The organism is Kitasatospora sp. NPDC023385 (assembly GCF_055664045.1).
Genome location: NZ_JBVOOL010000015.1, coordinates 110817 through 165913 on the forward strand (window position 1 = coordinate 110817; position 55097 = coordinate 165913).

At 73.8% G+C, this 55097-nt stretch carries 51 protein-coding genes and 3 pseudogenes (2 of these 54 cut by a window edge); 35 read left to right on the forward strand and 19 right to left on the reverse strand.

Annotated elements, in window-relative coordinates; translation table 11 throughout:
• A protein-coding gene (locus tag AC0B61_RS23525) for a hypothetical protein (protein WP_471742696.1) crosses the window boundary here: on the reverse strand, positions 1 to 15 show its 5' end (the start). Its footprint begins 879 nt before the window's first position; only the first 15 of its 894 coding nucleotides appear in the window; its start codon is at positions 13 to 15; the stop codon falls past the left edge of the window.
• Positions 16 to 180: 165 nt separating this feature from the next.
• Between AC0B61_RS23525 and AC0B61_RS23530 the strand changes: the two genes are divergently transcribed.
• Together AC0B61_RS23530 and AC0B61_RS23535 are read left to right on the forward strand one after the other, a co-directional pair.
• Positions 181 to 1302: an alpha/beta hydrolase-fold protein gene (locus tag AC0B61_RS23530; protein WP_471742697.1), complete on the forward strand. Its 1122-nt coding sequence runs from the start codon at positions 181 to 183 to the stop codon at positions 1300 to 1302.
• 87 nt (positions 1303 to 1389) lie between these two features.
• Positions 1390 to 3840, forward strand: coding sequence for a glycosyltransferase family 39 protein (locus AC0B61_RS23535; RefSeq protein WP_471742698.1), 2451 nt, complete (start codon positions 1390 to 1392; stop codon positions 3838 to 3840).
• 84 nt (positions 3841 to 3924) lie between these two features.
• Here the strand turns inward: AC0B61_RS23535 and AC0B61_RS23540 are convergent, their stop codons facing one another.
• Both AC0B61_RS23540 and moaA read right to left on the reverse strand, forming a co-directional pair.
• Positions 3925 to 5490: an alpha/beta hydrolase gene (locus AC0B61_RS23540; RefSeq protein ID WP_471742699.1), complete on the reverse strand. Its 1566-nt coding sequence runs from the start codon at positions 5488 to 5490 to the stop codon at positions 3925 to 3927.
• Positions 5491 to 5619: 129 nt separating this feature from the next.
• On the reverse strand, positions 5620 to 6615 hold the full coding sequence (gene moaA / locus AC0B61_RS23545; RefSeq protein WP_471742700.1) for a GTP 3',8-cyclase MoaA: 996 nt from the start codon (positions 6613 to 6615) through the stop codon (positions 5620 to 5622).
• A gap of 129 nt (positions 6616 to 6744) precedes the next feature.
• Here moaA and AC0B61_RS23550 point away from each other — a divergent pair, with 129 nt between their 5' ends.
• From AC0B61_RS23550 to AC0B61_RS23570, 5 genes are all read left to right on the forward strand, one after another.
• Positions 6745 to 7425, forward strand: a complete 681-nt coding sequence (locus tag AC0B61_RS23550; RefSeq protein ID WP_471742701.1) for a nucleotidyltransferase family protein — start codon at positions 6745 to 6747, stop codon at positions 7423 to 7425.
• 100 nt (positions 7426 to 7525) lie between these two features.
• Entirely contained in the window at positions 7526 to 8380 is an 855-nt protein-coding gene (locus AC0B61_RS23555) for a hypothetical protein (RefSeq protein WP_471742702.1), read from the forward strand.
• A gap of 202 nt (positions 8381 to 8582) precedes the next feature.
• Entirely contained in the window at positions 8583 to 9425 is an 843-nt protein-coding gene (locus AC0B61_RS23560) for a hypothetical protein (RefSeq protein WP_471742703.1), read from the forward strand.
• A gap of 162 nt (positions 9426 to 9587) precedes the next feature.
• On the forward strand, positions 9588 to 9848 hold the full coding sequence (locus AC0B61_RS23565; RefSeq protein ID WP_471742704.1) for a (2Fe-2S)-binding protein: 261 nt from the start codon (positions 9588 to 9590) through the stop codon (positions 9846 to 9848).
• 214 nt (positions 9849 to 10062) lie between these two features.
• Positions 10063 to 11130, forward strand: coding sequence for a DUF2637 domain-containing protein (locus tag AC0B61_RS23570; protein WP_471742705.1), 1068 nt, complete (start codon positions 10063 to 10065; stop codon positions 11128 to 11130).
• Between the two features lie 146 nt (positions 11131 to 11276).
• On the opposite strand, the gene AC0B61_RS23575 is transcribed toward AC0B61_RS23570, so the two are convergent.
• The 3 genes from AC0B61_RS23575 to AC0B61_RS23585 form a co-directional block, all read right to left on the reverse strand.
• Positions 11277 to 12911 carry an esterase/lipase family protein gene (locus AC0B61_RS23575; protein WP_471742706.1) on the reverse strand — a complete coding sequence of 545 codons (1635 nt, stop codon included), beginning with the start codon at positions 12909 to 12911 and terminating at the stop codon, positions 11277 to 11279.
• 162 nt (positions 12912 to 13073) lie between these two features.
• Complete coding sequence (locus AC0B61_RS23580; RefSeq protein ID WP_471742707.1) at positions 13074 to 15512, reverse strand: SpoIIE family protein phosphatase; 2439 nt, start codon at positions 15510 to 15512, stop codon at positions 13074 to 13076.
• A gap of 343 nt (positions 15513 to 15855) precedes the next feature.
• On the reverse strand, positions 15856 to 16443 hold the full coding sequence (locus AC0B61_RS23585) for an ATP-binding protein (RefSeq protein WP_471742708.1): 588 nt from the start codon (positions 16441 to 16443) through the stop codon (positions 15856 to 15858).
• A 573-nt stretch (positions 16444 to 17016) separates the two neighbouring features.
• Here AC0B61_RS23585 and AC0B61_RS23590 point away from each other — a divergent pair.
• From AC0B61_RS23590 to AC0B61_RS23605, 4 genes are all read left to right on the forward strand, one after another.
• Complete coding sequence (locus AC0B61_RS23590; RefSeq protein ID WP_471742709.1) at positions 17017 to 17727, forward strand: urease subunit gamma; 711 nt, start codon at positions 17017 to 17019, stop codon at positions 17725 to 17727.
• Positions 17728 to 17824: 97 nt separating this feature from the next.
• Positions 17825 to 19546 (forward strand): urease subunit alpha, encoded by a 1722-nt coding sequence (locus AC0B61_RS23595; protein WP_471742710.1) that lies wholly within the window; start codon positions 17825 to 17827, stop codon positions 19544 to 19546.
• Between the two features lie 69 nt (positions 19547 to 19615).
• Positions 19616 to 20662, forward strand: coding sequence for an agmatine deiminase family protein (locus tag AC0B61_RS23600; protein WP_471742711.1), 1047 nt, complete (start codon positions 19616 to 19618; stop codon positions 20660 to 20662).
• Between the two features lie 127 nt (positions 20663 to 20789).
• Complete coding sequence (locus AC0B61_RS23605) at positions 20790 to 21395, forward strand: TetR/AcrR family transcriptional regulator (protein ID WP_471742712.1); 606 nt, start codon at positions 20790 to 20792, stop codon at positions 21393 to 21395.
• A gap of 370 nt (positions 21396 to 21765) precedes the next feature.
• Here the strand turns inward: AC0B61_RS23605 and AC0B61_RS23610 are convergent, their stop codons facing one another.
• Positions 21766 to 23505, reverse strand: coding sequence for a protein phosphatase 2C domain-containing protein (locus AC0B61_RS23610; RefSeq protein ID WP_471742713.1), 1740 nt, complete (start codon positions 23503 to 23505; stop codon positions 21766 to 21768).
• Between the two features lie 377 nt (positions 23506 to 23882).
• Here AC0B61_RS23610 and AC0B61_RS23615 point away from each other — a divergent pair, with 377 nt between their 5' ends.
• The 5 genes from AC0B61_RS23615 (at position 23883) to AC0B61_RS23635 (ending at position 27015) form a co-directional block, all read left to right on the forward strand.
• A complete protein-coding gene (locus tag AC0B61_RS23615) occupies positions 23883 to 24473 on the forward strand; it encodes a hypothetical protein (RefSeq protein ID WP_471742714.1) in 591 nt (196 codons plus the stop codon).
• Positions 24474 to 24576: 103 nt separating this feature from the next.
• On the forward strand, positions 24577 to 25242 hold the full coding sequence (locus AC0B61_RS23620; protein ID WP_471742715.1) for a DUF3105 domain-containing protein: 666 nt from the start codon (positions 24577 to 24579) through the stop codon (positions 25240 to 25242).
• Positions 25243 to 25337: 95 nt separating this feature from the next.
• A complete protein-coding gene (locus AC0B61_RS23625) occupies positions 25338 to 25970 on the forward strand; it encodes a DUF305 domain-containing protein (RefSeq protein WP_471742778.1) in 633 nt (210 codons plus the stop codon).
• A gap of 130 nt (positions 25971 to 26100) precedes the next feature.
• The gene (pth, locus tag AC0B61_RS23630; RefSeq protein ID WP_471742716.1) at positions 26101 to 26685 is read left to right on the forward strand and encodes an aminoacyl-tRNA hydrolase; all 585 of its coding nucleotides are present in this window, start codon (positions 26101 to 26103) and stop codon (positions 26683 to 26685) included.
• Positions 26686 to 26787: 102 nt separating this feature from the next.
• Positions 26788 to 27015: a hypothetical protein gene (locus AC0B61_RS23635; RefSeq protein WP_471742717.1), complete on the forward strand. Its 228-nt coding sequence runs from the start codon at positions 26788 to 26790 to the stop codon at positions 27013 to 27015.
• A gap of 43 nt (positions 27016 to 27058) precedes the next feature.
• Here the strand turns inward: AC0B61_RS23635 and AC0B61_RS23640 are convergent, their stop codons facing one another.
• Both AC0B61_RS23640 and AC0B61_RS23645 read right to left on the reverse strand, forming a co-directional pair.
• A complete protein-coding gene (locus AC0B61_RS23640; RefSeq protein ID WP_471742718.1) occupies positions 27059 to 27862 on the reverse strand; it encodes a maleylpyruvate isomerase family mycothiol-dependent enzyme in 804 nt (267 codons plus the stop codon).
• A gap of 192 nt (positions 27863 to 28054) precedes the next feature.
• Positions 28055 to 28708, reverse strand: a complete 654-nt coding sequence (locus tag AC0B61_RS23645) for a GOLPH3/VPS74 family protein (RefSeq protein WP_471742719.1) — start codon at positions 28706 to 28708, stop codon at positions 28055 to 28057.
• 239 nt (positions 28709 to 28947) lie between these two features.
• Here AC0B61_RS23645 and AC0B61_RS23650 point away from each other — a divergent pair, with 239 nt between their 5' ends.
• Positions 28948 to 30216: an eCIS core domain-containing protein gene (locus tag AC0B61_RS23650; RefSeq protein WP_471742720.1), complete on the forward strand. Its 1269-nt coding sequence runs from the start codon at positions 28948 to 28950 to the stop codon at positions 30214 to 30216.
• 110 nt (positions 30217 to 30326) lie between these two features.
• Positions 30327 to 30597, forward strand: a pseudogene (locus tag AC0B61_RS23655) (hypothetical protein); the annotation flags it as partial.
• On the opposite strand, the gene AC0B61_RS23660 reads toward AC0B61_RS23655, so the two are convergent.
• The gene (locus AC0B61_RS23660) at positions 30598 to 31344 is read right to left on the reverse strand and encodes a GbsR/MarR family transcriptional regulator (RefSeq protein WP_471742721.1); all 747 of its coding nucleotides are present in this window, start codon (positions 31342 to 31344) and stop codon (positions 30598 to 30600) included.
• 268 nt (positions 31345 to 31612) lie between these two features.
• On the opposite strand from AC0B61_RS23660, the gene AC0B61_RS23665 reads away from it, so the two are divergent.
• Together AC0B61_RS23665 and AC0B61_RS23670 are read left to right on the forward strand one after the other, a co-directional pair.
• Positions 31613 to 32275, forward strand: a complete 663-nt coding sequence (locus AC0B61_RS23665) for a DUF4097 family beta strand repeat-containing protein (protein WP_471742779.1) — start codon at positions 31613 to 31615, stop codon at positions 32273 to 32275.
• A 66-nt stretch (positions 32276 to 32341) separates the two neighbouring features.
• Positions 32342 to 33469 (forward strand): serine hydrolase domain-containing protein, encoded by a 1128-nt coding sequence (locus AC0B61_RS23670; RefSeq protein WP_471742722.1) that lies wholly within the window; start codon positions 32342 to 32344, stop codon positions 33467 to 33469.
• Between the two features lie 243 nt (positions 33470 to 33712).
• Here AC0B61_RS23670 and AC0B61_RS23675 read toward each other — a convergent pair.
• Together AC0B61_RS23675 and AC0B61_RS23680 are read right to left on the reverse strand one after the other, a co-directional pair.
• Positions 33713 to 34123: pseudogene (locus AC0B61_RS23675) on the reverse strand (hypothetical protein); the annotation flags it as partial.
• Positions 34080 to 34508, reverse strand: coding sequence for a MerR family transcriptional regulator (locus tag AC0B61_RS23680; RefSeq protein WP_471742723.1), 429 nt, complete (start codon positions 34506 to 34508; stop codon positions 34080 to 34082). The pseudogene AC0B61_RS23675 and the gene AC0B61_RS23680, both read right to left, overlap by 44 nt.
• A gap of 136 nt (positions 34509 to 34644) precedes the next feature.
• On the opposite strand from AC0B61_RS23680, the gene AC0B61_RS23685 reads away from it, so the two are divergent.
• On the forward strand, positions 34645 to 35307 hold the full coding sequence (locus AC0B61_RS23685) for a class II aldolase/adducin family protein (RefSeq protein WP_471742724.1): 663 nt from the start codon (positions 34645 to 34647) through the stop codon (positions 35305 to 35307).
• Entirely contained in the window at positions 35307 to 35711 is a 405-nt protein-coding gene (locus AC0B61_RS23690) for a carboxymuconolactone decarboxylase family protein (RefSeq protein ID WP_471742725.1), read from the forward strand. Before AC0B61_RS23685 ends, AC0B61_RS23690 begins: the two co-directional genes overlap by 1 nt.
• An 11-nt stretch (positions 35712 to 35722) precedes the next feature.
• Here the strand turns inward: AC0B61_RS23690 and AC0B61_RS23695 are convergent.
• Both AC0B61_RS23695 and AC0B61_RS23700 read right to left on the reverse strand, forming a co-directional pair.
• Positions 35723 to 35824 (reverse strand): annotated as a pseudogene (locus AC0B61_RS23695) (MerR family DNA-binding transcriptional regulator); the annotation flags it as partial.
• 78 nt (positions 35825 to 35902) lie between these two features.
• Positions 35903 to 37393 carry an MFS transporter gene (locus tag AC0B61_RS23700; protein ID WP_471742726.1) on the reverse strand — a complete coding sequence of 497 codons (1491 nt, stop codon included), beginning with the start codon at positions 37391 to 37393 and terminating at the stop codon, positions 35903 to 35905.
• A gap of 184 nt (positions 37394 to 37577) precedes the next feature.
• On the opposite strand from AC0B61_RS23700, the gene AC0B61_RS23705 reads away from it, so the two are divergent.
• Together AC0B61_RS23705 and AC0B61_RS23710 are read left to right on the forward strand one after the other, a co-directional pair.
• The gene (locus tag AC0B61_RS23705; protein WP_471742727.1) at positions 37578 to 38084 is read left to right on the forward strand and encodes a MarR family winged helix-turn-helix transcriptional regulator; all 507 of its coding nucleotides are present in this window, start codon (positions 37578 to 37580) and stop codon (positions 38082 to 38084) included.
• Between the two features lie 76 nt (positions 38085 to 38160).
• Positions 38161 to 38694 (forward strand): GNAT family N-acetyltransferase, encoded by a 534-nt coding sequence (locus AC0B61_RS23710; protein WP_471742728.1) that lies wholly within the window; start codon positions 38161 to 38163, stop codon positions 38692 to 38694.
• A 36-nt stretch (positions 38695 to 38730) separates the two neighbouring features.
• Here AC0B61_RS23710 and AC0B61_RS23715 read toward each other — a convergent pair whose 3' ends face one another.
• Together AC0B61_RS23715 and AC0B61_RS23720 are read right to left on the reverse strand one after the other, a co-directional pair.
• Positions 38731 to 39240 (reverse strand): methylated-DNA--[protein]-cysteine S-methyltransferase, encoded by a 510-nt coding sequence (locus tag AC0B61_RS23715; RefSeq protein ID WP_471742729.1) that lies wholly within the window; start codon positions 39238 to 39240, stop codon positions 38731 to 38733.
• Positions 39237 to 40805 (reverse strand): DNA-3-methyladenine glycosylase 2 family protein, encoded by a 1569-nt coding sequence (locus tag AC0B61_RS23720; RefSeq protein WP_471742730.1) that lies wholly within the window; start codon positions 40803 to 40805, stop codon positions 39237 to 39239. Before AC0B61_RS23720 ends, AC0B61_RS23715 begins: the two co-directional genes overlap by 4 nt.
• A 144-nt stretch (positions 40806 to 40949) precedes the next feature.
• On the opposite strand from AC0B61_RS23720, the gene AC0B61_RS23725 reads away from it, so the two are divergent.
• Positions 40950 to 41462: an ASCH domain-containing protein gene (locus AC0B61_RS23725; protein ID WP_471742731.1), complete on the forward strand. Its 513-nt coding sequence runs from the start codon at positions 40950 to 40952 to the stop codon at positions 41460 to 41462.
• An 87-nt stretch (positions 41463 to 41549) separates the two neighbouring features.
• On the opposite strand, the gene rsgA is transcribed toward AC0B61_RS23725, so the two are convergent.
• Entirely contained in the window at positions 41550 to 42695 is a 1146-nt protein-coding gene (gene rsgA / locus AC0B61_RS23730; RefSeq protein WP_471742732.1) for a ribosome small subunit-dependent GTPase A, read from the reverse strand.
• 320 nt (positions 42696 to 43015) lie between these two features.
• On the reverse strand, positions 43016 to 44035 hold the full coding sequence (locus AC0B61_RS23735) for a cytochrome c oxidase assembly protein (RefSeq protein ID WP_471742733.1): 1020 nt from the start codon (positions 44033 to 44035) through the stop codon (positions 43016 to 43018).
• A 319-nt stretch (positions 44036 to 44354) separates the two neighbouring features.
• On the opposite strand from AC0B61_RS23735, the gene AC0B61_RS23740 reads away from it, so the two are divergent.
• Positions 44355 to 45962: an FtsW/RodA/SpoVE family cell cycle protein gene (locus AC0B61_RS23740; RefSeq protein ID WP_471742734.1), complete on the forward strand. Its 1608-nt coding sequence runs from the start codon at positions 44355 to 44357 to the stop codon at positions 45960 to 45962.
• Between the two features lie 139 nt (positions 45963 to 46101).
• Here the strand turns inward: AC0B61_RS23740 and AC0B61_RS23745 are convergent, their stop codons facing one another.
• A complete protein-coding gene (locus tag AC0B61_RS23745) occupies positions 46102 to 47478 on the reverse strand; it encodes a YihY/virulence factor BrkB family protein (RefSeq protein ID WP_471742735.1) in 1377 nt (458 codons plus the stop codon).
• 178 nt (positions 47479 to 47656) lie between these two features.
• Between AC0B61_RS23745 and AC0B61_RS23750 the strand changes: the two genes are divergently transcribed.
• The 9 genes from AC0B61_RS23750 to AC0B61_RS23790 all read left to right on the forward strand — a co-directional run.
• Positions 47657 to 47740: a putative leader peptide gene (locus AC0B61_RS23750; RefSeq protein WP_310593185.1), complete on the forward strand. Its 84-nt coding sequence runs from the start codon at positions 47657 to 47659 to the stop codon at positions 47738 to 47740.
• Positions 47741 to 47938: 198 nt separating this feature from the next.
• Positions 47939 to 49663, forward strand: coding sequence for a nitrite/sulfite reductase (locus tag AC0B61_RS23755; RefSeq protein WP_471742736.1), 1725 nt, complete (start codon positions 47939 to 47941; stop codon positions 49661 to 49663).
• Entirely contained in the window at positions 49660 to 49842 is a 183-nt protein-coding gene (locus AC0B61_RS23760) for a hypothetical protein (protein ID WP_030242312.1), read from the forward strand. The genes AC0B61_RS23755 and AC0B61_RS23760 overlap by 4 nt, the downstream gene beginning before the upstream one ends.
• Complete coding sequence (locus AC0B61_RS23765; protein ID WP_471742737.1) at positions 49823 to 50524, forward strand: phosphoadenylyl-sulfate reductase; 702 nt, start codon at positions 49823 to 49825, stop codon at positions 50522 to 50524. The genes AC0B61_RS23760 and AC0B61_RS23765 overlap by 20 nt, the downstream gene beginning before the upstream one ends.
• Before the next feature lie 123 nt (positions 50525 to 50647).
• The gene (cysC, locus tag AC0B61_RS23770) at positions 50648 to 51229 is read left to right on the forward strand and encodes an adenylyl-sulfate kinase (protein ID WP_471742780.1); all 582 of its coding nucleotides are present in this window, start codon (positions 50648 to 50650) and stop codon (positions 51227 to 51229) included.
• The gene (cysD, locus tag AC0B61_RS23775) at positions 51226 to 52164 is read left to right on the forward strand and encodes a sulfate adenylyltransferase subunit CysD (RefSeq protein ID WP_471742738.1); all 939 of its coding nucleotides are present in this window, start codon (positions 51226 to 51228) and stop codon (positions 52162 to 52164) included. The genes cysC and cysD overlap by 4 nt, the downstream gene beginning before the upstream one ends.
• Positions 52165 to 52166: 2 nt before the next feature.
• Positions 52167 to 53531 carry a sulfate adenylyltransferase subunit 1 gene (locus AC0B61_RS23780; protein WP_471742739.1) on the forward strand — a complete coding sequence of 455 codons (1365 nt, stop codon included), beginning with the start codon at positions 52167 to 52169 and terminating at the stop codon, positions 53529 to 53531.
• Positions 53532 to 53724: 193 nt separating this feature from the next.
• Entirely contained in the window at positions 53725 to 54900 is a 1176-nt protein-coding gene (locus AC0B61_RS23785) for an aliphatic sulfonate ABC transporter substrate-binding protein (RefSeq protein ID WP_471742740.1), read from the forward strand.
• Positions 54901 to 55036: 136 nt separating this feature from the next.
• Positions 55037 to 55097, forward strand: the start of a protein-coding gene (locus tag AC0B61_RS23790; protein ID WP_471742741.1) for an ABC transporter ATP-binding protein. It continues 740 nt past the right edge of the window; 61 of the gene's 801 nt are visible here — the first part of the coding sequence; the start codon lies at positions 55037 to 55039; its stop codon lies off the right edge, out of view.

The following is a 55097-nucleotide window of genomic DNA, read 5'->3' on the forward strand; positions in this document are numbered from 1 at the left end:
AACGGACCTGCCCATGGACCCCGAGAACTTCACAACCCACCCCGATGAAACCGTGCGCACACGCCGTGCACATGCGGGCGACATAGTGCCGACCACGAACCACCCCGGTCAACAGCTTTCGAACGATCACCCGAAGGGCCCGCCCCGGGCCGCCCGTCAGGGTCAACTACGATCGGGCACGTGCTCAGCCTCACCGGACTCCCCCTCCAGATCATCACCTCGGTCATCGCGATCGCGGTCTTCGTCGTCACCATGTGGCTCTGGCCGCGGTTCGGCGGGAGGGGCTGGAAGTCCTGGCTGGGCCGGATCGGCGCGTTCCTGGCCACCCAGGTGTCGGTGCTGGTCGCGATGGGCCTGATCGCCAACAGCTACTTCGGCTTCTACAGCTCCTGGACCGACCTGCTCGGCACCAGCGGCGGGCTCGGCACGGTGGTCGACCACACGCCCAACGCCTCCGGCGTGTCCGTCACCGGCGAGCAGAAGTTCTACTCCTCCCAGGGCTCGGACCCGGAGCGCTCGGGGCTGATCCAGAAGGTCGACGTCAAAGGGGCCGGCAGCGGTCTGAGCACCGAGGCGTACGTCTACCTGCCGCCGCAGTACTTCCAGCCGGACTACACCAGGCAGCGCTTCCCGATGGCCCTGGTGCTCACCGGCTACCCGGGCACCCCGGAGAAGCTGATCTCGCTGATGAAGTACCCGGCGTCGACGCTCGACGCGATCGAGCAGAAGAAGCTGCCGCCGACCGTCCTGGTGATGGCCCGTCCCACCCTCGTCGGCAACCGGGACACCGAGTGCGTCGACGTGCCGAACGGCCCCCAGGTGGAGACCTTCTTCACCAGCGACCTGCCCAAGGCCCTCGCCACCACCTACCGGATCGGCACCGATCCGGCCAACCGGGCCGTGATCGGCAACTCCACCGGCGGCTACTGCGCGCTCAAGTTCGCACTGCGCAAGCCCGACTCCTACCCTGCGGCGATCGCCCTCTCCGGCTACTACAGCGCGGCCCGCGACGAGACCACCGGCGACCTGTTCGGCGGCAGCGACAAGCTCAAGCAGGAGAACGACCTGCTGTGGCGGCTGAAGAACCAGCCGCCCGCCCCGGTCTCGCTGCTGCTGACCACCGCCAACGACGAGAACAACTACGACGAGACGAAGGCCATGGTCGGGGCCTTCAAGTCCCCCACCAAGATGTCCACCATCACGCTGGACACGGCCGGCCACAACTTCCACACCTGGACCCGGGAGATCCCCCCGGCGCTGGAGTGGCTGGGCAAGCACCTCACCATGCCCGCCGCCGCATAGGACGGCAGTCCGGCAGGCGGGCAGATCACACTCGCCTCACAGCCCCGTCTCACGGTTCTCTCAGCCACGCCACGCACCGTATGGCGCATGACCACGAGCAGCTACTCCCGTCCGGCCGGCGACCCGTGGCCCGAGGCCGCGAACCACCCGCCGCCGGAGGTGCCGCAGCCGGCCCCCGCCCGGCCGGATCCGGCGCCGCTCTTCCCCGAGCAGCCGCTGCCGCCAGTCGGCCCCAAGGGCCCCGCCTCCTGGCCCGGCCGACTGCGCAGCCTCCCCGCCCGCACCTGGCGCGGGCGGGCGGACGACCCGCGCTGGGTGCGCCCGGCCCTGCTGGCGCTGCTGGCCGCGACGGCCGTCCTCTACCTGTGGGGTCTGAGCGCGTCCGGCTGGGCCAACGCCTTCTACTCGGCCGCCGTGCAGGCCGGCACCCAGAGCTGGAAGGCCTTCTTCTTCGGCTCCTCCGACGCCGGGAACTTCATCACCGTCGACAAGCCCCCGGCCTCGCTGTGGCCGATGGCGCTCTCGGCACGGGTCTTCGGCCTCTCCTCCTGGTCGGTGCTGGCTCCGCAGGCGCTGATGGGCGCGGCCACCGTCGGCGTGCTGTACGCGACGGTGCGCCGCCGTTTCTCCGCGCTCGGCGGCCTGTTGGCGGGCGCGGCGCTGGCGCTCACCCCGGTGGCGGCGCTGATGTTCCGCTTCAACAACCCGGACGCGCTGCTGGTGCTGCTGCTGACGCTGGCCGCGTACGGGATGGTGCGCGCGGTCGAGTCGGCGAACACCCGGTGGCTGCTGTTCACCGGGGCGATGTTCGGCTTCGCCTTCCTCACCAAGACCCTGGCGGCCTTCCTGGTCCTGCCCGCCTTCGCGGTGGTCTACCTGGTGGTGGCACCCACGGGCTTCTGGCGGCGGGTGCGGCAGACCCTGCTCGCGGGCGTGGCGCTGGTGGTCTCGGGCGGCTGGTGGGTCGCGGTCGTCGAGCTGCTGCCCGCCTCGGCCCGCCCGTACGTCGGCGGCTCGCAGGACAACAGCTTCCTCTCGCTCACCTTCGGCTACAACGGCCTGGGCCGGGTGGACGGCAACGAGCGCGGCAGTGTGGGCGGCGGCGGTCGGCTCCCGGCCGGGCTCGACCTGCCGGGCGGCGCGATGCGCGGCGGCACCGGGCGCGGGTGGGGCCAGACCGGCCTGACCCGGATGTTCGGCACCGACATCGGCGGGCAGATCGCCTGGCTGCTGCCGGCCGCGCTGATCCTGCTGCTGGTCGGCCTCTGGGCGACCCGCCGCTACGCCCGGCCCGACACCGCCCGCGCGGCGTTCCTGGTCTGGGGCGGCTGGCTGGTCTCCACGGCGCTGGTCTTCAGCTTCATGTCCGGGATCTTCCACCAGTACTACACGGTGGCACTGGCCCCGGCGGTCGCGGCGCTGGTCGGCATGGGCGTGGACGGGCTGTGGCGGGCGCGGCACCGGCTGCCCTGGGCGCTGGTGCTGGCCGGCACGCTCGCGGTGACGGCGGGGTGGGCGTTCGTCCTGCTCGGCCGTAGCTCGGACTTCCTGCCGTGGCTGCGCTGGGCGGTGCTGGTCGGCGGGCTGGCGGCGGCGGCCGCGCTGGTCGGCGGGCAGGTCGCCGGGCGCTCCTCGGGCCGGGCCGGGGCGCGGATCGCCTCGGTGGCGGGTCTGGTGGGCCTGGCGGCGGCGCTCGGCGGTCCGGCGGCGTACGCGGTGGACACCGTCGGAACGGCGCACACCGGCTCGATCGTGACCGCCGGACCGGCCGTGCAGGGCGCGTTCGGGCCGGGCGGCGGCGGGCGCAAGGGCGCGAGGGGCTTCCCGGGCGGCACGGGCGGCAGGGGCGGCGGCAACGGCAACGGCCGCTGGTTCGGGCAGGGCGGCCAGGGCGGCTTCCCCGGCAGCCAGGGTGGTCAAGGCGGCCAGGGCGGCCAGGGCGGTCGGCAGGGCTTCGCCGGCGGGGCCCCCGGCTTCCCGGGCGGCTCGGGCTCGGACCGCGCGAACGGACGCCAGGAGCGCGGCAGCGGCACCGACGGCAGCACCAACGCCCCCAGCACGACGGATCCGGAGGGCACGGCCCCCGGTGGTACCGGTGGCCCCGGTGGTGGAGGCATGGGCGGCCTCCTCGGCGGCACCAAGGTGAGCGACGAGGCGGCCGCCCTGCTCAGGGAGAACGCCGGCCACTACACCTGGGCGGCCGCCACCGTCGGCTCGCAGAACGCCGCCAGCTACCAACTCGCCACCGGCGAACCGGTGATGGCCCTCGGCGGCTTCAACGGCACCGACCCCTCGCTGAGCCTGGCGGGCTTCCAGAAGTACGTCCAGGAGGGCAAGGTCCACTGGTTCGTCGCCGGCGGTTCCCGAGGCGGCTTCGGCGGCGGGGGCGCGGGCGCGGGCGGCGTCGAGGGTGCCGACGGCAGGCAGGAGTCGGAGAACACCCAGATCGAGTCCTGGGTGACCAGCCACTTCACCGCGAGAACGGTCGGCTCGGCCACCTTCTACGACCTGACGGCTCCGGTCTCCCCGGCGTCCTGACCGCAACCCCGGTGGGGGCGTGCCGCGTTCGCGCGGCACGCCCCCACGGCCGTACCCCCACCGCCCGGCCTCAGTCGGACGGCCTCAGTCGGACGGGCAGTACGTCCCCGCCGCAGGCAGCCTGCCCTCCACCAGGTAGGCGGCCACCGCGTCGCGGACGCAGCCGCTCTTGTCGTAGGCGGTGTGCCCGTCGCCCTCCCGGGTGAGCAGCACGCCGTGCTCCAGCCCGGCCGCCAGCCGCTGCGCCCACGGGTGCGGGGTGACCGGGTCGCCGGTGGAGCCGATCACCAGGATCGGGGCGCTGCCGGGCGCCCGGACGGGGTGCGGGTGTTCGGGCGAACGGTACGGCCAGCTGCGGCAGTCCGGGTCGAGCAGGGTGGTCAGCGGGGCGTGCCGGCTGGTCAGCGGGGCCTGGGCGGCGAGGTCGGCGAGGGCTGTGCGCAGGTCCGCGTCGGTGGGCGTCTGCGCGGCGTCGGCGCAGGAGATGGCGGCGTAGGCGTCGGCCGGGGTCGCGTAACTGCCGTCCTCGCGGCGGCCGTCGGCGCCGTCGGCGAGCGCGAGCAGGTCGTGGGCGTCGCCCCGGGTGACGGCGGATCCGAGGGCGTCGCGCAGCCGGGGCCAGGAGCGGTGGCCGTCGTCGAGCACGTCGAGGGCGGCGGCCCAGCCGAGGGCGGCGGTGAGGGTCCGGCCGTCGGCGGTGCGCAGCGGGTGGTCGCGCAGCCCGTCGAGGAGGTCGGCGAGGCGGCGCGGGGCGGCGGCCGGGTCGGTGCCGAGCGGGCAGTCGTCCCGCTGGTCGGTGGCGCAGGCGGCGGCGAAGGCCCGGAATCCGGCTTCGGTGGCGGCGGCCTGTTCGATGCCGAGCCGCATCGGGTCGACGCCGTGTTCGACGGCGCCGTCGAGGACCAGCCGGCCGGTGCGGTCGGGGAACTCCTCGGCGTAGAGCGCGCCGAGGTGGGTGCCGTAGGAGGAGCCGAGGAAGTCGAGTCTGCGTTCGCCGAGGGCGCCGCGCAGGACGTCGAGGTCGCGGGCGGTGTCGCGGGTGCCGAGGTGCGGGAGCAGGTCGGCGTGGTGTGCCCGGCAGGCGTCGGCGAGGGTCCGGCCGTGGTCGTAGGCGGGGTCGTCGGTGCTGTTCCACTGGTCGCGGGCGGGGTCGTCCAGGCAGTGGACGGGGGTGGTGTCGCCGGCGCCGCGCGGGTCGAAGCCGACCAGGTCGTAGTGGTCGCGCAGCGGTCCCTGGTAGTTCTTCCAGCCCCAACGGACCATGCTGACGCCGGAGTTGCCGGGGCCGCCGGGGTTGAGCAGGAGGGCGCCGATGCGCCGGTGCGGGTCGGCGGCGGGCACCCGGGCGAGGGCGACGCCGACGGTGGGGCCGCCGGGGTCGGCGTAGTCCAGCGGGACCTGGAGGGTGGCGCACCGGACGGCGGTGCCGTCCGGGCCGGTGCCGCCCTCGTCGGGGCAGGCGTGCCAGTCGATCCGCTGGTCGTAGAGCGCGCGCAGGGCCGGGGCGGCGGTGGCGGCGACCCGTTCGTCTAGCGGGGGGCGGCTGCCCGGTCGGCTGCCGCCCGGCGCCGTGCAGCCGCTCAGTCCGGCGAAGGCGAGAGCCAGGGCGAGGGCTGCGGCGAGCGCGGGCGGGACGGGCAGGGCGGGCAAGGCGTGCCGGGGGGACCGGCGGGACCGGGGAAACCGGGGGATCATCGGGGCCACCGCCCACGAATACCATCCGGCCCCGGCCCGGGGCACATCGCGCCCGCCCTTGCGCCGCCTGGACGTAACGTTTCGTCAGCCGCCGATGGCGGACATCGGGCGGTCGGGCCGGACGAACTCCGCGCTGCCGATGGCGTGTCCGGGCCCCTTGCCCGCCACGGACGCCCGCCAGGCCGCCTCGACCGCCGCGTCGTCCGCCCCGCCGCGCAGCAGCGCCCGCAGGTCCGACTCCTCCGTCGCGAACAGGCAGTTGCGCAGCTGCCCGTCGGCCGTGAGCCGGACCCGGTCGCAGCCCCCGCAGAACGGCCGCGTCACGGAGGCGATCACCCCGACCACCGCGTCCGTCCCGGCGATCCGCCACTCCTCGGCGGGCGCGCTGCCGTGCCGCCCGGCCGGCACCAGGTCGAACCGCTCCCCCAGCGCGGCCAGGATCTCCTGCGCCGTCACCATCGCCGCCCGGTCCCACGCACCCTGCGCGTCCAGCGGCATGGACTCGATGAACCGCATCCGGTACCCGTGCTCCACCGCGAACTCGGTCAGCGGGACGATCTCGTCCTCGTTCGTCCCCCGCACCGGCACCGCGTTCACCTTCACCGGCCCCAGCCCGGCCGCCTTCACCGCCGCCAGCCCGGCCAGCACGTCGGCCAGCCGGTCCCGCCGGGTGATCGCCGCGAAGCGTTCGGGCCGCAGCGTGTCCAGGCTGACGTTCACCCGCCCCAGCCCGGCCTCGCGCAGCCCGACGGCCGTACGCGCCAGGCCGATCCCGTTGGTGGTCAGCGACAGGTCGACCCCGAGCGCGGCCAGCCGTGCGACCAGCCCCGCCAGCCCCCGCCGCAGCAGCGGCTCGCCGCCCGTCAGCCGTACCGACGCGACCCCCAGCCGCTCGACGGCGATCCGCACCAGCCGCACCACCTCGTCGTCGCTCAGCACCCCGTCCCGGGGCAGCCAGTCCAGCCCCTCCGCCGGCATGCAGTACGTGCAGCGCAGGTTGCAGCGGTCGGTCAGCGAGACCCGCAGATCGGTGTGGACCCGGCCGAAGCGGTCCACCAGCGGGCGCGGTGCGGTGTTCATCGCCCCAGTACAGGCGGCGGCCGCCCGCAGGGCCAGCGGCCGAACCGCCGGGGAACGTCCGCCGCCTGCGGCTTCCGCCTGTGCGTTCACACAATGCGCGACCCGGCCCGGTACCGGCAGGCTGGGCCCATGCAGAGTCCCCCGATCGCGCCGACACCCGGCGGGCCGAGCCCGGTCGCCGCCCTGGTCCTCGCCGCCGGGGGCGGGCGGCGCCTCGGCGGGCGGCCCAAGGCCCTGATCCGGTACGGGGGCCGGCCGCTGGTGGAGCACGCGGCGGCGGTGGTCCGGGCCGGCGGCTGCGCGGACGTCACGGTGGTGCTGGGCGCGGCGGGCGAGCGGGTGCGGGCCACGGCGCACCTGCCGGGCTGCCGCCTGGTGGACAACCCGGACTGGGCCGGCGGCATGGGCTCCTCGCTGCGGGCCGGCCTGGCCGCCCTGCCACCGGGCGCCTCGGCCGTGCTGGTGATGCTGGTGGACACCCCGGGCGTCACCCCGGCCGCGGTGGCCCGGCTGCTGGCCGCGCACCGGGCGGGTGCGGAGCTGGCCGCGGCGGCCTACGGCGGGCGGCGCGGCCACCCGGTGCTGATCGGCGCCCGGCACCTCGCCGAGGCGGCGGCGGGCGCCTCGGGGGACGCCGGCGCCCGCGCCCTGCTGGCGGCGCACGCGGCGGAGGTCGTCCTGGTCGAGTGCGCCGACGTCGCCGTCCCGGACGACCTCGACACCCCCGCCGACCTGGCCCGCTGGTGCGCCGGCCGGCCCTCCTCCCCGGGAGGGAGGGCACCCTCACCCCGGACGGGCGGGGGCCCCTGATCCGTCCCTGAGGATTGCCCCATTCCGCGGCCAGCGCCGGACATTTCGGGGAGCATGGGAATCGTCCCATTCCACCCGACACCGACGGACGGAGCCCGCGATGGCCGGACTGCCCGACGACTTCACCGGACACGACCCCACGCGGCCGGGGGCAGGCGGTGGCGCCCGGGCGATCCGCTGCCCCGCCTGCCGCCGCGAGCACCTGTACGAACCGCCCTCGCTGCCCTGTCCCTGCGGCGCCTCGCTCAAGGTGCCGCTGCTGCGCGGCGGGGTGCCGGTGCAGGTGCGCTTCCGCTCCTGGGAGGACTCCTGGCTGAGCATGCGCTGCCCGCACTGCGGCCGTTCCGACCAGTGGCCGCAGCCCGAGTTCACCTGCAACTGCGGCGCCACCGTCCGGCTGCCGGTGGACCGCGCCACCCGGCTGGGCAGCGGTACGGCCGGCCCGCTCGCCACTCCCGGCCCGCAGGCCTCCCGCCCCTCGCCGGCCCACCCGATGGGCGCGCCGGTGCCCGCGCCGCCCGCGCCGCCGGGCGCCTCGCCGGGCCGCTCCCGCCCGTTCCGCCACCGCACCCCGTTCCGCCCGCACCCGGTGCGCACCTCGCAGGACGCGGTGTTCACGGCCGCCCGCTACCTGGAGTGGCTCGGCTTCGACGACCTGGAGCTGACGGAGGCCCAGGAACGCGACGGAGTGACCCTGTTGGGCGGCCGGATGGTCGCCCAGGTGGACACCTGGACCGAGCCGGCCGATGTGAAGTCGGTCGAGTGCCTGTGGCTGCAGACCCTGCACGCCGAGGAGATGGCCGCCGCGATGTTCACCCTCGCGGGCTATTCGCACCAGGCCACCGTGCGCGGCGAGCAGCTGCTGGTCGCCCTGTTCAGCCTGGATCTGGCGGGCGTGCCGCAGCCCGCGAACGGCGCCGCGGAAGCCCTGATGGAGACCGGCTGGACCTCCTGACCGCCGGACGCCCCTCTAGATCATTTCCGCCCCGAACGCAACAACCTCCGCTCGTGATCTGGTGCACAAGCTCGCCCCCGTGTTGAATTGCCGCCACAGCGCGGGCCTTTCGCCCTGCCGTCGCCATGCGCACGGTGCGTGGCGGCAGGGCCCCGGGGGGCAGGTCCGTGCCCTGCTGGATGGCGCACACAAGGAGGTGGCGTTGTCAGAGCACGGATGGGGCCCGAGCGGCCCCGACGGGCGGGGGCGGGTGGCAGCGGAGGAGCCGGGCGACACCGTGTGGCGGCTGAGGTCCCGGGCGTGCTGGCAGGAGGCGGCCGAACTGTTGCGCCCGACCGCCGAGCACGACCCGAGTGCGGCCCTCGGGCGGGCCGAACTCCTCATCGAGCAGTGCCTGTTCACCGCCGCGCACTGGACCCAGGCGGAGCAGGCCCTGCGCCTGGCGGAGGCCCTGGCGGCCGGCACCGAGCAGCGCGCCGGCGCCGCCTGCGCCCGCGGCTTCCTCGCGTACGTGGCGAGCGTGCTCGGCCCGCGGGACCGGCTGGACGAGGCCCAGGCCGCGCTCGGCCGCACGTCGGCCCTGCTGCCGCCGGACGCGCCGGGCCGCCCGCTGCTGGACTTCCGGCGCGGACTGGTCGCCGAGAACCTGCTGCGCGACCGCGGCGCCGCCTGGATCGCCTACCGGCGGGCGCACGAGGGCGCCGGCGAGCGCGGCGACGAGCTGCTGCGCTCGTACACGTGGCGCCACCTGGCCGCGCTGGCGCTGTCCCGGGGGGACCTCGGGCACGCGCGGGAGGGTTTCGACGCCTCGCTGCGGCTGCGCGAGCACCTCGGCTTCACGGTGGGGGTGGCGCCGGCGCTCGCGGCACTGGCGGAGGTGTCCGAACCGGCCGAGGCCGTACGGCTGCGCGCCGAGGCGGCCCGGCTGGTGCACGCCCTGGGCGGGGTGCCGGTCTGGCTCGCGCGCCAGCTGGGCGCCGCCCGCGCGCCGGGGCCTCCCCCGGACGGACGCATCACCGGCGAGACCCTGGGGACGATCAGCTAAGGCGAGCCCAACCTGGCTGGGGCGAGCAACGCCCCGGCCGGGTCGGCTTGCCGTTCCCCGGGCACCGCCACGCCCTGGTCCGGCCGCGCCCGCCGCGCCACCACCACCGGCGGTCTCGGCCGGGCGGTCACGGGCGGCCCCGGTCGACCCGAGGGGCCGCTCATGACCGCGAGCAGCCCCGGCGCGCCCGCGCACGCGCCCGGCAGGCCCAGCGCGGGCGGCGGACCCGCTCCCGCCCCGGCCCCTTTCGCTCCGGGCGCTGGATTCGTACCCCCGGCGCCCGGCCGCGGCGGCGCTTCGAATGCCCCCGGGGCCGACGGCGACGCTTCGGGCACGGAGCGGGCCCGGGCCCGTTGCTGCCTCGTGTACACCGTGAAGCCGCATGACATGTGCGGCGGCTGCCCCCGCGTCATGCGGCGTTGACGAAAACCCGTGCGATCACAGATCCGGAAAGCCCGGAATTTCAGGAACAATCCACAGTTTATTTATCTGACAATCAGTTTGTCGCTGAGTCAGAAATCCCTCTCCCCAGCGCATTGACGACGAATCGGCCATTCCCCGGGCGAGCATCCGCCATGATGGTCCCCGCCATCACGACGCAGGAAAGCGACGCAGGAAAGCGAGGCTGATTCCGGCGATGAAATTGTCCGACATACCGCTCGGGTGGGCCGTCACCGCAGTGGCGGGGCTGCTGGTCAGCGCACTCCTGATTGCCCTGCTCCGCAACCGGGGATCCGCCCCCGCCGCCGGACCGGATTCCTGGGAGCGCTCCGAGGAACGGCGCCGCCGCAAGGAATCCCTGTACGGCGGCGCCTCGTACACGCTGCTGTTCTGCTGCGCCGGTGTCGCCGCCGCCCTGTCCTTCCACGGACTCGTCGGCTTCGGCGTGCAGAACCTGGGCCTGTCCGGCGGCTGGGAGTACCTCGTCCCGTTCGGCCTGGACGGCGCCGCCATGTTCTGCTCGGTGCTCGCCGTCCGCGAGGCCAGCCACGGCGACGCGGCGCTCGGCTCCCGGCTGCTGGTCTGGCTCTTCGCCAGCGCCTCGGCCTGGTTCAACTGGGTGCACGCCCCGCGCGGCTTCGGCCACGCCGGCGCCCCGCAGTTCTTCTCCGGCATGTCCCTCTCGGCGGCGATCCTGTTCGATCGGGCGCTCAAGCAGACCCGACGGGCAGCGCTGCGCGAGCAGGGCCTGGTGCCCCGCCCGCTGCCGCAGATCCGCATCGTCCGCTGGCTGCGCGCCCCGCGCGAGACCTACGCGGCCTGGTCGCTGATGCTCCTGGAGGGCGTGCGCAGCCTGGACGAGGCGGTCGACGAGGTCCGCGACGACAAGCGGGAGCGCGCCATGGAGAAGGAACGCCGCAGGCTGGCCGGGCGCCGCGAACGGGCCGAGATCCGGGCGATCAACCGCTCCCACAGCACCTGGCGCCGGGGCGGCACCGCCCGGCAGCTGGAGTCCGGCTCGGAGTCCGCCATAGCCGACGGGCCCGGGGCCGAAGGGGCCGCCGCGACCGAGCTGCCCGGGGTGGAACAGGCCCCGGCGCCGCGCGAGGTCGGGCCCGCCGAGGGCAAGGTCGTCCAGCCCGGCCTGCCGGCCCGCCCGGAACGGCGCACCATCGACCTGACCGTGGAGGAGGACACCGTCACCCTGCCCCGGCTGGACTCCCTGGAGCGCAAACTGAAGGACTTGGAGCAGCAGTTCGGCTAGCGGCTGGTTCGGCTAGCGGCTGGTTCGGCCGGCGGGCGGTTCGGCGGCGGGCTCCGGAGGTCGTCCTCGCCGGGCTCGCTGCCGAGCCTTTCCCTGGCCCGGTCGCAGTCCCAGTCGGGGGCCCGGTGCCAGGCCCAGCCCCCGGCTCAGTCCCGGATGGCGGGCCTGAGGACGAGCGCCGCGTCCGGCCCGAGGAGTCGGCCCGCGCTCGGTGGGAGCGGCACGGTGACCGCGTCCAGGTCCGGGTCGAGCGGGCTGCTGGCGGCGGGATCCCGGTCGGCGATCGCGACCGGGAGTTGGGAGTTCCAGACGGCCCAGATCCGCAGCTCTCCCTTGGGGTCGTCGCTCTCGTGCCCCACGTCGACGATCAGCGTGTCGTCCCAGTCCGCCGTCTGGGCGAGGTGGTCGCGCCAGAACAGCAGTCCGTGCTCCTCGGTCAGCCGGGACACCCTCAGGTGCAGCGCGTACCGGGACGGCGGTGAGACCGGCGCGTTCGTGCCGTCGGCGGGCATGGTCAGCGGATCGAGGAGGAAGACGGTGGTGAGCGGGACGGGGGCGCCGTCGGGGCCGGGTTCCAGCGTGACGGGGCAGTAGTGCGCCGCGAGTTGCTGGTGCAGCACGACGGGCAGTCCGCGGACCGACAGCTCGAGTTCGGCCTGCCAGAAGGACCTGCGGCCGTCGACGTCGGCCGGGCTCGGCTCCAGGCCCGCGAGGTCGATCGCCACCCGCTTGCGGCCGAACAGGAAGCGGCGCAGATTCTGGTACCCCTCCTCCGAGTTGACCAGACCGTAGCGGCCGGAGTGCGAGCGGTGAACGTACGCGCGGTGCGCGCCTTCGACGCAGGCGTTCCGGATCGCCACCAGGCCGTCACTCTGCGGGCCGACCACCTTCCGGGCCGCGCCGTAGTCGCCCGGATCGGTCCCGATGACGCAGAAGATCCGGTCGGGATCGAAGACCTCGGGCGGGATCCGGTCGGGCTGCCAGCCCTCCGGGGCTTCGGTGCCGTACGCGACGCCCGGGACCAGGTAGCCGTACATCTTCTCGGGCGAGAAGATGTCGGAGCCCACCGGACCGAGGTCCTCCATGAACTCGTCGAGCAGGCCACCGCCGACGGCGAAGGTGATCCCGCCGTGCGGCGTGCCGTAGGTGAACAGCCGGTCGACCAGGTCCTTTCCGGGGATGGTGGGCCGGAAGTCCCCGAAGCTGTCGTACGACCACTTCTGGAGCATGCTGCGGCAGACCAGGCCGCCCATCGAGTGGGCGATCAGGTCGACCTTGTCCGAGCCCGTCTTCTCGCGGACGAGCCGGACGAGTTCGTACAGGTCCCTGGCCGCCGCTTCGGTGTCGAAGTCGGCGGCCCGTTTGGAGAAGGTGTCGGCGGAGGCGTCGTAGAAGCGGTGGATCCAGACGGTCGCCGGATCCACCGACGCCGGCTCGCAGGACCGCAGGTAGGCCTTGGGATCCCCGGCCACCAGCGGGTGGTAGCCCTCCTCGGCGAAGAGCCGGAGCAGCGGGCTCTCGAACTGGTAGTACTGGGCGTTGCCGTCGCCGCCGACCCGGATGTGGGTCGAACCGTCGTTGAACCCGTAGAAGGGGTCGTCGACCTGCTTGTCGATGCCGGCGGTGCCGCCGGCGAAACCGCGGACGTAGATCAGCGGGAGGCGGGCGACACCGTCGGCGGCGTAGCGGGGCGCGGTCGACGGCCCGTGCGGGGGCGGCAGGGGGAGCGTGGGGGACTCGGCGGTTGCGCCGTCCCCGTGGTGGTGGAAGACCGACACCATGGCGTGATCCTCGTCGGCACTGGTCCGTGATCGCCCGCCTCGGGCCGGCGGGCCCGAGCCACACACCGTCGTCGGCTGCCGGGACGCGCCGGGGCGCGTGACCTGTCTTCAGGTTCGCAGACGCGAGCGCGTTCCGTCCAGGGCCGCCCCTTCGGGCCTCGGCTAGGCCGCGGCCGTGCCGCTGAGCTCGAACCACATCCGCTTGCCGGATCCCCGCGGTTCCACGCCCCAGGCGTCCGCCAGCGCCTCGACCAGCATCAGGCCGCGCCCGGAGGAGGCCTGTTCGCCCGGTGTCCGACGGGTCGGCCACAGGTCCGACTCGTCCTCCACCTCGACCCGCAGCCGGGCCCGCCCGCCGTCCGCCTCCGCCTCCCGGTAGAGGCGCGCGGTGAACATGGCGTCACGGTCCGTGTGCCGGATGGCGTTGGTGACCAGTTCGGAGGAGAGCAGTTCGGCGGTGTCGATGAACTCGGCGACGCCCCAGCGGCGCAGCGCGTCGCGGAGTTCGGCCCGGACCTCGGCGACCCGCGCGAGGTCGGCCTGGCCGATCCGGCGGCGCAGCTGCTGGGCGGCGAGGCCGCCCGCCGGGCCGTCCCAGCGCAGGAGCAGCAGCGCTATGTCGTCCTCGCGCCCACTGGAGTCGGCGGCCTGGGAGGCGATCCGGTCGGCCAGTTCCTCCAGCGGGTCGTGGGCGGCCTCCGCGGCGGGCGGCAGCGGGCCGGCGAGCACCCGGGCGAGCCGGGAGATGCCCTCGTCCAGGTCCATGCCGCGCGCCTCGACCAGGCCGTCGGTACAGAGCAGCACGGTCTCGCCCGGGTCCAGGCTGAAGCGGGTGACCCGGTACTCCTGGTCCGGGTCGATGCCCAGCGGCAGCCCGCCGGCCACCGGCACCACGGCGGCGGTGCCGTCGGCGCGGCGCACCATCGGGTCGAGGTGGCCGGCCCGGACGGCGTAGACCACGCCGTAGTCCACGTTGACCTCGGCGTAGGTGCAGGTCGCGAAGTGGTCGGTGTCCAGGTCGGCGAGGAAGCGGGAGGCGCGGGCCATCACGGCGGCCGGCGGGTGGCCCTCGGCCGCGTAGGCGCGCAGGGCGATCCGCAGCTGGCCCATGATCCCCGCGGCGTGCACGTCGTGCCCCTGGACGTCGCCGATCACCAGGCCGACGTGCCCGCCGGGAAGCGGCACCACGTCGTACCAGTCGCCGCCGATCTGCAGACCGGAGCCCGCCGCGAGGTAGCGCACGGCGGTGCTCACGCCCGGCACGGACGGGACGGTGCGCGGCAGCATCACCCGCTGCAGGCCGGCCGCCAGTTCGTGTTCGGCGTCGTGCAGCCGGGCCCGGGCCAGCGACTGGGCGACCAGGCCGCCCAGGGTGGACAGCAGGGTGCGCTCGTCCGCGTCCAGTTCGCGCTCGTCGTCGAAGCTGACCACGCAGACGCCGATCGCCCGGCCGCTGGCCACCAGCGGCAGGTACGCCCAGGAACCGCGGCCGGTGCGGCTGGTCGGCTCCCACACGTCGGGGTAGCCGTCGCGGAACTCCTCGCGGGTCGAGACGAACACCGGCGTGCGGTGCCGCAGCGCCTCGGAGGCGGGGTGGCCGGCGGGCAGCCAGGTGCGGTCCCAGACCGCCAGTGCCTCCGGGTGGTAGCCGAAGGCACCGAGGATCTGCGCCCGGCCGGCCTCGAAGGAGGCCAGCACGAGGCCGTCCGGCGGCAGGCCGGGCAGCGGCAGTTCGGTGAACACCCGGGCCACGTCACGGACGGTGACGGCTTCGGAGAGGGCGCGCGCAGCCTCCTTGATGAACCGGGAGCGGTCCTCGCGCAGCAGGGCCAGCCGGTCGGCGCGGTCGCGCTTGTGCAGCTCGACGGTGGCGTCCCAGACGAAGCCCACCATCCGGGAGGCGCGGCCGAAGGCATCGGCGAGCACCCGGCCGCGGAAGCGCACCGCGCGCATGGTGCCGTCCGGCCCGACCGTGCGGTAGTAGGCGCCGCACTGGCCGAGCTCGGACACCGCGCGCTCGACCCGGCGGCGCACCACCGGGGCGTCCTCGGGGTGCAGCAGGGCGAGGAAGGAGTCGGCGGTGCGGTCGAAGCGGCCCAGTTCCACGGCGTCCAGGCCGATGATCGCGCAGGCCCGCTGGTCGCCCTCCAGGACGTCGCGGCGGATGTCCCAGTCGAAGGAGCCGATGCCGTTGGCGGCCATCGCCGGCTCCAGCCAGTCCGGCATGGTGTCGGCCGAGGCGGACGGCAGTCCGCCGGAGAGCACGGGCGCCACCCGGGCGGCGGCGAGACTCGGCGACGGGCGCAGCGAGGAGGTCCGCCGGGAGGACTGGGCGGGCGGCCGGGCCCGGCTCGTCCCGGAACCGGGGGCGCCTGCGGGGGCTCCTGCGGCAGGGCCGGCGACAGGACCGGCGGCGGGACCGGCCGGGCGCCGCGGCTCCAGGGCGGCGGTCGGCTGCCCGGCCTCCCGGCTCCGCCCGGCCTGCTCGGCCTGCTCGGCCTGGTGGACCTGCTCGGCCACGCGCGGCGCCGTGACGCGCGGCTCGACGGTGGACGCGCCGGCAGGAAGCGCCGGCCCCGGCGACTCGGGCTCAGTGGGCATGCTGCTCCTGCCGCTGCCGTGGCGGACCGCGCCGACCGTCCGGACGGGCCGCGTGGCGGTGTGATGGGTCGTGCTGGATAGGACGGTGCCGACGGACGGTGGCCAGTCGAGGTTCGGTCTCCCCGCTGTTTCCCGCACGCGGACACACATTCCCACCATCCTGGCCAATGTTCCGCCGAGCGGCAATGCCACCGGGCCGGAAATCTTCCGTCCCGCCTTCCGTTCAGGGCTTCCTTCGACGGCGAATCAATCGAGTGCGAACAATGTTTCGGTGGTGGCAACCCGGCTCGGGGCCGGGCCGCGGCGGGAGGGCGGTGGGCTGGCCGCGGGCCGGGCGGCGGGCTCAGCGCAGGGCGAGCTCGAACCAGGTGACCTTGCCGTCGCCTCTCAACTGCACGCCCCAGGAGTCCGCGAGCGCCTCCACCAGCAGCAGGCCGCGCCCCGAGGTCGCGTACTCGGCCTCCGGGTCTCGTCGGCGCCCGGGCAGCCTGCTCGTGCCGTCCTGCACCTCGATCCGCAGCCGGTGGTCCGAGCCGAGCACCGCGTCGAAGACGGCTCCCTTGGTGGTGTGCAGCAGCGCGTTGGTGACCAGCTCGGAGGAGAGCAGCTCGGCGGTGTCGGACAGCTCCGGGACGCCCCAGCGGCTGAGCGCCGACCGCAGCCGCTGCCGGACCGCGCCGACCCCGACCAGATCGGCCGGGTCGACCGTCAGGTGCAGCCGCCGGTGCAGTGCACAGCCGGGGGCCGACGCGCCCGGCACGGCCCGGCCGGCCATCCCGGCGGCCCCAGCCGTCCCCGCGGTCCCGGTCGCGCCGGTCGTCCCTGTCGCGCCGGAGCTCCCGGTGCCGCCGGCCGGGCCCTGGACCGGACCGGACCGGTAGGCGTTGCCCGAACTCGTCCGCTGCCGCGGGAATCGCGGCTGACCGTCCATCACCATGTGCCCCCGCCCTGGAATCCGGGCCCCCGCCTCCGGATCCCCCGCCGGCCGGGTGGCCCCCTCGATCTGACCACCATCCTCATGCCCAGTTGACGGCGTTTGCAACAGTGTGCGTCCGATCACGTGGGGTGAAAGGGGCACGGGGAGGTTCGCGTGATCCAACTGCCCGCGCCGGACAGGTTTGCGAAGCACAGAGGACGTTTTCGAAGCCGCCGCCACTCGATCCCGCGCACACCCGGCGCCCGTACGGGCCGTGCGCCCGGCCGCGCGCCCCCGCGCCCGCTCCCACCGAGCGCCCCGGTCGGGCCCGCCGGATTCCGGGCCCCTCCCGCACCGGCTTCGCTGCCGCTTCTCACCCGTCGCCCCCGCGCCTCACCCCCCTCCCCCGCCCGGGGAGCCGAACCCGCGCGGACCGGCAACGCTGGACAGGGCGGCCCGGTCCGGGTTCAATGACCCGAGATGTTTGAACGGCGTTCTAACATCACCCGGGAAAGCCACCAGCCCCCATCCCCACCCGACCCCGAGACCCGAGCCGCCCCCTCCCCCGGCGACCGCGAGCGAGGAACCGTGCGACTGACCCCCACCGAGCGGGACCGGCTGCTGATCTTCACAGCAGCCGAACTGGCCCGCGCCCGCCGAGCCCGGGGCGTACGCCTCAACATCCCCGAGGCCACCGCCCTGATCGCGGACACCGTCTGCGAGGCCGCCCGCGACGGCCGACGCCTCGCCGAGGCCATCGAGGCCGGCCGCTCCGTGCTGACCGCCGCCGACGTCCTGCCCGGCGTGCCGGACGTGGTCACCGACGTGCAGGTCGAGGCCGTCTTCGAGGACGGCACCCGCCTCGCCGTCGTCAACGACCCGTTCAAGGGCGCCGGCTCACTCGGCGACGAAGCCCCCGGCGGCGCGCTGGCCGGCGACGGCGCCGGCTACGACCCGGTCGAGGAGACGCTGCTGCTCCCCGTCCACAACACCTCCGCCGTGCCGATCTCGGTCACCTCGCACTTCCACTTCTTCGAGTCCAACCCGCGTCTCGCCTTCGACCGCGCCGCCGCCTACGGCACCCACCTCGCCATCCCGGCCGGCTCCTCGGTCCGCTTCGACCCGGGCGCCATCGTCGAGGTCGGTCTGGTGCCGATCGGCGGCGAACGGGTCGCGATCGGCTTCGCCGGGCTCGTGGACGGCCCCCTGGACGCGCCCGGCGCGAAGGAGTCCGCCCTGGCGAAGGCCCGTGCGACCGGCTACCTGACCGACTTCGACGACACCGAGGTGCCCTCGTGAGCGGGCGACGGGGACACCCCCGGCCGAAGGCCGGCGAAGAGCAATCGAACAGGGCCGCCACTCCGGCGAGGTCCGCCAGGCGAAGCGAGGCGGGAGCATGACCGCGATCACCCCCCAGGACTACATCTCCGTCCACGGCCCGCGCGCCGGAGACCGCGTCCGGCTCGGCGACAGCGGCCTGATCGTCCGCGTCGAGTCCGACTCCCAGGCACCCGGTGAGGAGTTCCTGGCCGGCTTCGGCAAGACCGCCCGCGACGGCCTGCACCTCAAGGCCGCCGCCGTCCGCGACACCTGCGACGTCGTGATCAGCAACGCCCTGGTCATCGACGCGATCCAGGGCATCCGCAAGACGTCCATCGGCCTGATCGACGGCCGGATCGCCTCGATCGGGCGGGCCGGCAACCCGGACACCCTCGACGGCGTGGACGTCGTCGTCGGCACCGGCACGACGATCGTCTCCGGCGAGGGCCTGATCGCCACCGCGGGCTCCATCGACACCCACGTCCACCTGCTCTCGCCGCGGATCATGGAGGCCTCGCTCGCCTCCGGTGTCACCACGATCATCGGCCAGGAGTTCGGACCGGTCTGGGGCGTCGGCGTCAACTCCCCCTGGGCGCTGCGCCACGCCTTCAACGCCTTCGACGCCTGGCCCGTCAACATCGGCTTCCTGGGCCGCGGTTCGTCCTCCGACGCGGCCCCGCTGGTCGAGGCCCTGGCCGAGGGCGGCGCGTCCGGCTTCAAGGTGCACGAGGACATGGGCGCGCACACCCGGGCACTGGACACCGCGCTGCGGGTCGCCGAGGAGTACGACGTCCAAGTCGCCCTCCACACCGACGGCTTGAACGAGTGCCTGTCCGTCGAGGACACCCTGAAGGTCCTGGAAGGCCGGACCATCCACGCCTTCCACATCGAGGGCTGCGGCGGCGGCCACGTCCCCAACGTGCTCAAGATGGCGGGCGTGCCGAACGTCATCGGCTCCTCCACCAACCCCACCCTGCCCTTCGGCCGGGACGCCCTCGGCGAGCACTTCGGCATGATCGTCTCCGCGCACGACCTCAAGGTCGACCTGCCCGGCGACGCCGCCATGGCCCGCGACCGCATCCGGGCCGGCACCATGGGCGCCGAGGACGTGCTGCACGACCTCGGAGTCATCGGCATCACCTCCTCCGACGCCCAGGGCATGGGCCGGGCCGGCGAAACCGTGCGCCGCACCTTCGCCATGGCCGGCAAGATGAAGTCCGAACTCGGCCCGCTCGACGGCACCGGCTCGTACGGGACGACCGAGAGCGGCGACGACAACGAGCGCGTGCTGCGCTACATCGCCAAGCTCACCATCAACCCCGCCATCGCGCACGGCCTCTCCCACGAGGTCGGCTCGATCGAGGTCGGCAAGCTCGCCGACATCGTGCTGTGGCGCCCGGACCACTTCGGCGCCAAGCCGCAGCTCGTCCTCAAGGCCGGATTCCCCGCGTACGGCGTGGTCGGCGACCCCAACGCCTCCACCGACCGCTGCGAACCGCTCGTCCTGGGGCCGCAGTTCGGCGCCCACGGCGCGACCGCCGCCGACCTCTCGGTGGCCTTCGTCGCCCAGGCCGCCGCCGACGGCGCCTACCTCGACCGACCCGCCGACGGACTGCCCACCCGCCGCCGCCGCGTCGGCGTCCGGGGCACCCGCGGCATCGGGCCGCGCGACATGGTGCGCAACGCCCGCGTCGGCCACGTCGAGGTCACCGAGACCGGACTGGTCTCGCTGGACGGCTCACCGCTGCGCTCCGAGCCGGCCGACAGCGTCTCGCTCAGCCGCCTCTACTTCCTCTGATGACCTCCTGATCTCCTGATCGCCGCCGATCTCCCCTGATCTCCCCCGATCCCCCCATAGGACTTCACGATGACCACCCCCACGCCCGCCTCCCTCGGCTACCGGATGCCCGCCGAATGGCACCCGCACGACCGCACCTGGATGGCCTTCCCGACGGCCAACCCCACCTTCGACGGCCCCGAGCAGCTGCACGCCGCCCGCGAGGCCTGGGCCGCCGTCGCCGACACCATCGTCACCTACGAGCCGGTGACGCTGATCGTCAACACCGGCGAGACGGCGCAGGCGCGCAAGTACGTCTCCGAGCAGGTCGAGATCGTCGAACGCCCGCTGAACGACGCGTGGATGCGCGACATCGGCCCCTCCTTCCTGATCGACGGCAAGGGCTCGCTGGCCGCCGCCGACTGGATCTTCAACGGCTGGGGCGCGCAGTCCTGGGCCCGCTGGGACAAGGACCAGCACATCGCCGAGCACATCGGCGAACTGACGGGCGTCCAGCGCTTCGCCTCCCGGCTGATCAACGAGGGCGGCGGCATCCACGTCGACGGCGAGGGCACGGTGCTGGTCACCGAGACCGTCCAGCTCGGCGAAGGCCGCAACGCCGACTGGACCAAGGAGGAGGTCGAGGCCGAGCTGCACGCCTTCCTCGGCACCACCAAGGCGATCTGGCTGCCGCGCGGACTCACCCGCGACTACGACGAGTTCGGCACCCGCGGACACATCGACATCGTCGCCTCCTTCGTCCGCCCGGGCGTCGTCGTCGCCCACGTCCAGCCCGACCCCTCGCACCCGGACCACCAGGTCTGCCAGGAGCTCGTCGCCCTCCTGCGCGCCTCGACGGACGCCCAGGGCCGACAGCTGGACGTCATCGAACTGCCCGGCCCCACCGTCCTGCTGGACGAGGACGGCGAACCGGTCGACTACTCCTACATCAACCACTACGTGGCCAACGGCGCCGTCATCCTCTGCGCCTTCGCCGACCCGCGCGACCAGGAAGCCGCCGCCATCCTCGGCCGCGCCTACCCGGGCCGCACCGTCGAACTCGTCGACGCCCGCGAGATCTTCGCCAACGGGGGCGGTATCCACTGCATCACCCAGCAGCAGCCCAAGGCACTCTGACATCCCGCCGCGCCGCGCCCGGGTGGGAACCCGCCCGCTCCCACCCGGGCAACTCCTGACCGCCGCACCGCCCCACCCGCCTTACCGCCCCACCCGCCCTACCGCCCCGGAAAGAGCAGCCCCCGACATGGCCGACCCCCGCCCGCGCCGACCGGCGCGCCCCCGCGAGGAGGTCTTCGCCACCGCCCGGGCCGCGATCGCCGAACACGGACTCGCCAAACTCACCATGGCCGGCCTCGGCAAACAGCTCCAGATGAGCGCCGGGCACCTGCTCTACTACTTCGGCAGCAAGGACCAACTGCTGCTGGAGACCCTCCGCTGGAGCGAGGACCAGCTCGGCGCCCGCCGCCGTGACGCCCTCGCCGACCACACCCTCGACCCCTGGCACCGCCTCGACGCCTACCTGCGCCTCTACCTGCCCGAAGGGGCGGGCGACCCGCGCTGGATCCTCTGGGTCGAGGTGTGGGGCCGCTCCCCTGCGAGCGCCGAACTGCGCCAGGGGCAGCAGGAGATCGAAGCGCCCTGGCAGGCCGACCTGGTCGCCCTCATCGAGGAGGGCACCGCCACCGGCCACTTCACCCCGGGCCCGGCCGCCGACCGCGCCACCCAGATCCGCGCCCTCCTCGACGGCCTCGCCGTCCCCCTCGCCATCGGCCTCCCCGACGCCCACCCCCCAACCGCCCTCGCCCACGCCGCCACCATCACCAGAATCCTCCTCCGCAGCCCCACCTGAGTCGCCCGCCCGCCCGCGGCCCCGCCCGGGCGGCCCTCTCCGAGCGGATTGCTTCCGGTGGGCGGAAATATGCAGACCGGTCTACTGATTCCTCCCACCCTCAGTACCGCAGGCGTCCCGATAGGAGCGGGCCCCACGGCCCTTCGGCACGTCCAACCTCGAGCCCGCCCGCCTCGCCCCCGGTCAAAATATGCAGACCGGTCTACAGATTGTGTGGAGGCCGAGCGAAGGGACGTGCACGAAAAGTCGGCCGAGCCGACTTCCTGGGCGGCTGGCGGTCGGCGATTGAGCGATGGTCCCTGTGCGCCAGAAGTCGGCGGGGTCGACTTCTGGCGCACGGGGGCGTTGTGGCGCCGTCGGCCCGTCTGCCTCACTCGGTCCAGACGGCGGCGGCTGTGCGGTCGTCGGCGTAGCCCTTCGCGCGGACTTGGACCTGGCGCAGGAAGTCGATGGTGCCCGGGGGGTGCGGGTGGGTCCAGTGGGTGGAGAGGAAGTGGGCGACGGCGGGTTCGTCGGCGATCGGGCGGGCCAGGCCGGGGGTGCAGAGGAGCAGGATGTCGCCCGGGGTCGCGGGGACGAGCCGGAAGCGGAACGGGCGCGGCTCCTGGACCGGGGCCTCGGGCACCGGGGGCTGGCCGTCCGGGTGGTGCAGCAGGCGGGCGGCGTACGCGTCGATCCAGTGCCCGGAGCGCAGCAGGTACAGCCCGCCCGGCCCGACACCGAACGCCGCGCGGTAGCGGGCTGCCGGGTCCAGCGACACCATCAGGCAGTGCAGCGAGGCCGGGGACGGGCTGTCGTCCCCCGCCCCCCGGGGTGCCAGTGCGCGCAGCGGGGCGGCGGCGCTGGTGGCCAGCCGCTGGAGGCCGTAGCGGAGCCGGTCGCGGGCGCCGTCGCGCAGGTCGGCTGCCAGTCCGGCCCGGCTGCGCCCGATCGCGGCGGCCAGTTGGCGGCACGCCTCGCCGGTACCGGTGGCGACGGCCTCCGGCGCGATCGCGTCCTCCTCGGCGACGCCCGTGCGGTCGACGCCGCCGAGGACGGCGAGCAGCAGTCCGTCAGGGCCGTCGCCGAACCGGGTGACCAGCAGGGAGTCCCGGCGCGGTTCGCCCCGGTAGCGCGCGGAGTCGCCGCGGACGGAGGCGGCGCGCAACACGGACAGCCCGTACTGCGCCCCCTCCAACACGGTGTCCGGGACGAGCACGTGGAGAGTACCGGGGTCCGCTTCGGGTACGGCCGTCGGCTCGGGGCCGTACGTCGGGGGACGCTCGCCGACGTGCGGCACTGTGGCCCCGCCGTCGGCGAGCGGCGCGCGGACGGCCAGGCGCGGGTCGGGGACGGTCGCGGTGGGCGGCGCCGGTTCCGGGTCGGGTTCCTGGGCCGGCGCGTGGTCGGGTTCGGGCTCCGAGGTGGGGGCGTCGGCCGCCTCCCGGACCTCGGGCACGCCGGGTTGGGCGGGTTCTTCGACGGCTGTGCTTTCGGGCTCCGGCTCGGGCTCCGGCTCGGGCTCGGGCTCGGGCTCCGGCTCGGGCTCCGGCTCCGGCTCCGGCTCGGTAGCGGGCTTCTCCAACGAGACCGGATCAGCCTCGGGCTCAGGCGAAGGCTCCGGCCCCGGCCCCGGCCCGTCGTCCGCGAAGGAGGGCGCCCGGAACTGGTGGGTCTCCGTGGACGTCCGCTGCCATCCGATCCCGTCCGCGCCGCCGATCACCCCGACCGCGGTGTCGAACCAGTCGTCGATGCTGTCGCGCGTGTCCCGGGTGTCCCGGGTCTCCCGGCTGTCCCGGGTGTCCCGGGCTTCCTGGGTGTCCTCGGTGTCCCGGATATCCCGATCAGGCTCCGGGGCGGGCGGCTCCGGCTCGATGGCCCCGGCCCGCTCCACCTCCACCCCAGCGGTCTCCGTCTCCCCCGAGGTCTCCCCCGAGGTCTCCCCCGAGGTCTCCCCCGAGCGCTGCGGCCCGATGAGCCCGGCCGCCGTCTCGAACCAGTCGTCGACGCTGCCGTCCCCCGGGTCGGCGTCCGGGGTGTCGGGAAGGGTGCCCGCCGGGCCGTCGTAGACGGCGTCCCACCAGCCGTCGTCAGGCCGGTGCGGCTGTGCGGGTGCACCCTGGGTGCTCATCTGGCGGCTCCTGGTGGGTCCGTGGTCGCGCCGCCCCCGGCGGGCCGGGCTCGACGTCATTGTTCTCCAGGTGCAACGACCCTGTCCGGGTTTCGGCGACAACCGGTCACCCACCGGAACATCCCAGCCACCGCGCCGACCAGCCGGTTCGCCGCCGGCGCCCCGGGGACGTCACCGCATCGTTCGCTTCCGTTCCGTCCGTGCTTGCCTGATGTGCCCGGAGCAGGGTGTTTCCGGGGCATCCGGGCGTTTGGGCCCCCGAAAATGAGGGCCGAAGGGGGGCATCGCTTCACTCGTTCGGCTGATTAAATGTGCGCATGACCGCGTCGGCCCCCAGCTTGCCCCGACCGGGGAGGGCCGCACCGGCGGGCCGCCCGGTGGGTGCACTGTTGGTCCTGCTGCTCGTTGCGCTGTTGACGATGCTGCCCTGCGCGGGCCAGGCGAAGGCCATGGACGGGTCGGCCCCTGCGGCACCGGCCGCGGCTCCGGTCAGCGCCGTCACCGTCGTCAGCGTCGTCAATGTCGTCATCGATGTGCAGGTCGCCCCCGGACAGGCAGCCCACACCGGCCACGCCGCGCCGGCCACCAGGTCCGCGAAGGCGGCGAAGCTCGCCGAGGTCGGCACGGCCACAACGGCCGTGACGGCCACGATGGCCGCGAACGACGCCAAGGGCGCCAAGGACGCGAAGGACGCGAAGGCCTCCGACCACCGCCGGATCGCCGAGGAGCAGGGTCACTGGATCCTCTGCACCGCCGACGGCCAGCCCCCGCGCAACAACGGCTGCTCCAGCCACCCGTACTGCCCGCAGGACGCCCAGCTGCCGAACCCGCCGCCGCAGCCGCAGCCCGCCGTGGCACCCCTCGCTCCGGCCGCGCCCGAGGCGCTGCCCCGGGTGGTGGCCGCGGGTCTGCTGGACGGTTCGCACCCGGCACCCGACCTGCACGAGCTCCAGGTCCACCGGTCCTGAACGGAACCCACCGCCGGCGCTGTCTCCGGCGGATCCGCCCTTCCTCGCATTCCAGCTGACCGCCGCCACCGACCGGGTGCGCGGCGGAGACAAGGACACCATCATGGGTTCCGCCTCCAAGCAGTCCAACAAGTCCGGTGGCAAGCAGGACGGCCTCGACCGCCGCGCCCGGATCGCCGAACTGCGCGCCGCCGAGCAGCGCCGCGACCGGCGCAACAAGGTCATCGCCTCGGTGGTGGCCGGCGTGCTGGTGATCGGTGCGGTCGCGACCGGCACCTGGATCGTCATGGACCAGAACCAGAAGAAGAAGGACCGGGAAGCCGCCGCCAACGCGGACATCCCGGGCGTGAAGACCTTCGGCGACCTGAGCCGCAACCACGTCAAGGAGAAGGTCACCTACCCGATGACCCCGCCGGTCGGCGGCGACCACAACGCGGTCTGGCTGGACTGCATGGGCCACGTCTACGACCAGCCGGTCGAGAACGAGCGCGCCGTCCACTCGCTGGAGCACGGCGCGGTCTGGGTGACGTACAACGGCAAGGCCACGCCGGACGACATCAAGGCCCTGTCCGACAAGGTCAAGACCACCCCCTACTCGCTGATGAGCCCGTACCCGGACGAGCAGGGCACCATCACCCTGAACGCCTGGAGCACCCAGCTGGTCGTGGACAGCGCCAGCGACCCCCGGGTGAACCAGTTCTTCACCAAGTACGTCCAGGGCAAGCAGACCCAGGAGCCGGGCGCCTCCTGCACCATGGGGCAGATGTGACCGCCGACGCGGGCCGCCGCCCCGGGCAGGCCGCCGCCGAAGCCATCGCCGAGACGGACTCCGCCGAGGGTGGTGCCAAGTCCCCGCGCCGCCGCATGTGGTGGCCGGCCGCACTGGCCGCCGCCGTGGCACTGGCGCTCGGGGTGCCGGCGCTGGTGGCGGGCGGGACCTCGGCCTCCGGGTCGTCCTCGCTGTCCGTCCCGGCGGACGACTCGCCCGAGGCCGGGTTCGCCCGCGACATGGCGACCCACCACCAGCAGGCGGTGGACCTGTCGTTCGCCGTCCGGGACCGCACGAGCGACGAGCCGACCCGCACCCTGGCCTTCGACATCATCAACACCCAGGCCAACCAGCGCGGGATGATGATGGGCTGGCTGGACCAGTGGGGGCTGCCGCAGCACTCGGGCGCCAAGCCGATGGCGTGGATGAAGATGGGCCACGACTACGAGGCCCACGACGGTTCGCTGATGCCGGGCATGGCCACCAACGCCCAGATGGCGAAGCTGCGTTCGCTCAGCGGGCGGGACGCCGAGGTGTACTACCTGCAGCTGATGACCGAGCACCACAAGGGCGGCGTCGAGATGGCCCAGGGGTACGTGGACCTGGCCCGGAACGACTCCGAGAAGCGGCTCGCGCAGTCGATGGTGATCGCCCAGACCTCGGAGCTGGAACTGATGGCCGACATGCTCAAGGAGCGCGGCGCCGCCCCGGGCGTCCCCGCCTCCTGAGCCGACCCGAGCCGCCCCGAGCACCCCCGAGCACTCCCGGCCGCCGGGGTGCGGCCGACGGTCCCGTCCCGTCCCCGCCGCCCCCGGCGTCCCGCCGTTCCGCCGTTCCCACTCCCGCGGAGGCTCCCGTATGACCCCCGAGGCCCCCTGGCTGATCGCCGGACTGGGCAACCCCGGCCCGTGGTTCCGGCTGACCCGCCACAACGCGGGCTTCCTCGCCGTGGACCGGCTGGCCGAGCGGCACGGCGCCCGTTTCCGGCGTCGCGGGATCGCCGCGCGGGTCGCGGAGATCGAGGTCGACGGCCGCCGGGTGCTCCTGGCCAAGCCGCTGTGGTCCATCAACCTGTCCGGCCGCCCGGTGGCCGCGCTGCTACGCCGGTACGGCGTGCCGGTCGAACGGCTGGTGGTCGCGCAGGACGACCTGGACTTCGCGTTCGGCTCCGCCCGCCTCAAGCGCGGCGGCGGACCCGGCGGCCACAACGGGGTGCGCTCGGTGGGCGAGGTACTCGGCACCCGCGACTTCATCCGGCTGCGGTTCGGCATCGGGCGGCCACCGAAGGGGCAGAGCGTCGGCGACTTCGTGCTGAAGACGTTCTCCGATGACGAACTGGCCGCAATGCCAGTCGAGTTGGACCTGTGCGCGGACGCCCTGGAGGCGCTGGTACAGCACGGCCTGAACCGGGCCCAGAACGCCCTGAGCGCCCGCACCACCTAGGTTCAATGCCACTGACTTGCCAGCGATCGCGAGCCGCCGACCTGTGGCAATGCTTCGACCAAAGGGCCGTGGAAGAAGATCGGCGGGGCCCTCGGTCGTGGCGTGGGCTTCGCGCAGGCCGACACCCCCCAGGCCCATGCCGTGGACGAGTTCCGGGCGCAGCAGGAGGGCGGCTCCCGGACCCCGGTACTGGACGTCGTCGTCGAGCCCGCCCGCGGCGCGAACGCCCTGGTCTTCCTTACCTGGGACTTCACGGCGAACAGCATCCTGGTCGGCCGGGACGGGCACGGCACGGGCGTCGGGATCCTCTGGTCCGACTTCGACGGCTGAAGGCTGTCGGCTGTCGGTTCCGCTGCCGGTGGGGGGCGGCCGGTCAGCCGCGGACGTGGGCGGTGTGGTCGAGCCAGTGCCGGGCGAGGTCGAGGTCGCCGTCGACGCTGATGCCGGCGGCGTCGCGGCCGGTGAGCGGGAGTCGTCGGGTCAAGGTCAGCAGCAGTGATCGCGCCGGGCCGGTGACCGTCACATCGGCCTGCCGGGTGCCGGGCTGCCACGTCGCCCCGTCGGGCCGGCGTTCGACGAACCAGGCGCCCGTCGCGTCGGCGGTGTCGGTGGCCAGCCACTGCAGGGTCTGCCCGGTGCCCCGGATGGCGTGGGCGGACTCGGAGCGCTGCATCTCCCACGTGGGGGAGGTGAGCATCGCGAAGTGGTTGCTGACGAGCGCGGCCGCGATGTCAGGGTCGACGTCGGCCGGCCGGTGCGCCGCGTTGGCCGCGTCGAAGCCGTGGACGACCGCCTCGTTGAGGGCGCTGGACATCCAGAACCGCGTCCCCGGCCGCTCGTCCCCCGCGGCGTTGAACACCGGCGCGGTCAGCGCGTCGTCGGAGCACGCGCTCGCGACCCGCTGCGCGGACTCCGACAGCCACGCCTGCCACTCGCGGGCGTCGGCGGGGGCCGCGGCCACCTCCGTCGGCAGCTGTGCGGGGTCGGTGATGCGCCGCTCGATGATCTCCGCGACCCAGTGCTGGCTCTGGCCCACGTGCTCGACCAGGTCGGTGATGGTCCACCCCGGGTTCGTCGGGACGACGGCGTCAGGTCCGGCCGCGGCGGCTGATTCCGCCAGGCGCCGGGTGTGTTCGACGATCGCCCGCCGGGCACGTTCCGCGTTCAGCTCGGTCATGTCATCGTCCTTCGGTAGGTGCCGCCCGGGCGGTCACCGGTTGCTGCGAAGCCTGTCTTCACGGTGCACCCGATAAGACCGCGCCCGGGCGTGGAACTCATCGGTCGCCTCAAGAAGATCTTCTCCGCACCGGGCTCGGGCAGGTATGGCCGCCGTTCGGGCGTCCGCACCGGGCTGCCGGCCTGGGGCCGGTCAGCCCCCGCCCATCCCGCCCTGGGCGGCGACCATGGTCAGGTCCAGCCCGCTCACCGCCCGGGCCAGGCCCGGGCTGTGGCCGGCGAGCCGGTCGGTGAGCGCGGCGATCCGCCCGGCGTGGGCCCGGCGGTCGTGCCCGGAGAGCACCAGCCGCAGGTGCCCGTGGGCGGCCAGCGCCGCGAGGACGGCGTCGGTGAACGGCGCCGCGGCGACCGGGGCGCTGCCGCGCACCAGCTCGGCCACCCGCACCTGGAGGTCCAGGGCCTCACGCGGATCGTCCACCGCCACCGTCCGCTGCGGCACGACCGGGCCGTAGGGGTCGCGGTCGGCCATGGTCACCACGCCCAGCACGGCGAGCCGCTCCTCGACGGCCTCCAGGGTGTCGTCGCGGCTGCGCCTGATCCACGCCTTCCAGGAGCGCGGCCGGTCGCCCAGCTCCGCGAGCAGCGCGTCCAGGACCGGGTCCCCGGTGGCGGCGGAGGAGACGATCCGCACCCGGCCCGCCCCGTCCTCGTCGACGACGCCCCGGTGCGCGAGTTCGGCCAGCGCGGCGGCGCGCACCAGGAAACCGGCCCGGGTGCGGTCCTGCAGGGACTGGGCCCGGGTGTCGAAGGCCAGCAGGTAGGCGTCCAGATGCAGTCCTCGGCTCATGGCACCGACGATACGGCGCGCCCGCCCGTCCGCCATCGGCCCGCAGGACGGCCCGTCCTCCACCTGCAGGAGCACACGCGGTCCTCCTCGGGGGTGGTGTCGGTGTCGGTGTCGGTGTCGGTGTCGGTGTCGGCCGGGGCATCGCCGGTGCCCCCGGGCCTGCCCCGCGGCCCTGTACCGGGGAGCAGCGCGTCGGGTAGGAAGGCAGCGTTGTTTTCGCGTACGGACGGAGGACGGTCATGCACGCACACCGGAGGCCGGAACGGAAGCCCTCCGAAGGCCCGCGGCGCACCGCGGGGCCGGACGTCGGCGCGGTCGGCCAGGGCCCCCCGCGGGCGCGGCCGCTGACCGCCACCGACCTGAGCGGTCTGCAGCGAAGCGTCGGCAACGCCGCGGTGGGCAGGATGCTGGCCGAGGACGGGCCCCTGGCCGGGCAGCCGGCGGCCGCGGTGCAGCGGTCCGCCGTGCACGAGGTGCTGCGCGGGCCCGGGCGCCCGTTGGACGACCGGACGCGGACCGACATGGAGAGCCGCCTGGGGGCGGACTTCTCCGACGTCCGCCTGCACACCGGCCCCGCTGCGAAGGCCTCGGCGGCCGAGATCGGGGCCCGCGCCTACACATCGGGCAACGACGTGGTCATCGGTGAGGGCGGCGCGGACCGCCACACGCTCGCCCACGAGCTGACCCATGTGATCCAGCAGCGCTCGGGGCCGGTCGCCGGAACGGACGACGGCTCCGGTCTGAGGATCAGCGACCCCGCCGACCGCTTCGAACGCGAGGCCGAGGCCAACGCCACCCGGGCCCTGGCCGCGCCGGTGCAGCGGACGACCGAGCCGTCGCTGGCGGAGTCGGAGCGGGACGTGCCCGGGCACGGCGCCCTGCAGCGGGCCGCCGTCCAGCGGGCCGCCGTGCGGGTCGGCGGCGAGGGCCGGGCGGAGGTGGTGGAGCGCGCCGTCGACGCCGCGCAGGTCATCATCGAGGAAGCCATCGGCCTGCTCGACGAGTTGAGGGAGCGGCGCCACCCGCTGGACGAACCGCTCTTCGTCCGGCACTTCGGGCAGCACGAGGACGAGGGGGTCTTCACGCACATCGAGAGCGTCTACGAGGGCGCGACCGCGATCCTCGACTCGGTCCTGATCGACGACCACCAGCCGAACATGATGGTCGGCAACGAGGCGGGTGTGCACGCGTACACCGTCCACGGCGGTCCGATCAGCCTCGCCGACAAGTTCTGGAACAGCAACGGCCGTCAGCAGGCCCTGACCCTGGTGCACGAGGCGACGCACGCCGCCCGCGACACCCACGACGACAGCGGGTTCGGCCGCGAGGCCGCCCAGGCGCTCGCCGCCGCCTCGCCTGCCGAGGCCGTCAACTGCGCCTACAACTACGAGTACTTCGCGGACGACGCGGGCTCGGCGTCGCTGGGCTCGGAGAGCAGTTCGCAGAGCGGGTCGGAGAGCGGGTCGGAGAGCGAGTGGGGCAGCGGGTCGGAAAGCGGCTCCGGCTGAGCGGACCCGCCGGGTGTCAGCCCGCCAGCGCCCGCTGACACCCTCCATCCCCACCGGCACCCGCGACCGCCGCGGGCCTCGACGGGCGCGGCGGGGGCCGCGGCGGAGGTGGGGGCAAGGTCGCGCAGTTCGTCGCGGCGACCCGGCCCGCCGCCCTTCGCGGGATCGCCCTCTCCGGCTACGTTCCGGCGAAACCCGCCGCAGGACCGGGCCGAGCCCGTCGGCGTGCCCGTCGGCGTGCTCGTCGGCAACCTGGTGCCCCACCTGCCCGGAGCCGACTTCCTGATGATCCCGCACACGGGCCCGGGCCCCCTGATCCCGCTGGAGGCCCCGGCCGCCCTCGCCGAGGCGGTCACGGCCTCCGCACCGGCGACGGCCTGATCATCCGCGCGGCGGGGCGGTGTCGTCCGGGGTCGTCCCGGATCCGGCGTAGAGGACTTCGCGCCCCTGTTCCGCGGCGCGCAGGAGTCCTTCGCTGACGAAGTCGAGGAAGCGGGCGGCGTTTTCGAGGCGGGTGGCGGCCGGGGTGCCGCGGCCGAGGATGCCGACGCCCTGGCGGGCGGTCTCGATGAACTGGTCGTTGGCCCGGGCGCTGCGGATCATCGACTGGTACCAGAGGTCGTCGTCGACGACGTAGCGCTCGCGCCGGCGTTCGTCGCGTTCCCGGCGGACGAGGTCCAGGCCTTCGAGGTAGGTGATCGCCTTGGAGACGGACGCCGGGCTGACCTGGAGGCGCTGGGCGAGTTCGGCGGCGGTGTGGCTGCCGGTGTCGGTGGTGTAGAGGCAGCCCAGTACCCGGGCCATCATCTTGGGCAGGCCGGAGGTCATGAAGACGGTGGTGAGGGTCTCCTGGTAGTCGCGCAGGGCCTCGGCGTCGCGCCCGTGGGCCTGCGGGGGCGTGTTCGGGTCCTGGGGAGCGGCGGGTGTGCGGCGGCGGGTGCGCTGCTGGGTGGCGCGGTGGGCCAGGTCGGCGCGGTAGCCGGTGGGGCCGCCGTTGCGCATCACCTCGCGCGTGATCGTGGAGGTCGGGCGGTCAAGGCGTCTGGCGATCTCCGCGTAGGCGAGGTTGTCGGACAATCCCAGCGCGATCTGCTGGCGCTCCTGCTGCGTGAGCCTGCCTCCCGGCATCACGGCTCCCTTCTTCTCGCGCCACGGGTGTCCCGTGGTGCCGCTCGGTGTCCCTGACGCCTCCACCCTAGCGTTCATCGCCAGCGCATTGCAACGAGCGGTCGCTTCGTCGTTGCGTTAATCGCGAGGGCGTTGCAATGATATCGCCACATCTACCTGCTGGAATGCGCTCCGCAAGCAAAGATGTCGTTGCCATGAACTGGAAAGCAACGTAGTGTTTCCACCGTCCGGAAACGCCGGGCAGCAAGCGCAGAGGCAGAGCACGATGATGCAGAAGTTCGCCACCCCCGCCCCCATCTCCGCCGTCCTGGACATCCCCGCCGGACGCGTCCAGTTCATCGCCGCGGACCGGTCCGACACCGCGGTCGAGGTCCTGCCCGCGAACGCCTCGAAGGGCCGCGACGTGAAGGCGGCGGAGCAGACGACGGTCGAATACGCCGACGGGGTCCTGCGGATCGACAACCCGGCGAAGAACCAGTACCTCGGCCCTTCCGGAGCCGTCGAGGTGACGGTCAAGCTGCCCGCCGGCTCCCGGGTCGAGGCCCGCGCGGCCGGCACCGAACTGCGCGGCGTCGGCCGCCTGGGCGACGTCGCCTTCGACGGCGCGTACCGCCGGATCAAGCTGGACGAGGCCGCCAGCGTCCGCCTCACCGCGGTCGACGGCGACGTCGAGGTCGGCCGGCTCGGCGGGTCCGCGGAGATCAGCACCGCACGGGGCGACATCCGGATCGCCGAGGCCATGGGCGGCACGGTCGTGCTCCGCACCCGGTCCGGCGACATCGCGGTCGGCGCCGCCGCCGGCGTGTCGGCCGCCCTGGACGCCGACACCGGCCACGGCCGGATCAGCAACGCCCTCCAGAACGACGGCACCACCGACCTCGACATCCGCGCCACCACCTCCTACGGGGACATCACCGCCCGCAGCCTCTGACTGACCGGCGCCCGCCGACAACACCCGCGCACCGCACCAGCACCAGCAACCGCAAGGAGTACAGCCATGTCTCTCACCTCCACCGGCCAGGACCGCCCGGAGCTGCAGAAGGCCATCGAGGAGATCGTCGAGTCCGGTTTCGCCGGCGTGCAGCTGCGCGTGAACGACGAGCGGGGCGAGTGGGTCGGCAGCGCCGGGGTGCGCGAGCTGGGCGGGAGCGCCAAGCCGCCGACCGACGGGCGGTTCCGGATCGGCAGCACCACCAAGACCTTCACCGCGACCGCGGTCCTGCTGCTGGTGGCCGAGGGCAGGATCGGGCTCGACAGTCCGGCGGACGACTACCTGCCCGAGTACGGGCTGGACCGGCGGATCACCGTGCGGATGCTGCTGCAGCACACCAGCGGGCTGTTCAACTTCACCGGCGAGTACTACGACGACGGGACGGTCGCGCCGGGGATCCCCTGGCAGGGCCAGGAGTACGTGGACAACCAGTTCCACACCTACCAGCCGCAGGAACTGGTGCGGCTGGCGCTGTCCAAGCCGGCGCGGTTCGAGCCGGGAACGGACTGGAGCTACTCCAACACCAACTACGTCCTGGCCCGGCTCCTGGTCGAGAACGTCACCGGCCGTCCGTTCGCCGAGGAGATGGACCGGCTGGTCCTGCGGCCGCTGGGGCTGACGGGCACCGTGGTGCCGGACGCCTCACCGGAGATTCCCGAGCCCCACGCCCACGGCTACTACCGGTACGAGGACGCCGGCCAGTGGAAGGTCGTCGACGTCACCCGCTTCGACGTCTCCTGGATCTCCGCCGCCGGCGACATGATCTCCACCACCCAGGACCTCCACACGTTCTTCTCCGCGCTGATGGGCGGCAGGATCCTGCCGGACTCCCTGCTGGCCGAGATGCGCACCGTGCACCCCAAACTGGGTTACGGCCTGGGGCTGTTCGCGGAGGAGACCGACGGCCGCACCGTCTTCCACCACAACGGCGGCTTCTTCGGCTGGGCGGCGCTGATGTACAGCAGCCCGGACGGCAGCACCACCCTGACCGCCTCGCTGACCACCGGGGACGCCGAACTCGACTTCGCCGCCACGGCCCAGGCGTTCCAGAAGGCGCAGCAGCAGCTCGTCAAAGAGGTGTTCGGCAGCGGGCAGAGCGCGCCGGCCCGCACGGCGGGCGAGTCGGCTCGGTAGCGGGAGCCGGGCAGCGCGAACCCGGCCACGCCGCCCTCGGTGTGGCCGGGTTTCGCGCCACGGCCGTCCTCCGCCGTCCGCCCGCGCCGGGTCCGGGGCCTTCGCTCCGGCTGTCAGGTCAGCGCGCCGAGGGCGTGGACGCCGGTGCGGCTGCTGCGGTAGACGGAAGCCCGAGGTGTCCCACGGCCGGCTCCAGCGCGGTTCGCCGGTGGCCGCGTCGTAGGCGTGCAGCGCGTCTCCGTGAATGGCGAACACGCTGCCGCCGCCGACCACCGGGCCCTGCTCCGGGGGAAGGTCGGCCCACTCGGCCACCGGCACCTGCCAGCGCTCCTCCCCCGACGCCGCGTCGAGGACGCGCAGCCCGGTCGAGGCGGCCACGCACACCACGCCGTCGCCGACCGCCGCCGACCGACCGCCCATGTCCTCGGTGACGGTGTCGGACGCGTCGACCACCCGGTTCCAGCGGACGGCGCCGCCAGGTCCAGCTTCCGGCCGTAGCGCTCTGCGATGAGATCGCATGCGTCGTGGAGCGCCGAAAGCATTCCCAGCCCGAGGAGGTCTAATTTTTACTAGACCGGCTGCGGCCGTTGAGTCCTTGTCCCACTTGGGCCTAGCCACTCCCAGGGGCTGGCGGTCGGCGGCCGTCGGCCTCATCCTCCGCCGCTCCCGGTGGCCGCCAAGTCGCCATCTGCTCGCGGAACTTCGGGCAGTCGACGATGTCCTCCCGGCTGCACTGAAGGGCGTGGGTCAGCATCTGGTGGGCGTGTTCGAGGTCGACCATGCGCTGCTCGATCTCGGTGACCTTGGCGCGGATCATCGCCTGCCTGCGCGACCGTTCCTGCTGGAGCTCGCCGATCTCGGCCAGCGACAGCCCGGCCTGCTGGCACTTGCGCAACAGCACGATCCGCTCGGCGGTCTCCGGCGGATAGCGCCGCTGGCCGCCCTGACGTTCGGGCGCCGGCAGCAGGCCATGGCGCTCCCAGAACCGGATGGCCGAGGCAGGCACCCCGGTGATCTCGGCGAGTCGGCCGATCGTCATACGCACGCCGCACGCCCCTCTTCTCGCCCGCTCTTCTCGTTCGCTTGACTTAAACCTTAGTTCAAGTTGAAGAGTGGTCCGCAGCCGGACAGCGGCGAACGAGCAGCCGCTGGCAATCGAGTTCGGAGTCACCGAAATGACCGACACACGCGTGGAGAACGAGCGGGCCCACCAGCTCGTCGAAGCCGCCGAGAACCTCTTCACAGCCGGGGTGATGTCCCACTCCGGGCACGCCAACCTGAGTGCCCGGCTCGACGGCGGGCGCTTCCTGCTGACCCCGGGATTCATCCGCGGGCTACGGCCCGAACAGCTGGCGACCGTCGGTCTCGACGGACAGGTCCTCGCGGGCGCGCTGCAGTCCGTCAGCGCCGAGATCATCGCCATGCACAGCACCGTCTACCGCGCCCGCCCTGAGGTGGGCGCGGTCATCCACACCCACTCGCCCGCCGCGACGGCCTTCGCGGTGGCCCACCGGCCGCTGCCGTGCCGGACCGAGCCGATGCTGCGCTTCGGGCAGGCCGAGGAGGTCCCGGTGATCCCCTGGGGCCCGCGCGGGTCGGACGTGTCGGTGCGCGGCATCGCCGCCGCCCTGGCAGAGCGTCCGACGACGGCCGCGGTCCTGCTGGCCAACCACGGCCTGCTGGTCTTCGGCCCGGACTCGGCAGCCACCGCCCACCTGGTGGTGGCGATCGAGGAGAGCGCCGAGGCCGAGATCGCCGCAGCGGCGATCGGCGGGGCCGTGGACTTCCCCGACGGCGCCCTGGCGGACGTGCGAGCCGCGATCGCGCGGGTCTCCTGATGACGGACGACACCCTCCCCCAGCGCACCGAGGCAATCCGGGACCGCTACCGCACCACGCTCGGAGCCGTTCCGCACGGCGTGGAGGAACGGCTGCGGCTGGCCCAGGACTTCGGCCGACTCCCCACCGAGGAGGCGATCGCGAGCCTGCGGCACATCGTCCTGACCGACAGTCCGCTGGGCGCGCGGGTACAGCAACTGGTCCACTTCGGACAGCTGTTGGCCCTCGGCCGCGCGGACCCCGCCCGGATCCACGCCCGCGGCGCCCTCCACGCGGGCGCCGGCCCCGCAGACCTCATCGGTGTCGCCGAGACCGCACTGATCACCGCGGGCGTCCCGGCCTACGCGCTCGGCATCGACATCATCGCCGAGCTCCTGCCGCCCCGAGGCCCCGCAGCAGGCTGATTTTCACACAACGGCGCTACCACCCCCGAATCGGAGTAGAACCGGATGCTCCTCACGGACAAGCCGGTCCGCCGGGAGAGCTCCCCGATCGAGTAGAGGGTCGTAACGTCCATGTCCCCCACCCTGCTGTCTCCAGTCACTGGAGGCTCAAGGCTATTCCCGACTGGGCCCCTGCCGGAGACGTCCTGTGGCTACGAGCCCTTGGACTCATCCGTCCAGCGGCGGGTCGTGCTGTCCGGGCGGGCCGGCCGGGTGAGGGCTGCGGCGGCCGTCGCGACTGCTGCGAGGGCGAACAGCACCGTCCGTCCACCGGACGCCGCGCCCGCCAGGTGGACGCCGAGCACGGACAGTGCCATGCCGAGCGCCGTTCCGAGGCTGCGCGCCGTGTTGACCATGCCGCCGCCGACCGCCGAGCACTCCGCCGGGATGGCGCGCATCACCAGGGCGTTGTTGGCGGGCAGCAGCAGCCCCAGCCCGTACCCGGCGACGAGCAGCGGAGCCGCCGCCGCGGCCGAGGCCGGCAGCAGGGCGAACAGCAGCAGTCCGGCGGCCGCGACGGCCGCGCCGAGGCGGCACCTGGCGACGTCGGACCAGTCCCGCGGCAGCAGTCCGCCGCCGACCGTCGCGGCGAAGGCGAACGCGGCGGGCAGCAGGGTGACCACCAGGCCCGCCTGGGCCGTCGACACGCCCGCGTCGGTGAGCAGCACCGGGCCCAGTACGAGCGGGCAGAACAGCAGCAGGTAGCCGATCAGGGCGACCACCAGGCCGGAGCGCACGCCCGGGGTGTTGATCAGGCCGGGTGCCAGGATCGGCCGGGCGGCGCGCCGTTCCTGGCGTACCAGCGCGAGGGTGAGTGCGGCGGCGGCGAGCAGCAGGGCGACGACGGCCCAGCCGGGCAGGGGCAGGCCGGAGGCGGTGGAGAGGGCGAGCAGCAGCGCCGTGGTCGCACCGGTGAGCAGCAGCAGGCCGGGCAGGTCGAAGCGGGCGTCGGTGTCTGCCGGGCGGGATGGTGCGGCGCCGTCGGTCCGGGGCTCCGGTGCGGGGGCGGGGTGGTCGGCCCGGGTGCGGGGCAGCAGGTACCAGCCGGCCAGGATGCCGAACACGGCGATCGGCACGTTGACCCAGAACACCCACCGCCACGAGGCGTGTTCGACGAGCAGCCCGCCGAGGCTGGGGCCGAGCGCCAGCCCGAGGCCCTGGGCGGAGGCCTGGATGCCGAGCGCGCGCCGCATGGCGTGGCCGGGGACGCCGCGCGCGACCAGGGCGACGCTGTTGGCCTGCATCATCGCGGCGCCGACGGCCTGTACGGCGCGGCAGCCGACCAGGGCCCAGAGGCTGCCGGCGAACCCGGCGCCGAGCGAGGAGAGGCCGAAGACGGCGAAGCCGCCGATGTACATCGTCTTGCGGCCGACCAGGTCGGACAGCCAGCCGATCGGGGCCAGCAGGGCGACCAGGACGAGCAGGTAGGCGAGGGCGACCCATTCGACGGCGGCGAACCCCGCGTCGAAGTGCCGGCCGATGGCGGGGAAGACCAGGGCGATGACGCTGGCGTCAAGTTGGCCGAGGAAGGCGCCGAGGCAGACCGTGCCGACGGCCAGCCAGTGCGCGTGGTGCCAGCCGGCGATGCCGCGGGGCCGGGGTCGCTCGGTGAGCAGCCGGGCGGCAAGGGAGGTGGCGTTCATGCCACGAATATATCGGATGCCGATATGTTCTTTCTACGAGTTGGTCGCCCTGCGATACTGCGTCACCGCGAGAACGCGGTATTGCGCCACCGCGACACGAAGCGTCCCGCACCCCGTCCGCACCCCGTCCGAGGACCGGACCGCACCCCCGGCCTGGTCCGGACCAGGCGATACGCTGTCCGCCATGCCGTCGTCACCGCACGTTTCCGACCCCGCCACCGAAGGCCCCGACCAGGCGGTCGAGCACGCCCGACGACTGACCGACACCGTCACCCGCCTGCGCCGCGCGCTGCGCAGCAGCATCCGCACCGACTACCCCTGGGAGTCCCTGCCGATGGCGCAGGTCGAACTCCTCCAGACCCTGGCCGCCGCACCGCTGCGGGTCGGCGAGCTCGCCGCCCGGCAGCGGCTCGCCCCCAACACCGTCAGCGGCCTGGTCGGGAAGCTGCTCGACGCCGGCTTCGTCGACCGCCAGGCCGACCCCGGCGACCGCCGCACCGCCCGGATCGCGCTCACCCCGGCCGGCCGGCGCCAACTCGACGACTGGCAGCGCGCCCACGAGCGCCGGATCGCCACCGCGCTCGACACCCTCGATCCCGCCGCCCGCGCGGCGGTCGTCGACGCCCTGCCCGCACTGGAACAGCTCGCCCGCGCCCTCGCTCAGCCCGTGCCCGGCGCCGACCAGGGCTGACACCGGCGGCCGGGCCCCGCCGCCCCGCGGGAAAAGCGCTGGTCGACGGCTCGGACCGACCGCTACCGTCCCCGGCATGACCACCACACCGACGGGCACCCGGGCACAGGTCCGGATCGAGCCCTGGACGGACGCCGACCTCGCACTGCTGCGCCGGGTCAACACCCCGGAGATGAAGAAGCACGTCGGCGGCTCGGAGACCGACGAGCAACTGCTCGTGCGGCACCGGCGCTACCTGGACTTCGTCCCGTCCGGCCTCGGCTGCATGTACCGGATCGTCCTCCTGCCCGGGGGCGAGCCGGTCGGGACGGTCGGCTACGGCACCCGGACCTGGGCGGGCGGGACGGTCCACGAGATGGGCTGGAACGTACTGCCCGGCTTCCAGGGCCGGGGCATCGCCGTCGCCGCCGCCCGCGCCGCGGTCGCGGCCGCCCGCCGCGGGGCCGCGCACCGCTACCTGCACGCGTTCCCGTCGGTGGACAACCCCGCCTCCAACGCGGTCTGCGCCAAGGCCGGGTTCACGCTGCTCGGCGAGACGGACTTCGAGTTCCCGCCCGGGCGGATCATGCGCAGCCACGACTGGCGCGTGGACCTGCGCGCTCCGGAGTGATCCGGGGCTCGGGTGGCAGTGCCCGGGTCACTGTGCTCAGAACAGGGTTCCGCGCTCCAGCTCCAGCAACAGGCGCTTGCGGTCCACGCCCGCCGCGAAGCCGGTGAGCGAACCGTTGGCGCCGAGCACCCGGTGGCAGGGGCGCACGATCAGCAGCGGGTTGGCGCCCACCGCGCCGCCGACCGCCCGGACCATGCGCGGCTCCTGCCCGGCCAGTACGGCGAGCTCGCCGTAGGTGACGGTCGTGCCGTACGGGACCTCGTCCAGGGCCGCCCAGATCCTGCGGCGGAACTCGGTCCCCACCGGCGCGAGCGGGAGGTCGAAGTCGGTGCGCTCGGCGGCGAAGTAGGCGGTGAGCTGGGCGACCGGCTCGGCCAGCGCCCTCGGGTCGAGGACCCAGTCGTCGGCGGGCTCGGCGAGCGCGTACTTCTGGCCGGGCGCGGTGACGGTGGCCAGCGCGGCCGGTCCGCCGTCCTCGGGCAGGACGCCGCTGAGCAGCAGCCGGCCGAAGGGGCTCTCCATGGTGGTGTAGACGGTGGTGCTCATGCTCGTACGGTCTCCGTTCCGGTACTGGTGATCGCGGGGCCGGCCCACAGCCGGTGGACGGCGTAGGAGCGCCACGGCGCCCAGGCCTCGGCCGCGCGGGCGGCGGACTTCGGGTCGCCGGGGGCGCCGAGCCGGACGAGGCCGTGCTTGACGCCCACGTCGCTCGGCAGGAAGACGTCCGGATCGGCCAGGGCCCGCATCCGCAGGTAGCCGACCGTCCAGGGGCCGATCCCGGGCAGGTCCAGCAGCCGGGCGGCGGCCTCCTCCCGGTCGACCCCGCTGTCGAGGCGGACCACGCCCTCCGCCAGGGCCGCGCACAGCCCGGTGAGCGCGCGGCGGCGGGCGGCGGGCATCGCGAAGTCCTCCGGATCGGCGGTGGCCAGCGCCGCCGCGGTCGGGAAGAGCAGTCGCAGGCCGCCGCTGGGTTCGGGCAGCGCGGTGCCGTACTTCTCGGCGAGCCGCCCCGCCAGGGTACGGGCGGCGCCGACGGTGACCTGCTGGCCGAGGACGGCGCGGACGGCGAGCTCGTGCGGATCCACGTGGCCGGGCGAGCGCAGTCCGGGGCGCTCCCGGACCAGCGGGCCGAGCACCGGGTCGGCGCCGAGCTGCTCGTCGACCGCGAGCGGGTCGGCGTCGAGGTCGAAGAGGTTGCGCAGCCGCTGGACGGCGGTCGGCAGGTCGCGCAGGTCGGCGAGGAACAGGCGGCAGTCCAGCCAGCCGCGGGTGCGCGGCTCGTCCGGCGCCAGGCCGTCGATCTCGGCGATGCCGTGCCCGTACGGGAGCGCGAGGGTGCGCCGGTAGGTGCGGACGCCGGGGCGCGTGCCCTGGACGACCTCCTCCACGCCGGGGACGGCGCGCAGGGCGAGGAAGTCGATCAGGTGGTCGCTCTCCAGCGGGCCGCGGTAGGCGAGGCGCAGGACCAGGCCGCCGGCCGGGGTCGCGATGCGGCGGCCGGCGGCGACCTCGGCCCGCAGGCCGCTGGGGGTGCGGTCGTACACCTCGCGCACGGTGTCGTTGAACTGGCGGACGGAGGCGAAGCCGGCCGCGAACGCGACGTCGGTGACGGACAGTTCGGTGGTCTGCAGGAGGAGGCGGGCAGTCTGGGCGCGGCGCGCGCGGGCCAGCGCGATCGGGCCGGCGCCGAGCTCGGCGGTGAGCTGGCGCTGCAGCTGGCGGGCGCTGTAGCCGAGGCGGCCGGCCAGGCCCGCGACGCCCTCGCGGTCCACCACGCCGTCGCCGATCAGGCGCATCGCGCGACCGACCAGGTCGGCGCGGTGGTTCCACTCGGGCGAGCCCGGCACGGAGTCGGGGCGGCAGCGGCGGCAGGCCCGGAAGCCGGCGCCCTGCGCGGCCGCGGCGCTCGGGTAGAAGACGCAGTTGACGCGCTTGGGAGTCACGGCGGGGCAACTCGGTCGGCAGTAGATACCGGTGGAGGTGACGGCCGTGAAGAAGACGCCGTCGAAGCGGGCGTCGCGGCTGTCCACGGCTCGGTACCGGATGTCGTCGTCGATCACGTTGTCCAGTCTGCGGCAACGGGTGGGGCGGGACTGGCGGGAATCGGACATCGCCGTTCGGGGGGCCCTCCCCCTCCCCTCCCGCCCCACCCCCACCCTCCGCCTCACCCCACCGCCCGGCCCCAGGGCGCCCCGGCGAGCCCCCGGCCCGAAATTCGCGCGCCGTCGGAGAGGGCGCGCGGCTACGCTCGCCCGATGAATGAGCAGCCCGGCAACCGGCCCGCCGACCAGTCCCCTACCGACCGGCCCGAGCGGCCCGAGCGGCCCTACTCCGGCCCGGACGACGCGCAGGTCGCCGCCCTGCCGGCGGAGCAGTTCGCGTTCCCCGGCCCGCTGCGCGACCAACTGGTCGCGGCCGTCCTCAGCGGCGCCAAGACCAGCACCACCGGCCTGGTCGCCGCTTACGAGTACGAGGACGAACCCCTGCCGCAGGTCGGCAAGCGGGCCGCCGTCCTCGACTCGGACGGCCGCCGGGTCGCGGTGATCGAGACCACGGACGTCCGGGTGGTCCCGCTCGCCGAGGTCGACCTGCAGCACGCCCTGGACGAGGGCGAGGGGTACAGCAGCGTGGCCGAGTGGCGTGCGGCGCACGAGCGCTTCTGGCACAGCCCGGACTCGCGCGCCGCCCTCGGTGATCCGGATTTCACCGTGGACGGCACCACCGGGCTGCTCCTGGAGCGCTTCCGCCTGGTGGCCGACCTCCGCTGAGCCGGGAAGGCCCGGCGGAGGTCGGACCGGGAGCCGGACCGGCCGGCGGACCGGCGGTCGGGCAGGCCGTCCACCGGCACCGATGGGTCAGCGCTTCACCGGACCTCCCGAGGCACGCATCGACTTGGAGATCGCCTTCCACTTCTGCAGCCGGGCCTTGGCCACCCGGGCGTCGGTGCGGGAGGCGATCCAGTCGTTCTCACGCTGGAGCTTGAGGTAGCTCTCCATCCGGCGCTGCGGCAGGGTGCCGTCGGCCAGCGCCGCCTGCACCGCGCAGCCCGGCTCGGTGTGGTGGCCGCAGTCGTGGAAGCGGCACTCCGCGGCCAGCTCGGCGATGTCGGCGAAGGCCAGGTCCACGCCCTCGCCGCCGTAGAGGCCGACCTCGCGCAGGCCGGGGGTGTCGATCAGCACGCCCCCGCCGGGCAGCGGGATCAGCTCGCGGGTGGTCGTGGTGTGGCGGCCCTTCTGGTCGATCGAGCGGGCCTCCTGGACGGTCATCACCTCGGCGCCGGCCAGCGCGTTGGTGAGCGTGGACTTGCCCACGCCGGACTGGCCGATCAAGGCGGTGGTGCCGGGAGTGCAGGCGCGGAGCACGTCCATGCCCTCGCCGGTCTCGGCGCTCACCACGAGCACCGTGACCCCGGGCGCGACCGCCTCGACGTCGGCCCGGATGAAGTCGGCGTCGTGGACCAGGTCGGCCTTGGTCAGGACGACGAGCGGTTCGGCGCCGGACTCCCAGGCCAGGGCGAGGAAGCGCTCGATCCGCCCGAGGTCGGGATCGGCCGCCAGGGAGGAGGCGATCAGCACGGCGTCCACGTTGGCGGCCAGCACCTGGCCGTCGGAGCGTTTGCCGGCCACCTTGCGGATGATCGCGGTGGAGCGCGGCAGCAGCGCGGTGACGGCGGCCATCGGCTGGGCGTGGAGGTCCAGGGCCGCCCAGTCGCCCGTGCACGGGCAGTTGATCATGTCGGCGTCGCCCACCGGCCTGGTGTCGAGGCGGACGGTGCGCGGCTCGCCCGTGTCCGGATCGGCGATCACGGCGTCGCACTGGCCGCGGTCGACCCGGAGGATCCGGGCCGGGAGCAGGCCGGCCTCGCCGAGCGGGGCGAACTGCTCCGCGAGCTCGGACGTCCAGCCGTAGCCGGCCGGCGCGGAGCCGACAGCGGATCCGGCATCGCGGGAAGAAGAGGAAGAAGAAGCGGAGAACGACGAAACGGAGGCAGCGTTGGACAACGCGGTGGGCCCTTCGGGAGGAGATCATCCCGGCGGGCTACGGCTGGCGCGAAGGGCTCAGCCGGCGGCCGGGAAAAGGAGGTGAACGCGAGTGCTGCCCTGGGCAGCTATCGGGGCGACAACGACCACGGGGTTCACCTCCTGCTCTCTACTCCTCGGGCGGCCCAACGGCCCCCGAACCGGACGAGTCACACGCTAGCGGAGCCGCCCGACCCCGCCAACCCATTTTTGACCTGCACAAATGCGCTTCACAGACGCCCAGGAAGCCGCCGGAGGGCCACAATTGACCCCGCGCCGAAGCGTCCCCGACGACCGCTCCCCTACCCCCCGTACCGGTGCTTGAGGTTCGGGTCGTCCAGCCACCACGGCCGCATCCCCGCCTCGTCCTCCTCCGGCTGCCCCTGCGCCCGGGCCTCCGCAGCCGCCGCCTCGAAGCGGGCGTCCAGCTCGGCGTCCACGGCCTTGATCTCCTCCCGCCCCTGCACCACCATCCGCCGCACCAGCGCTGCCAGGAACGGCAGCCCGACCAGGTCCCCCAGCACCCAGAACGCGTTGCCGCCCCAGGTCTGGTCCTGCGCCAGGCTCGGCCCCCACGGCCGCCCGAGCGCCACGTAATAGTGCTCGGCGACCAGGTGGCCGCCGTAGATCAGCACGATCCCGAGCCCGGCGTCGAAGATCACCTCGGCGAAGGTGATGAACAGCCCGACCAGGTGCGGGTACTCGTGCCCGACGGGGTCGATCTGCAGCCGCGGCCAGAAGTAGGCGAGGCCCAGCAGCACCAGCGCCAGGTGCAGCAGCACGTTCCCGAACGCGCTGGACACCGACTCCTCGTACCAGGGCGTGAAGTAGAGCAGCCACGGCGGCGCCATCAGCAGCGCGGTCGAGACGGCCGGGAACATCAGCACCTTGGACGGGCGGCTGCGCAGCGCCCGCAGGATCCGCTCCCGCCTGGCCGGCGGCGCGGCTTCGACCAGCAGCGAGACGGGCGCGCCGAGCGCGAGCAGCAGCGGGACGACCATCAGCAGCAGCACGACCTGTACGGCCCGGTCGGTGAAGAGGATCCGGTCGTACACGCCGAGGCCGGAGCAGGTGCACCAGATCCACAGCAGCAGTCCGCCGAGGAAGGCGGCGGTGCGGGTGGGTTGCCAACGCTCGCCGCCGGACCGGTGGACGGTGCGCACCGCCGCCAGGTACCAGGTGCCGAGCAGCACCGAGAGGGCGAGCACCAGCGGCTCGGCCGTCCAGGAGGTGGCCAGGTCGGACCACTGCCACGGCGGCGGTCCGCTGTAGGCGAGCGTGGCGGCCACACCGTCCACCGCGCCGTGCGCCGCGCCGTTCATCCGCCCGCCCACCTCGCTCGTACCCGCCGCCGGGGCGGCGGACGTCGTCCGCACCGCCGCCGGAGCAGAACCGGCGGGCACCCCGGCGGAGGCCGCGGCGCCAGGCCATGATGTCGCCGCGCCACCGGCCGGCCGCACTCGGGGCCCGGCTCTATACCCGAGCGTGGACAAAGCTTTACCGGGCCCCGACAAAGCTTTGCCCAGGCAAAGTTCTGCCCCCGGGGCGATCAGGTCCGCAACCGCGGCGAGTGCCCGGACGTCTGGCAGGATGCCCGTCGGCGATACCCGCCACGTGGGGTGACAAGGGGACGGACAAGAGGTGCGAAGCACTGCACGCGGCGACGGCCGCCGGCTGGCCACGCGCCACCGCAACATCGAGCTGGGCCTGCTGGCGCTCGCGGTGGCCGTCTGTCTGGCGGGACACATCGAGGCCGCTCTGGCGCTGACCGGCAAGATGCCGCCCGGGCTGCTGGTGCACGGCCTGTCGCTGGGCGCGCTCGCCGGGGCGGCGCATCTGGCGGTGCGCCGGTTCGCGCCGTACGCGGATCCGCTGATCCTGCCGCTGGGCGTCTTCCTGACCGGCTTCGGGCTGGTGCTGCTGGACCGGCTGGACTTCAGCTACAAGGCCGCACACGCCGCCAAGGGCGACTACCAGAAGCTCCCGGCGGCGCCGTCGCAGCTGATGTGGGTGTTCATCTCGGTGGCGGCGGCGATCGCGCTGATCGTGCTGGTCAAGCACCACCGCTTCTTCCAGCGCTACGTCTACCTGCTGATGGCGGGTGCGCTGATCCTGCTGGCCGCGCCGGTGGCCTCGCCGGGCGACAGCTTCGGCGCCAAGCGCTGGATCCGGCTGTTCGGGCTCTCGTTCGAGCCGGACGAGTTCGTGAAGGTCGCGATCACGATCTTCTTCGCGGGCTATCTGATGGCCTCCCGGGACGCGCTCGCGCTGGCCGGCCGGAAGGTCTGGGGGATGACCCTGCCGCGCGGTCGGCACGCCGGGCCGGTGCTGGCGATCTGGGTGGTCAGCCTGCTGGTCCTGATCTTCGAACGCGACCTGGGCACCTCGCTGATCTTCTTCGGCGTCTTCATCGTGATGCTGTACGTGGCGACCGAGCGCACCAGCTGGGTGGTGCTCGGCCTCCTGATGGCCGTCGGCGGCGCGGCGGTGGTCGGCACCGTGGAGCCGCACGTGCACGGCCGTGTCGAGGCCTGGCTGCACCCGCTGGACTACTACAAGCCGGTGCACGACAAGGCGATCTCCGAGCAGCCCGCCGAAGCCCTGTTCAGCCTCGGCACCGGGCACCTGACCGGGACCGGCCTGGGCTCGGGCCGGCCCTGGCTGATCGGCTTCGCCGGGCGCAGCGACTTCATCTTCACCACCATCGGCGAGGAGCTGGGCCTCGCCGGGGTGACGGCCGTGCTGCTGGTCTACGTGCTGCTGATCCAGCGCGGCCTGCGCACCGCCGTCGGCCTGACCGACCCGTTCGGCAAGCTGCTCGCCACCGGGCTGTCGGCGGCGCTGGCCCTGCAGATCTTCGTGGTCGTCGGCGGCGTGAGCGGGCTGGTCCCGCTGACCGGCAAGGCGCTGCCGTTCCTGGCGGCCGGCGGTTCGTCGCTGCTGGCGAACTGGCTGATGGTCGCGCTGCTGATCAAGCTGAGCGACTCCTCCGGGCGCACCGCCCTGGATCCGGTCCAGACGTCCCCCGAACCCCTCCCGGCCCGGGCTCGCCCGGCCGAGTGGAGCCCGCAGGGCGAACCGTCGGCCCCCACCCCGACCGGCCCGGGCCAGACGCCCACCCCGGCGTCCACCCCGGCGGTCCCGGGCCCCGCCGCACCGGCCTCGGCCGACCCGTCCGCCCCGACCGAGCTGCATCCCCGGATCGGCCAGGCCCCGAACGGCTACCCGACGCAGCCGGCCACCACCTGACGCCCCGACCGGCCCAAGCGACCGTCGACCCGACCACCCGTCGGCCCTGGCCCGGCCACCCCGACACGGCCGCCCCGACACGGCACAGGGCCTCCCCCGCACCCGCGGGAGAGGCCCTGCCGTTACGTCGCGCCCCTACCTACTGCTGCTCCCACGGCGGCCGCGGAGGCCGCGGCGGGTACCCCGGCATCTGCTGCCCCCCGCTCCCGGGAGGCTCGCCGGACTCCGACGACCCCTGCCCCGGCCCCTGCACCCCCGGTCCCGGCCCCGGCCCCGCCCCCGCCCCCGACGGCCGGTCGCTGTCCGGCGGCGGCGGCCCGGGCCGGTGGTGCGGCCCGCCGCGGGCGGTGAGGCGGCCGCGGACGTTGTCGGCGGCCAGCACGTCGGCCCACCGCTCCGGGTACTCGGAGGGCACGTCGACGTCCTCGCCGTCGTCCTCGCCCCACTCCTCCTCGATGCCCTCGCCGAGCCCGAGTTCGCGGGCGCGCCGGGCGCGTTCGACGGCGCGCCGGGCGGCGACCTCGCGGACGACGGCGGCGGCCGCCTCCTCGTGGGCGCGCTCGTTCTCGGCGCGGGCGTCGGCGGTCTCCAGGGTGGGCCAGCGGCGGTCTATCGCGGCGTTCATGGCGGCGCCGATGAGTACGGCGAGGGCCACCACGAAGATCCACAGCAGTACGGCGACGGGCGCCGCCAGCGAGCCGTACACCGAGGGGCCCTCGACGGAGCTGACCAGGTAGAGCCGGAGTCCGACGCTGCAGAAGACCAGCACGACCAGGGCGACCAGCGCTCCGGGGATGTCCTCGCGCCACGGGGTCGAGACGGGGACGGCCAGGTGGTAGAGGGTGGTGAGCGAGACGATCAGCAGCACGATCGCGACCGGCCAGTACGCGGCGCCGACGAGTCCGGCGATGCCGGGCACCGCGTTCTCCACCAGCCCGGGCCCGGCCATCAGCAGCGGCAGCACCAGCGAGCCGATCACCAGGGCGCCGAGGTAGAGGCCGAGTGACATCAGCCGGGTCTTGACGATGCCCCGCTTGCCGTCGAGCCCGTACATGACGGTGATGGTGTCGATGAAGATGTAGAGCGCCCTGGAGCCGGACCACAGGGACAGCAGGAAGCCGATCGATACGAGGTCGGGCCGGGTGTGGTCGAACACCTGGTTGAGCAGGGGGACGACGACCTCCCTGACGGAGGAGTCCGACAGGACCGTCCCGGAGGCCGAGACGATGTCGTGCTTGAGCCGGTCGATGGTGCCCGCGCCGAGGAACTCGTCGAGGTAGCCGAGGGTGCCGGCCAGGCCGAGCAGCAGCGGTGGAATGGACAGCAGGGTGAAGAAGGCCGCCTCCGCGGCGAGACCGGTGACCCGGTACTCGACGCAGGTGTTGGTGGTGTCCCTGACGAGTTCCCACGCCGTGCGGCGCCAGGTGGCCTGTTTGGCCGCGCGCCGGGAGCCCTTGCCCCGGCGCCGGGAGGGCCGTTCGGGGGTCGGTCTGCTCGTATCGCCTGCTGCTTGCACAGGGCCAACCGTATCGGGCCGGGGCGCTCCGGTTGATCTCCCCCGGGTGGGGGGCGTGTGACCGGGGGCCCGGGCGGGGAGCGGCGGGAACGTCCGGCCGTCCCACATGACGAAACATCAGCGTCCAGCATTCGGATGTTAGTGGACCGCGAGTCATGCCCCGTGCGAATCTCTTGCCATGCCTAGCGCCGGAACCACCTTGGTAGGTCGACTCCACGTCGATCTCCTTCGCGTGTCCAGCGCCATCTGTCCGGTGACCTGAGCGCCACCCCCGCCGCACCACCGCACCCGGCGCCACCCCTCTCGCCGTCCCCTCCGCAACGGACGTGCAGGCGCCCGCCCGGCCTCGGTCACTGCCCTCCCGGTCCTGAGAAACCCGCAGGTCAGAGCAGCACCGCAGGGCTGAGCACGCACCGCGACCCACCCGGCACCAGCGCCACCTGCCCCGAAGGACTTCACCATGGCCACCTCTCCCGAGACCGTCGACCCCACGGCCGACCGCCCCGCCGCGAGCCGCCCCGCCGCGGCCCGCAAGGTGACCCGCCACCGTGGCGAGGGCCAGTGGGGCATGGGCCATCACACGCCGCTGAACGCCAACGAGCAGGTCAAGCGGGACGACGACGGTCTCAATGTGCGGACACGTATTGAGACGATCTACGCGCACCGCGGTTTCGACTCGATCGACCCCGCCGACCTGCGCGGCCGGATGCGCTGGTGGGGCCTCTACACCCAGCGCAAGGAAGGCATCGACGGCGGCAAGACCGCGATCCTGGACCCGCACGAGCTGGACGCCGAGTACTTCATGCTCCGCGTGCGCATCGACGGCGGCCGGCTGACCGTCCCCCAGCTGCGGGCGATCGCCGAGGTCTCCGAGCAGTACGCGCGCGGCACCGCCGACCTGACCGACCGCCAGAACATCCAGTACCACTGGATCCGGATCGAGGACGTCCCGGCGATCTGGCAGAAGCTGGAGGCCGTCGGCCTGTCCACCACCGAGGCCTGCGGCGACACCCCGCGCGTCATCCTCGGCTCCCCGGTGGCCGGCGTCGCCGAGGACGAGATCATCGACGGCACCCCGGCCATCGAGGAGATCAACCGACGCTTCATCGGCAACAAGGACTTCTCCAACCTGCCGCGCAAGTTCAAGAGCGCGGTCTCCGGCTCCCCGCTGCTGGACGTCGCCCACGAGATCAACGACGTCGCCTTCGTCGGCGTGGTCCACCCCGAGCACGGGCCCGGCTTCGACCTGTGGGTCGGCGGCGGCCTGTCCACCAACCCCAAGCTGGGCGTGCGGCTGGGTGCCTGGGTGCCGCTGGACGAGGTCGCCGACGTCTACGGCGGCGTCATCGGCATCTTCCGCGACTACGGCTACCGGCGGCTGCGCAACCGCGCCCGGCTGAAGTTCCTGGTCGCCGACTGGGGGCCGGAGAAGTTCCGTCAGGTGCTGGAGGACGAGTACCTGAAGTACACCCTGGTCGACGGCCCCGCCCCCGCCGAGCCCGCCGGCCGCTGGCGCGACCACGTCGGCGTCCACCGGCAGCGGGACGGCAGGTTCTACATCGGCTTCGCGCCGCGCGTCGGCCGGGTCGACGGCAAGCTGCTCGGCCGGATCGCCGACCTCGCCGCCGCCCACGGCAGCGACCGGGTGCGCACCACCGCCGAGCAGAAGATGCTGATCCTCGACATCGCCGAGGAGCACGTCGACTCGGTCGTGGCCGGCCTGGAGGCGCTCGACCTGCGGGTCACCCCGTCGCCGTTCCGCCGCGGCACCATGGCCTGCACCGGCATCGAGTACTGCAAGCTCGCCATCGTCGAGACCAAGGAGCGCGGCCGCACGCTCATCGACGAGCTGGAGCAGCGCCTGCCGGAGTTCACCGAGCCGCTGACCATCAACATCAACGGCTGCCCGAACGCCTGCGCCCGCATCCAGGTCGCCGACATCGGCCTCAAGGGCCAGCTCGTCACCGACGAGAACGGCGCGCAGGTCGAGGGCTACCAGGTGCACCTCGGCGGCGCGCTCGGCCTGGAGGCCGGCTTCGGCCGCAAGGTCCGCGGCCTCAAGGTGACCAGCGCCGGCCTGCCCGCCTACGTCGAGCGCCTGCTGACCCGCTACCAGGCCGACCGCACCGAGGGCGAGCGCTTCGCCCAGTGGACGGCCCGGGCGAGCGAGGAGCAGCTGTCGTGAGCGAACGAGCCGCCCCGTTCTTCTGCCCCTACTGCGGGGACGAGGACCTGCGCCCCTCCGAGGCCGGGCACGGCGCCTGGGAGTGCCACGGGTGCCGCCGCGCCTTCCAGTTGAAGTTCCTCGGCCTGCTGGCACCGACCGACCACGGGGGTACGTCCGATGAGCAGCACCGCGCCTGACCACGAGCAGGCGGCCGTCCGGGCCGGCCGGGAGTTGGAGGACGCCACCGCGCAGGAGGTCCTGCGCTGGGCGGCCGACACCTTCGGCAAGCGGTTCTGCGTCACCTCCTCCATGGAGGACGCGGTCGTCGCCCACCTGGCCTCCTCGGTGCTCCCCGGCGTGGACGTGGTGTTCCTGGACACCGGCTACCACTTCGCGGAGACCATCGGCACCCGTGACGCGGTGGCCGCGACCATGCCGGTCAACGTCATCACGCTCACCCCGCTGAGGACGGTCGCCGAGCAGGACGCCGAGTACGGGCCGAACCTGCACGACCGCGACCCGGACCTGTGCTGCTCGCTGCGCAAGGTCGAGCCGCTGAACCGCGGCCTCGCCGGCTACGACGCCTGGGCCACCGGGCTGCGCCGGGACGAGTCGCCGACCCGGGCGAACACCCCGGTGGTCTCCTGGGATCCCCGGCGCCGCAAGGTCAAGATCGCCCCGATCGCCCGGTGGACGCAGGAGGACGTGGACGCGTACGTCGCCGCCAACGGCGTGCTGCTCAACCCGCTGCTGTGGGAGGGCTACACGTCGATCGGCTGCTCGCCGTTGTCCTGCACCCGCAAGCCCGCCGAGGGTGAGGACGCCCGGGCCGGCCGCTGGTCCGGCTCCGGCAAGACCGAGTGCGGCATCCACCTCTGAAGCCCTGGCGCACCGCCCCGCCTGACGCACCATCCGACGCACCAACACGCGACGCATCACCTGACGCATCACCTGACGAACCGTCAACTACCTTGTGAGGACGACCCCGTGACAGCACACACCCTGGCCGCCGACGGAGCCGCAGGGGCGGCCCGCACGGCCGCCCCCTGCGAGCGCGGCGCCACCGTGTGGCTGACCGGGCTGCCGAGCGCCGGCAAGACCACGCTGGCCTTCGCGCTGGCCGAGCGGCTGCGCGCCGAGGGCCACCGGGTCGAGGTCCTGGACGGCGACGAGATCCGCGAGTTCCTCTCCAAGGGCCTCGGCTTCTCCCGCGAGGACCGGCACACCAACGTCACCCGGATCGGCTTCGTCGCCGAGAAGCTCGCCGCCAACGGCGTCAAGGTGCTCGCCCCGGTGATCGCCCCGTTCGCCGACTCCCGCACCGCCGTGCGCGAGCGGCACGCCGCGGCCGGCACCGACTTCCTGGAGGTCCACGTCGCGACCCCGGTCGAGCTGTGCGCCGAACGGGACGTCAAGGGCCTGTACGCCAAGCAGGCCGCCGGCGAGATCTCCGGCCTCACCGGCGTGGACGACCCGTACGAGGCTCCGGCCCACCCGGAGCTGCGCCTGCAGACGCAGGGCCGCGCGGTCGCCGAGTCGGCCGCCGAGCTGCACGCCTTCCTGACCGAGAGGGGCCTGGCATGACCACCGCGACCCAGCACACGGTGCAGGCCGACGAGACCCCGTTCGCGCTGTCCCACCTGGACGCGCTGGAGGCCGAGTCGGTGCACATCTTCCGCGAGGTCGCGGGGGAGTTCGAGCGCCCGGTGATCCTGTTCTCCGGCGGCAAGGACTCCATCGTCATGCTGCACCTGGCGCTGAAGGCCTTCGCGCCCGCGCCGGTGCCCTTCTCCCTCCTGCACGTCGACACCGGGCACAACTTTCCCGAGGTCATCGCCTACCGCGACCGCGTCGTGGCGGAGCACAACCTGCGCCTGCACGTCGCCCACGTCCAGGACTTCATCGACCGCGGCGTGCTGCGTGAGCGCCCCGACGGCACCCGCAACCCGCTGCAGACCGTGCCGCTGCTGGACGCCATCGAGAAGGGCCGCTTCGACGCGGTCTTCGGCGGCGGCCGCCGCGACGAGGAGAAGGCCCGCGCCAAGGAGCGCGTTTTCTCGCTGCGCGACGAGTTCGGCGCCTGGGATCCCCGCCGCCAGCGCCCCGAACTGTGGTCGCTCTACAACGGCCGGCACGCCGTCGGCGAGCACGTGCGCGTCTTCCCGCTCTCCAACTGGACCGAGCTGGACGTCTGGCAGTACATCGAGCGCGAGGGCATCGACCTCCCGGAGATCTACTACGCGCACGAGCGCGACGTCTTCTCCCGCAGCGGCATGTGGCTGACGGCCGGCGAGTGGGGCGGCCCCAAGGACAGCGAGCCCGTCGAGCGGCGGCTGATCCGCTACCGCACCGTCGGCGACATGTCCTGCACCGGCGCCGTCGACTCCGACGCCACCACCATCCAGGCCGTGATCGCCGAGATCGCCGCCAGCCGCCTCACCGAGCGCGGCGCCACCCGCGCCGACGACAAGGTGTCCGAGGCCGCGATGGAAGACCGCAAGCGCGAGGGGTACTTCTAACCATGACCGCCACCACCCAGGCCAGCACCACCCAGGAAGCCACCGCCACCTCGCTGCTGCGATTCGCCACCGCCGGCTCCGTGGACGACGGCAAGTCCACCCTCGTCGGCCGCCTGCTGCACGACTCCAAGTCGGTGCTCGCCGACCAGCTGGAGGCCGTCGAACACGCCTCCCGCAGCCGCGGCCAGGAGGCGCCCGACCTCGCACTGCTCACCGACGGCCTGCGCGCCGAGCGCGAGCAGGGCATCACCATCGACGTCGCCTACCGCTACTTCGCCACCCCCCGGCGGCGGTTCATCCTCGCCGACACCCCCGGGCACGTGCAGTACACCCGCAACATGGTGACCGGCGCCTCCACCGCCGAGCTCGCCGTCGTCCTGGTCGACGCCCGCAACGGCGTCGTCGAGCAGACCCGCCGGCACGCCGCCGTCGCCGCCCTCCTGCGCGTGCCCCACATCGTCCTCGCCGTCAACAAGATGGACCTGGTCGACTACGCGGAGCCCGTCTTCGCCGCCATCGCCGCCGAGTTCACCGCCTACGCCGCCTCGCTCGGCGTGCGCGACGTGCTCGCCGTCCCGATCTCCGCCCTCGCCGGGGACAACGTCGTCGAGCCCTCCGCGCACATGGACTGGTACGGCGGCCCGACCCTGCTCGAGCACCTGGAGACCGTCCCGGTCGCCAACGACCCCAGCGCCGAACCCGCCCGCTTCCCCGTCCAGTACGTGATCCGCCCGCAGACCGGCGACCACCCCGACTACCGCGGCTACGCCGGCCAGCTGGCCTCCGGCGTGCTGCGCGTCGGCGACACCGTCACCGTCCTGCCCTCCGGCCACACCACCACCGTCGCCGGCATCGACGCGCTCGGCCGCGAGAGCGACATCGCCTGGGCCCCCCAGTCGGTCACCGTCCGCCTCGCCGACGACCTCGACATCTCCCGCGGCGACCTCCTCGCGGCCGGCCCCGCCCCCGTCCCCACCAAGGACATCGAGGCGACCGTCAGCCACCTCAACGAGCGCCCGCTGCGTGCCGGCGACAAGGTGCTGCTCAAGCACACCACCCGCACCGTGCGCGCGCTCGTCAAGGAGATCTCCTACCGCATCGCCCTGCCGACCAAGGCGGGCGACACCCTCGAACAGCGCAGCGGCGCCGAGGGCTTGAACGTCAACGACCTCGGCCACGTGGTGCTGCGCACCGCCGAGCCGCTGGCCCTCGACGCCTACTCCGACAACCGCCGCACCGGCTCGTTCCTGCTGATCGACCCGGCCGACGGCACCACCCTCACCGCCGGCATGGCGGGCGAGGCCTTCGCAGCCGTACGCACCACCACCGGCGCGGCTTCCGGCGACGAGGAGGACTGGGTCTCATGACCGGCGAGGCGTTCTCGGACATGGACAAGGAAGGCGGGCGCATCGGCAGCGGCGCCCTCGGCAGCGGCCAGGGCGGCCTGACCCGATGTGCGGGCCGACAGAGCTGAGTCGCGCCCCTCGGCCGCCCCACCGGGGCGACCGACATGCCCCCGAGACCGCCTCCCGACGGTCCGTCCACGAACAGGACTCCACCATGGCCCCGAACCCGGCATCCCCGCACAGCCCGTCCCCTCATGCGCACGCCCGCCCCAACGCCGGCCGGATCAGACGCTCCGCTGCCGCCGCCGCGGCCGGCCTGACCGCCGTCGCCCTGCTGTCCGCCTGCAGCTACGGCGCCAAGGCCGACAAGTCCTCCGACAGCAAGGCCGACACCGCGGCCACCGCCGGGAGTTCCGGCGCCAAGCTCTCCGCGGACACCGTGAAGATCGGCTACTTCGCCAACCTCACCCACGGCACCCCGCTGGTCGGCCTCCAGGAAGGCCTCTTCCAGAAGGAGCTGGGCGCCACCCAGGTCAAGACGCAGGTCTTCAACGCGGGCCCGGCCGAGATCGAGGCCCTCAACGCGGGCTCGATCGACATCGGCTGGATCGGCCCCTCCCCCGCCATCAACGGCTACACCAAGTCCGACGGCAACTCGCTGAGGATCATCGGCGGATCGGCCTCCGGCGGCGTCAAGCTCGTGGTCAACCCGGACAAGGTCGCCTCCCTGGACGACCTCAAGGGCAAGAAGATCGCCACCCCCCAGCTGGGCAACACCCAGGACGTGGCGCTGCTCAACTACCTCGCGGGCAAGGGCTTCAAGGTCGACGCCGCCTCCGGCGCCGGGGACGTCTCGGTGGTGCGCACCGACAACAAGGTCACCCCCGACGCCTACAGGTCCGGCTCCATCGACGCCGCCTGGGTGCCCGAGCCCACCGCCTCCAAGCTGGTCACGCTCGGCGCGAAGGTCCTGCTCGACGAGAAGGACGTCTGGCCGGACAAGAAGTTCGTGATCACCAACATCATCGTCTCGCAGAAGTTCCTCAAGGAGCACCCGGACGTGGTGGAGGCCGTGCTGCGCGGCTCGGTGAAGACCAACGCCTTCATCAAGGCCGACCCGGCCAAGGCCAAGGCCGACGCCAACGAGGCCATCCGGAAGGAGGCCGGCAACGCCCTGGAGCCGGTGGTCCTCGACCCGGCCTGGCAGGACATCGACTTCCTGGACGACCCGCTGGCGAACACCCTGCAGGCCGAGGCCGACCACGCCGTCACCGCCGGGCTCCTCAAGAAGCCCAACCTGACCGGCATCTACGACCTCACCCTGCTGAACAAGGTCCTCGCGGCCCAGGGCCAGCCCCCCGTGGCGGACGCCGGGCTCGGCGCCAAGTAGCGCCGACGACCCCTCCAGTTCCGCGGTCCGGTCCCCGCCCGCCCGGTCGATCCCCGATCGATGCCCACCGGGACGGGCGGGGCCCGGACCCCGGCTCCGCAGTCCTTGCCAGACCACTCACGCAGGAGGTGCCCGGATGACCCCGGCACTGACCACGTCGGCGCACGCCTCCGGCTCCGACGCCGCCGGCCCGCCCG

What these genes read in the sequence shown, in the direction of transcription:
- AC0B61_RS23535 (WP_471742698.1), top strand. Translation starts at nt 1,390, where the DNA reads ATGACCACGAGCAGCTACTCCCGTCCGGCCGGCGACCCGTGGCCCGAG.
- moaA (WP_471742700.1), bottom strand. Translation starts at nt 6,615, where the DNA reads ATGAACACCGCACCGCGCCCGCTGGTGGACCGCTTCGGCCGGGTCCAC.
- AC0B61_RS23550 (WP_471742701.1), top strand. Translation starts at nt 6,745, where the DNA reads ATGCAGAGTCCCCCGATCGCGCCGACACCCGGCGGGCCGAGCCCGGTC.
- AC0B61_RS23555 (WP_471742702.1), top strand. Translation starts at nt 7,526, where the DNA reads ATGGCCGGACTGCCCGACGACTTCACCGGACACGACCCCACGCGGCCG.
- AC0B61_RS23565 (WP_471742704.1), top strand. Translation starts at nt 9,588, where the DNA reads ATGACCGCGAGCAGCCCCGGCGCGCCCGCGCACGCGCCCGGCAGGCCC.
- AC0B61_RS23570 (WP_471742705.1), top strand. Translation starts at nt 10,063, where the DNA reads ATGAAATTGTCCGACATACCGCTCGGGTGGGCCGTCACCGCAGTGGCG.
- AC0B61_RS23575 (WP_471742706.1), bottom strand. Translation starts at nt 12,911, where the DNA reads ATGGTGTCGGTCTTCCACCACCACGGGGACGGCGCAACCGCCGAGTCC.
- AC0B61_RS23580 (WP_471742707.1), bottom strand. Translation starts at nt 15,512, where the DNA reads ATGCCCACTGAGCCCGAGTCGCCGGGGCCGGCGCTTCCTGCCGGCGCG.
- AC0B61_RS23585 (WP_471742708.1), bottom strand. Translation starts at nt 16,443, where the DNA reads ATGGACGGTCAGCCGCGATTCCCGCGGCAGCGGACGAGTTCGGGCAAC.
- AC0B61_RS23595 (WP_471742710.1), top strand. Translation starts at nt 17,825, where the DNA reads ATGACCGCGATCACCCCCCAGGACTACATCTCCGTCCACGGCCCGCGC.
- AC0B61_RS23600 (WP_471742711.1), top strand. Translation starts at nt 19,616, where the DNA reads ATGACCACCCCCACGCCCGCCTCCCTCGGCTACCGGATGCCCGCCGAA.
- AC0B61_RS23605 (WP_471742712.1), top strand. Translation starts at nt 20,790, where the DNA reads ATGGCCGACCCCCGCCCGCGCCGACCGGCGCGCCCCCGCGAGGAGGTC.
- AC0B61_RS23610 (WP_471742713.1), bottom strand. Translation starts at nt 23,505, where the DNA reads ATGAGCACCCAGGGTGCACCCGCACAGCCGCACCGGCCTGACGACGGC.
- AC0B61_RS23620 (WP_471742715.1), top strand. Translation starts at nt 24,577, where the DNA reads ATGGGTTCCGCCTCCAAGCAGTCCAACAAGTCCGGTGGCAAGCAGGAC.
- AC0B61_RS23625 (WP_471742778.1), top strand. Translation starts at nt 25,338, where the DNA reads ATGTGGTGGCCGGCCGCACTGGCCGCCGCCGTGGCACTGGCGCTCGGG.
- pth (WP_471742716.1), top strand. Translation starts at nt 26,101, where the DNA reads ATGACCCCCGAGGCCCCCTGGCTGATCGCCGGACTGGGCAACCCCGGC.
- AC0B61_RS23640 (WP_471742718.1), bottom strand. Translation starts at nt 27,862, where the DNA reads ATGACCGAGCTGAACGCGGAACGTGCCCGGCGGGCGATCGTCGAACAC.
- AC0B61_RS23645 (WP_471742719.1), bottom strand. Translation starts at nt 28,708, where the DNA reads ATGAGCCGAGGACTGCATCTGGACGCCTACCTGCTGGCCTTCGACACC.
- AC0B61_RS23650 (WP_471742720.1), top strand. Translation starts at nt 28,948, where the DNA reads ATGCACGCACACCGGAGGCCGGAACGGAAGCCCTCCGAAGGCCCGCGG.
- AC0B61_RS23660 (WP_471742721.1), bottom strand. Translation starts at nt 31,344, where the DNA reads ATGCCGGGAGGCAGGCTCACGCAGCAGGAGCGCCAGCAGATCGCGCTG.
- AC0B61_RS23665 (WP_471742779.1), top strand. Translation starts at nt 31,613, where the DNA reads ATGCAGAAGTTCGCCACCCCCGCCCCCATCTCCGCCGTCCTGGACATC.
- AC0B61_RS23670 (WP_471742722.1), top strand. Translation starts at nt 32,342, where the DNA reads ATGTCTCTCACCTCCACCGGCCAGGACCGCCCGGAGCTGCAGAAGGCC.
- AC0B61_RS23680 (WP_471742723.1), bottom strand. Translation starts at nt 34,508, where the DNA reads ATGACGATCGGCCGACTCGCCGAGATCACCGGGGTGCCTGCCTCGGCC.
- AC0B61_RS23685 (WP_471742724.1), top strand. Translation starts at nt 34,645, where the DNA reads ATGACCGACACACGCGTGGAGAACGAGCGGGCCCACCAGCTCGTCGAA.
- AC0B61_RS23690 (WP_471742725.1), top strand. Translation starts at nt 35,307, where the DNA reads ATGACGGACGACACCCTCCCCCAGCGCACCGAGGCAATCCGGGACCGC.
- AC0B61_RS23700 (WP_471742726.1), bottom strand. Translation starts at nt 37,393, where the DNA reads ATGAACGCCACCTCCCTTGCCGCCCGGCTGCTCACCGAGCGACCCCGG.
- AC0B61_RS23705 (WP_471742727.1), top strand. Translation starts at nt 37,578, where the DNA reads ATGCCGTCGTCACCGCACGTTTCCGACCCCGCCACCGAAGGCCCCGAC.
- AC0B61_RS23710 (WP_471742728.1), top strand. Translation starts at nt 38,161, where the DNA reads ATGACCACCACACCGACGGGCACCCGGGCACAGGTCCGGATCGAGCCC.
- AC0B61_RS23715 (WP_471742729.1), bottom strand. Translation starts at nt 39,240, where the DNA reads ATGAGCACCACCGTCTACACCACCATGGAGAGCCCCTTCGGCCGGCTG.
- AC0B61_RS23720 (WP_471742730.1), bottom strand. Translation starts at nt 40,805, where the DNA reads ATGTCCGATTCCCGCCAGTCCCGCCCCACCCGTTGCCGCAGACTGGAC.
- AC0B61_RS23725 (WP_471742731.1), top strand. Translation starts at nt 40,950, where the DNA reads ATGAATGAGCAGCCCGGCAACCGGCCCGCCGACCAGTCCCCTACCGAC.
- AC0B61_RS23735 (WP_471742733.1), bottom strand. Translation starts at nt 44,035, where the DNA reads ATGAACGGCGCGGCGCACGGCGCGGTGGACGGTGTGGCCGCCACGCTC.
- AC0B61_RS23750 (WP_310593185.1), top strand. Translation starts at nt 47,657, where the DNA reads ATGCCTAGCGCCGGAACCACCTTGGTAGGTCGACTCCACGTCGATCTC.
- AC0B61_RS23755 (WP_471742736.1), top strand. Translation starts at nt 47,939, where the DNA reads ATGGCCACCTCTCCCGAGACCGTCGACCCCACGGCCGACCGCCCCGCC.
- AC0B61_RS23765 (WP_471742737.1), top strand. Translation starts at nt 49,823, where the DNA reads ATGAGCAGCACCGCGCCTGACCACGAGCAGGCGGCCGTCCGGGCCGGC.
- cysD (WP_471742738.1), top strand. Translation starts at nt 51,226, where the DNA reads ATGACCACCGCGACCCAGCACACGGTGCAGGCCGACGAGACCCCGTTC.
- AC0B61_RS23780 (WP_471742739.1), top strand. Translation starts at nt 52,167, where the DNA reads ATGACCGCCACCACCCAGGCCAGCACCACCCAGGAAGCCACCGCCACC.
- AC0B61_RS23785 (WP_471742740.1), top strand. Translation starts at nt 53,725, where the DNA reads ATGGCCCCGAACCCGGCATCCCCGCACAGCCCGTCCCCTCATGCGCAC.